A 57671-nucleotide genomic window follows, 5' to 3' on the forward strand; every position below is an offset into this window, starting at 1 on the left:
ACCCGGGCGCGGTTCGGAACGAGCTCGGTTTCGGTACCGCCGGCCCTTGGCTCCCCGCGCCGCCGTGCGTGCCGTATCAGCAGAATCAATCTCATCACCAGGCCCTCCCGAGTCATCTGGCGGACGACGCTTGGTCGTCGTAACTCAGTGTGGCATTTGCCATTCACTACGGTCAATTGCCGTTGTAAGTTGGTAATTGCCGGTTCACTCGACGGCTAAACCCCGGACGATTGGCATATCGTGAGAGTGTCACAGGGAACGATCGCAGCGTCATGGAGGACAGGCCCGCCTATGGTCCAGCAGGACTCACGCACGGTTGCCATCCGCAACATCCTCACCAGGCTCAGCAAACGCTCGGGGCTGAGTGCGGATCGGTTGCGCACCACGGAAATCGATGTTGCTCCCCTGCTGGATCTATCCGTCATCCGCCGGCGAGCGCAGCAGGAGGGGCTGTCGGCGGAGGAAGCCGTCTTGCCCGTGGTTCGTGATCTCGCGCGGCAACTGGATCCGACCAATCGGTTGATCGCCGATGCCGAACTGTCGTTGGGGCTGTTGCGTGAAAAGCCCTCGGCCGGAATAGATCTCGAGCGCTTGTATGCGGCCGACCTCGGCGAGCGTCGCGTATACCTGACCGAACAGTGGCGCGGCCTGCACGAGGCGTACGGCGCCGATTTCGTACCGCCCGCACCGACTGTGCGTTCGTTGCGGGCTACACCCGAGCGACGCGCATTTACCGAATTGGCGGCCAAGCTCGCGGCCGCGGCCGCCCATTCGACATCGAACTACAGGTTCACCCCCGAACCGAAGGTGCTGATCGCACTGCCGGACGTACAGCCGCGCCGTGGCGTGGTCACGGTCATCGGATCGGCGGTAATCGACCACATCTACCGGATCGGCCAAATTCCATCGGCGGGCAAATCCACGCCGGGCAGCTTCGAAGTGCATGCGGGCGGTAAGGGGCTCAACCGTGCGGTGGCGGCTGCGCGTCTCGGACTGCAGGCTCAGCTCATCTCCGCGGTCGGAAACGACGACGCCGGTAGGCACATCCTCAACTATTTACGCGCCGAGAATGTCGATACCGACTTGGTCAAAGTCGTTGATGGCGCCACGACGAATGTCTCCGCGGTCATGATCACCAGTACGGGTGTTTCCAGCAAGATCGGCTGCGAGGACGACCGCATCTGGCAAGGAGCACACGTGGTGAGTGAACCACAGTTTCGCGAGGCGCTCGCAGCCTCGGATGCGGTCGTATTGACCTTCGAGCAGCCCTCCGATGCGATCAAGGACGTGCTGGCGGCCATCGGGGAGATGGATCGTCGGCCAACGGTGGTGGTGAGTCCCTCACCGCCGATCGATGCGCCGCAATATCTCTACCAGTATTTCGGCGCTGTCGACTATCTCGTTGGCTCGACGTGGGAACTGCGCGCATTGCTGCCCGGGGACCCGTCCGCGTCCGGGGCCGCGGTGGCGCAACGGCTGCGCAGTCTGGGTGTGCGGGGGGTCTGTGTGATCGACGGCTTCCGTTGCATCGTCAGATCTGACGAGATCAATGCGGATATCGCAGATTTTCCTGTGGCACTGGAAGATTCGCCGGGCGCCGCAGCGGCTTTCTCCGCCGCGCTGGTGTCGAAGATCGTCGCCTCCGGTCGACCAGCCGACGAACCGGTATTCCGCTGGGCGACTGCGGCGATGGTCGCGACCCAGTCGTTCGGTGACATTCCGGACGCCATGCCATCGGTTCGGGATATCGACCGCATCGTCCACCTCGCCGGGGAAGAGTCGGCCGGCGCGTAACATACGCGATGGCGCGGCTCGAATAGATTTACAGCGCTGAAATCGGTGATCGAGTTACAGTTTGTCGTTCGCTGGCAGCCCGGGCTTCTCGCGCCGCAAACGGCGGCAAACCCAACTATCCCATCGTCTTCGGAGGAGCATTGACCACAGCTGTGCCGACGCTTGGTGAGACCGCCCATCGGCTCACCCGCAAGGGGCAGGATCTGCAGGTTCGTGTGATGGAAGTGGCCGGCGGCGCCGAGTATGGACATGTGCTTGTTTTCGGTGAAGCCGGCGATGGGTGTCTGGTCCGGGTGCATTCGCGGTGTCTATATGGCGAGGGTCTCGGTTCGGACGATTGCGATTGCGGGCCGGAACTCGACAAGTCTTTGGACCTGATCTGGGCTGAGGGCAGCGGTGTTCTGGTCTATCTGGAGCAAGAGGGCCGCGGTGTCGGGCTGATCGCCAAGGCGCTGGGTTACCGGGAGAGTCAGCGGTCGGGCGCGGACACCTTCACCAGCTACGAGCGGCTCGGATTCCCCGTGGACAATCGTAGCTACCTGCACGCGGCGAAAAGCCTGCAGGAACTCGGACTGGCCCGGGTGCGCCTACTCACCAACAATCCGGACAAGGCCGCCGAACTGCGCGCCGCCGGTCTGGCTGTGATCATGGAACCGCTGCTGACTCCGGTGCTCAGCGCGCGGGCTGCGGCATATCTGGATGCGAAACGCCGACGCCGCGGCCATCTCATCCCCACGAGCGACGTGCCGTGGGCTCCGGAGGTGCAACCGGTATTCAAACGTAAGAGCCGCATTTGGCGGTTCTGGACGATGCGGGGTCAGGCCCGCCGTCGGCGCACACTTCCCGCGTCCAAGTAACGGACACGATTACCCCGATGTGGCTACCATGAGTGAGCCGCGCCACACGGTGCTATCCCACCGCGTGACACGATGAGATAGAGTCGCTTGCAATTTATCAGGAGCAGCGGGTCTCGAACCGCGTGGAAACCATGCGGTCGCGCCGGGCGCGGTTCACGCCAGAGATATCGGGAAACGGGAAGATGACGACAACAGAAATCGGTTTCGCGCACGAATCCGGCAAGACGGTGTACACGGTGCCGGAGGCATTCCAGGAGACCGTGAAGTTACGACCGGATCAGGTCGCGTTGCGGACGGTCGGCGGTACCACGGAGATCAGCTGGCGCGAATACGGTGAGCGGGTGCGCACGCTGGCGGCGGGGTTGGCCGGCCTGGGCGTCGGCCACGGCGACAGCGTCGGCATCATGCTCACCAACCGGCCCGAGTTCAATCTGATCGACACGGCCGCACTGCATTTGGGCGCCACCCCGTTCTCGATCTACAACACCAGCTCTCCCGAGCAGATCAAGCATCTGTTCACCAATGCGGAGAACAAGGTGGTGATCACCGAGCGTGCCTTCCTCGACGTCATCAACGGCGCGGGCGTCGATCTCGAGCACATCGTGGTGGTGGACGGTCCGGCCGCCGATACGGTCGGCCTGGCCGACCTCGAAGCGAATCCGGCCGCCGACTTCGATTTCGACGCCGCCTGGCAGGCGGTCACCCCCGACGATCTGGCCACGCTGATCTACACCTCGGGCACTACCGGCCCGTCCAAGGGTGTGGAGATCACCCACCGCAATGTGCTGGCCCAGATCATCGCGCTGGTCAACGGCCCACTGCGGGTCGGCTTCGACGACCGCGCCATCTCCTACCTGCCCGCCGCGCACGTCGCCGACCGCATTTCCGGCCATGCCATCAGCCTGCTCACCGGCATCCTGATCACCTGCGTGCCGGATCCGCGCGAGATCGCCGCCGCGCTGCCCGACGCACACCCCACCATCTTCTTCGGTGTGCCCCGGGTGTGGCAGAAGATCAAGGCCGGTATCGATGGCAAGCTCGCCACCGAAGCGAGCCCGGTGAAGAAGGCGCTGGCGAACTGGGCCATCAATACCGGCATCGCGGCCGCACGCGCCGATCTGGCGGGTAAGGGCCGCAGTCCGGTGCTCGCCGCGCAGTACAAGGTCGCCGACGCGCTGGTGCTGTCGAAACTGCGGGCCGCGCTCGGCCTGGACAACCTCAAGGTCGCCGCCTCCGGTGCCGCCGCGATCCCGGCCGAAACCCTCGAATACTTCCTCGGACTCGGGTTCACCGTCAGCGAGGTGTGGGGTATGTCGGAGACCACCGGCGTGGCCACCTACACCGAATTGGCCAAGCCGCGGCCGGGTTCGGTCGGCCGGGCCGTCGAGGGTCTCGAGCTACGGCTCGGCGAGGACGGCGAACTGCTGGTGCGTGGCGCGATCGTCACCCCGGGCTACCGCAAGCAGCCCGATAAGACCAAGGAAGCGCTCGACGCCGACGGCTGGCTGGCCACCGGTGACGTCGCCACCATCGATGCCGACGGCTATGTGCGCATCGTGGATCGCAAGAAGGAACTGATCATCAACGAGTCGGGTAAGAACATCTCCCCGACCAATATCGAGAACGCGGTCAAGGCGGCGTCCTCGCTGGTCGGTCAGGTGGTGGCGATCGGTGAGGCCAAACCGTTCATCTCCGCGCTGATCGTGCTCGATCCGGACACCGCCGCTATCCGGGCCAAGGAATTCGACACGCCCGCAGACGATTCGGCCGCGCTGGCCACCCGCAAGGAGATTCTGGACGAGGTGCTCGCGGCGGTCGTCGCGGGTAACCGCAAGCTGTCGCGGGTCGAGCAGATCAAGCGGTTCACCGTGGTCGGCGAGCCGTGGGAGCCGGGCGGTGACGAGCTGACCCCGACGATGAAGCTCAAGCGTAACCCGATCGCCGCGAAGTACGCCGAGCAGATCGCCTCGCTGTACACCACGCCGCTGCCCGAATCGGTGGTGAACGTCTCATAACGATCGGTGGCCCTGAGCAAAAGCTCAGGGCCACAGTCGTTTTCCCGGCAGATGCTAGGCCACCTCGTACTTGGCGACGATGGTGGCGCGGGCCACGGTGTGCGAGAACAGGTTGAAGCCGAGGAAGGCGGGAGTGCCGTTCTCGTCGATCTCCAACCGCTCCACATCCACCGCGTGCACGACGATGAAGTAGCGGTGGTACCCGTGTCCGGCCGGTGGCGCCGCACCGACGAATCCCGGGAACGCGCCGTCATTGCGCAATGTGACCGCACCCTCGGGCAGGACACCGCCCTCACTACCCGCTCCGCGTGGCAGCGAGGTGGTGCTCACCGGAATGTTGGCCACCGCCCAGTGCCAGAAACCGGCGGCAGTCGGGGCATCCGGATCGTAGACGGTGACCGCGAAACTCTTTGTCTCCGCGGGGAATCCGGACCAGGAAAGCTGCGGCGAGACATCCTTGCCGCCCGCGCCGAAGACGCCGCTGACCTGATCGTTGCCGAAGCTCTCGCCATCGGCGACATCCTCCGAGGTCACCGTGAAGCTGGGTACCTCGGGCAGCGCGTCGTACGGGTTGTAAGAGTAGTCGGGCACGGTGGGTCCTTTCGATCGTCAGCTGTTCAACAGGAAGTGTTCCAGCACCCGGGTGCCGAATTCGAGTGCCTGCACCGGAACCCGCTCGTCGACACCGTGGAACAGTGCCGTGAAATCCAAATCCGGTGGCAGCTGCAGCGGTGCGAAACCGAAGCAGCGAATCCCCAAGCGGGCGAAGGCCTTTGCGTCGGTACCGCCGGAGAGCATATAGGGCACGGTCCGACCCTGCGGGTCGTGGGCGAGAATGGCGGCGTTCATCGCGTCGACGAGATGTCCGTCGAATGTCGTTTCGTAGGAATCGAGTTTGGTGATCCACTCGCGCTCGACATCCGGGCCGATCAGCTCGTCCACCTCGCGCTCGAATGCGGCCTGTCGCCCCGGCACCACGCGACAGTCGACGACCGCCTCGGCGGTCTGCGGGATCACATTCGCCTTGTATCCCGCCTGCAGCATGGTCGGATTCGCGGTATCGCGCAGTGTCGCGCCGATGATCCGGGAGATCGTGCCCAACTTCGCGAGCTGACCCTCGATATCGGGGCTCGATGGATCGAACTCCAAGCCGGTCTCCTCGGCGACCGCGGCCAGGAATTCGGCGACCGAATCCGAAAGCACCAGGGGGAAGGTGTGTTTGCCCAGGCGCGCCACCGCGGCGGCCAGAATCGTGACGGCATTGTCTTCGTGCAGGAACGAACCGTGACCGGCACGGGCCTTGGCCCGCAACCGCATCCAGCCGAGCCCCTTCTCGGCCGTCTCCACCAGATACAACCTCCGGTCGGTGCCATCCGGGCGCGGCACGGTCAGCGAAAAGCCGCCGACCTCCCCCACCGCCTCGGTGATCCCGTCGAACAGGTCGGGCCGATTCTGCACCAGCCACTGCGAACCCCACTTGCCGCCGTTCTCCTCATCGGCGAGGAAGGCGAAGACGATATCGCGCGGCGGCACCGTCCCCTCGATCTTGAACTGGCGCGCGATAGCCAGCATCATGCCGACCATATCCTTCATATCGATCGCGCCGCGCCCCCACACATAGCCGTCGCGCACCGCACCCGAGAACGGGTGCACACTCCAGTCCGCGGCCTCGGCGGGCACCACATCGAGATGCCCGTGGATCAGCAGCGCGCCGCGGCTCGAATCGGCCCCCTTCAACCGCGCGAACACATTCCCGCGACACGGCGCGCCCGATTCCACGTACTCGGTCGTGTACCCCGCCTGATGCAACTGATCGGCCACCCACTGCGCGCATTCGCGCTCGCCCTTGGTGGTGGCCAGATCCCCGGTGTTGGAAGTGTCGAACCGGATCAGCGTACTGACCAATTCGACCACCTCGGACACAGCACGAGATGTGGTGTTCGGACCGGATACTTCGCCAGTTGCAGACACGTACCCTTTCCTACCACCTGACACCGCCCGCAGGGTGCCATGGCTGTTCTCGGGCGGCATCCGCCACGGTCGCGAGGTGCGCAATCGCGGGTCGATTCACGCTGATCGCAATCACAGGTGCGGTGTGGTCGCGACATTGCCGGGTATGTCTCGGTCGACGCCTCCACCGGAAAGCCGTGCCCATGAAGTTCCTGAGCCTGCGATTGCCGCCCATCGACAGCGCGACCGACTGGGTCGCCAGGGAGGTGCGAGCGCGGGTTCCCAAGGCGGATATGAGCGACCGGGATCCCGCCTTCATCGCCTGCGCCGTCGAACCGTCCTGGCAACTGGCCCGCGCCTACTTCCGCGCCGAGGTGCGCGGAATGGAGCAGATCCCCGAAGACGGGCCGATACTGTTGGTCGGCAACCACTCCGGCGGCAACGTTTCGCCCGAGGCCCTCGTGACCACCCTCGCGTTCGCGCACTATTTCGGACCCGAGCGGCCCTTCTACCAACTCGCCCACAATCTGGTGATGGCCGTACCGTTCCTCGGCTCGTTCCTGTCCCGCTTCGGCGCGGTGGCAGCCGATCCCGACAGCGCCAAGGCCGCGCTGCGCAGTGGCGCAGCGGTGCTGGTGTATCCCGGCGGCGACTGGGAGGTACACCGGCCCAGCTGGGAGGAGGATCGCCTCGATTTCGCCGGACGCACCGGATTCCTTCGACTGGCCTGGGACGAACACGTGCCGATCGTGCCGTTCGTGAACTACGGCGCCCAGCAGAACGCTCTCATGCTCACCCGCGGCGACCGGATTGCCCGGCTGCTACGGCTGGATCGGACACTGCGGTTGAAGGTGTTCCCGATTTCGCTGGCACTGCCGTGGGGGCTGAATATCAGCGACCTCGCCGGGCATATTCCGTTGCCCACGAAAGTTACGGTCGAATTCCTGCCGCCGATCGACCTGCACGAGATATTCGGGCCCGAGCTGGATGTGGATCGCGGCTACGAGTACGTCACCGGGATCATGCAGGAGGCATTGTCGAGGCTGGCCAAGGAACGGACGCTGCCGATCCTGGGATGAACCCTCACGTGGGCAGGTGGACACGCCCGGCACCGATCCGGTCGATGCGATCGCGGCCCCACGCGCCCAGCGGCTCCAGCGCCGCATTGAGGGCGATGCCCAATTCGGTCAGCCGATACTCGACCTTCGGCGGCACCTCGCGATAGATCTCGCGATCCACGATGGCGTCCTCCTCCAGCTCCCGCAGCTGCTGGATCAGCATCTTCTCCGAAACGCCGGGCAGACCGCGACGCAGTTCACCGAAGCGGCGAACGCGGTGATTCGCCAACTCCCACAGGATCAGCGCCTTCCACTTCCCGCCCACCACATCCATCGCCGCATCGATGCCACAGAAGTACGGTCCGGATCTCTTCGTGCCCATCGCTACCTGTCCCACATGCGCATCGGTAAGTACTGGCCCAAATAGTAGGTACTCGTCGCCAGCACGGGCAAGGCGAGCGCGCAACACCGAGAATCACCAGCTAAACCCGCGATTTGGCCAACGCCGCCACATCCGATAACCTTGCTGAGCACACCGGTCCGGGTGGCGGAATGGCAGACGCGCTAGCTTGAGGTGCTAGTGCCCTTTATCGGGCGTGGGGGTTCAAGTCCCCCTCCGGACACAGACACTACGTCACGTCACCCGTTCTGCCTGCGGTTATGCAGAAAGGATGGGTGACAGCATCGAGCCGAATCAGTGCACAACCGCAAGTGGGCAACTCTGTGGGGGTTCAATTCGGGTTCAGCTGAGAGAATCCTAAGAAACCGGCACGTCGGCCCGGTGAATCATAGACAGTCATATCACGGAAGTCTTTCCGGCTCTGTGGAAGTCGGTTGCGGCCTTCACAATCTGGGATGCGGCGGCCCCGCTCGCCACGCCGATCAGAAGGGGCTTTATGCGGAACGCTCGCCCGGTCGACTCCTCGGTCGGGACCGCCCCTGGTCCACGCTCACACGCCTGTCGCATGACAGCGCGAGATCAACGGAACTCAGAGTCGTCGCCCCGCACCGATCAGGTCAGCGCGTCCATCGAGGCATCTGCAATCATATCGACGGACGCATTGCGTGGTATCTGCTCAAACGCCTCAACCGCCGCCCCGAGGAACTCGGCGTATCGGCGTGCCCAATCCCGAGCGCCGACGTTGTACGAGTGTGCTGCGGCAACGCTCGCGCCGTCCATGGCGGCTCTGTTCCGAAGCCGAAGGAGTTCGGTCCACGTATTCTCGAGAGAGTAGGGAGTGCCTGGCCACAACTCTCCTCCACCGATGCTTCCCACTAACCGTTTCAGGTCGTGCGCGATGCGAATCATGGTTTCCGCAGGCTCGGACTCGATCGTCCGCAGGACCGAGGAACCGCTATACGAGAAGTCTTTCAACGCACTCAAACTCGCTTGGAATTCCAGGAACTCAGCCGCCGGAATCCTGCCTACCGCCGCCACCTGGGGCGCAACCTGGATGATGCGCGAGCGTTCCGAGCCGGTTGTTCGGGCGTCAGGGAGCTCCGAATCGGGGATGTCGGAGGCTTGCGAGTCGAGTTCAAGGGGCTCCACCAGGGGTGGTGTGTCCGCAGGAACTGCGGAGACGTCGCGGGCGAAGTCCTGGGCTTGGCGCTCCATCTCGGCCTCGGCGCCAAAGGGTGCGACCCTCAGTCTCTGCACCTACGCCAGCATGGCGCGTGCTGGTGAGGAATTGTCAAACCCTGTGGATTCGGTGAGTTTCAGGCGACCTCCGTTCCGGTGGTGTCGGCCGCGTCGGCTGTCGACGCTGGTGTGATGTCGCGGGGCGTTCGAGCAGCTTGCCCTTGTGGAAGAGCGCGCCGGCACGGACGAGGGCGACGAGTTCGGGGGCGTTGACCTTGCGCCAGCGGGTTTGGGAGGAATCGATCAGCTTGTAGGCCATAGCGATTCCCGCCGCCCGCGAGCCCGGCCCCTTGGTGACCTTGGTCCGAAGACGAACGGACGCGAAGGTCGATTCGATGGTTATCTCTAGTCCGAGGTCGGCGCGGTGCTGTGGCCAGCGCGGATGTGTTGTGGATGGTGTTGTCGACGCAGCGGCGTAGCCGCTGCGTCGACTGTTCAGCACGGTCGCATCGTTACCGGATTGCGATGCTGTGCAGCTGGTTTCGTTGATCGCTCGGCGCGAAGTTGTCCGAGGGTCTGTTCGAGCTGGCGGCGAAGTTTCTGGTTCTCCTCGGTGAGCTGGCGGATGCGGGTGTTGGCGATGTTGAGCCGCTGACGCAGCGATTGATCACTGCCTCGCTGGCGAGATGGTATGGCGGCCTTGATGTTTAGGCCTTGGCTGGCGCGGATCCTCTGGATTTCGTCTTTGATGTCGGGCTGGCTGTATAGCCAGGAGCGGGAGACATCGGCGTGCTGGGCGAGGGCTTGGAAGGTGATCGCTGTTCCTGCTTGATCGAGCTCGTGAAGAGCTTGGATGGCCTTGGCGCGGGTCAGTTCGTGACGGCGTTGGGCGGCGGTGATCAGGTGTGCGGTGTTGTCAGCTCGCATCGGGGACCGCCTTCTGGTTGCTGCGGGTTTCGTCGTCGAGGGCGTCGATGATCTGGTTGAGGTTGGTCAGCACGCCCTTGTTCATCTCGGCGAGGCGCTGCTGGCCTCGGGCCTCGGCGGCGTCGATGATCTGGAGAACCTGTTGACGCTGATTGCGGTGCTGGGGAAGGAATTCCGGTGTTGTGATGAACATGGGGCAGGTCAGACACGCGTTGGCATGCGGGCAGCTCTTCTGGACCGGCAAACCGCAGAACCCGTTCGGCAGGGCCTGTGTGACGCGGCTGATCCGCTGTTTGGCCCAGGCCGCCTCTGCCAGCGGACCATCCGGGTCGAGTCTGACGGTGTCGCCGTTGATGTCGACCTTTCGGGCCGCTTCCCAGTGCCGGCGGACGGTCGTGTCGTGCAGGCGGGCGTAGTGCGCGGTCATCTGCGGCGAGTCGTGGTCGAGGATCTTGCGGACGACTTCCTGGGGGACGTCACGGTTGATGAGTCGGGTGCCCAGAGTGTGACGCCATTGATGCGGGGTCAGGCGCACCTGGGCGCGGTGTTCGTCGCGGATGTCGCAGTACTCGAGCCAGCGATAGAGCGCCAGCCGGTAGGTGGAACTGCCGACGGGGTGCTCACCGGTGATGTTCTTGGTTGGGCGCGGAAACAACCATGGGATGCTGGCCTGCCATCGTTGGAGAACGCGCTGTCGCTGCCCGTTGATCAGCTCGCGGAGTTCCTCGTCGATAGGAACCAGGGCGTCGCGTTTCATTTTGTGGTTGAAGTAGCGCAGATAGGGTGCGCCGTCGGCGTCGGTGACGACGCAGTCGCCGCGCAGCCGCGTCGTGTCGGTGATCCGCAGTCCGCAGCGCATGAGGATGAGCGTGATCAGCCGGTAGGTGGGGTTGTCCCAGCGGTCGAGGTTGATGGGCTGTTCGAGCTGGGCCATCACGTTGTCGGGCAACGCTCGGGGTGCTCGTTCGTCGCGCTTGGGATAGTCCTGTGTGAAGAAGGACGCTTCGGCGGGAAGTCGTGCGTCCCAACGATGTTGGCGGATGGCGGCGAAAAACCCATTGAGCAGACCGATGTTGGTGCCCTGGCGATGCGGGCCGCCGGGTTCGCTGCGAAGGTCGGCCAGATATCGTTCCAGAACCGGCCGCGTCACCTCGGTGATCTCGGTGACGCCGACGCGGTCCAGAAATCGGGAGAATCGGGTGATCGCCAGGACGGGGCGTCCGCCGCCGGCTTCGAGCCCGAGCCCGGTCGACAACCGCCAGCGAACCCATCGCTTGGCCAATGCTTTCAGCCATGGTTGAGCAATACCGTTGAACCGCAACACTCTTCGACCGTCGAAACCCAGCCGGTGCATGCGCCAGGCATCGCGTGGATACTCGGTTTCCCACCCGGTCGGCTCGGCGAGATCCTCGACGACGCGGCGAGCGTAGTTCAGGAAACCGATAGATCGTGTGTCACGTGGCCAGTATTCGCCGGCCAGAGCGCGCCAGGCGGATTCGTCGAGGTCCAGCAGCGACGACGCCGTCGCGTTGGCCAGCAGGCGCACCACCCTCATCACCGTGTCCGGGGTGATGGTGCCTTCGCGCTGGTCGTGACGGTGTTGCAAGACGTACTGCATCTCGAGCCGCATCCCGACCTCGAGTTCATCGAGCCGGATAGTCTCCCCGCTCGGAATCTGGATGTCGTCAAAGCGTCGAACGAACTCGCCAATATCGGGTCGTCCGTTGACCTTCCAAGTGGCGGCATGGGGATGACAGAACGGGCCTTGCGCCTTCGGCCAGAGGTCGCAACACGTGATCGCGCAGGTCACTCCCGGTGCGGGCCGCTTGAACGGCAGCGGTTCGGCCAACCACTGTTGCAGGTTGGGGCGACCCGCCCGGGTCCATCGCTGGGCGTGCAGCTGACACATCCCGCCGCGCGCGCAGCCGTAACCGCAGTCAGTCACCCGGCAGCGCATGTTCGGACGCTGCCGCGCCCAACGGTGGTCGGTCGATGCAGCGAAGTCCTCGATATCGGGTCGACCGGCGTCGGCCCAGCGTTGATGATGACCGGGACACATCCCGCGCGAGCGTGCGGTTCGCTCGCACTGTTCGACGCGGCATCGACCTCCACCGAACACCGGATCCTCGGCGGCGAACCGTAGTGTAGTGCTGCGGAATTCGGGCCTCACCGCTGCCATCAATTTCGCCAGTAACCCCGAGCAGGCAGGTGCGGATTTCGTGACAGGCGTGTTCACCAGCGCACCTCCTGATCGTTGAACCAGCCCGCCCGCTCCAACACTCGGCGAGCGTCTTCGACGGTGAGGTGCCCGTAAACCGTTTCGGTGGTGGTGATGTCGACGTGGCCAAGGATGCGCGAGACCACCTCGATCGGGACACCATCTCGAAGTAGACGGGTCGCGGCGGTGTGACGCCACCAATGCGGGTCGAAGTCGATGCCAGTGCGGCGGCGCAGCCGCCCGACCAGGTCATAGACGTTCGAGTAGGTCATCGGGTGCCCGTGCGGGCGGCCCCAAAGGTTGACGAACACATAGTCGCTGTCGAGATCACCGTATTCCTCATGCAGGTAATCGGCATATAACCGGACCAGCTGGGCGCTGATCGGAACGCTGCGCGAGGTCGATGATTTCGTGCGAGCTCCGTTGTCGTTGTCCCGTGGACATACCGTCAACTCGCGCTCGGCAGCGGCGATGTCTTCGTGCCGAAGCCCCAAGGCTTCACCGATCCTGACACCGGTCTCATGCAGCACCGCGAATAGGAAGCGGTCCCGCAAACGTCCGCAGGAATCCAGGATCGCTTGCGCTTCAACGACATCGAGCACGCGCGGTAGCTTCTTTGGTGCCTTCAGCTTGATGGTTCGGGTCTTGACCGGGTCGCCCTTGCTGATGTGATGCAGAAACGGCTTCCAGCCGCCCCTGCCGCGACCCACCGGCTGCCAGGACACCAGCAAGTCTCCGACGTCAACGCCATGGCGCACGGCGTGGAGGTAGAAGGCGCTCAACGCCGAAAGCTTGCGATTCACAGTCGATTCCGTGCAATGGTGCGCCACTGACGGCAACACCGTGACCCTGCCGTCTCGTGCCGCAGGTGGCAGCCTCAGCCAACCGACGAACCCGCCGAGGTCTTCCAAACGCACTTCCCGCCAGTCCAGGCCACGGAAGGTTAGGAACTCGAACCAGTCCTTCAGGTCGTGGGCATACGCCTTGACCGTGTTCGGGGACCGCTCGATATCGGTCAAATACGCCAGATACCGCTCTACCGGCCCCAACGGTCGGTCGTCATCACCGAGAACGGTCCATGACTCACGCGACGAGACCGGCGAAACCACCCGCGTAACAAGCACTCCGCCTCCCTGAGATCTGCCTCCTGGACCGCGGTAGATAACCACATCCAGCACGCACAACAGAGCGGTTCAACAGCACGTGCTCCACATCGAAGACACCCTTCGAAGCACTGCAGATAACGATGGGGTTTGTGGTGCGCAGATGGATCCAGTGCTCAGCCGGGTATCGGTAGAACTCGAGCAGCACATCGAGGTCGTCGACGATCTTCGCGACGGCTTTGGGATATTTTGCGCCGTGTCGATTTCGAACGCTTTCACCGCCAGTTGCCTCTTGTCGATGTCCTCGGCCATGTAGATATCCTTCATGGCCGCGACCGCCCCGGGACGGTGGTCGAACTGCCCGATGTCGAAATAGTCGCGACGATGGACGCCTCGGCAATGAACTTCTCCGGCTATAATATAGTGGGCGCTCAGTTTAATAACTGGAAACGCGGCAGGACGCCAGACAGGAAGGGTTCCCTACCGGGACGCCGGACCGATGACGATCCTGACGCCGGAACCGTGCCGGCCCGGACGCTAGTTAGACGAAATCAACGAGGTCACAATGGAATTCGATGGCAAGGTAGTTGTCGTCACCGGAGGCAGTCGAGGGTTGGGCCAAGAGATGGCCCAGGCCTTCGGCGCCGAGGGCGCCCACGTTGTGGTGACGAGTCGAAAGGTCGCCGACTGCGAGGTGGTGGCGAAAGCCGTCGAAGCGCTGCACGGGCGCCGGGCACTGGCCGTCGCGTGCAATGTCAGTGACTGGGCGCAGTGTGACACCCTGATCGACAGCGTGTACCAGGAATTCGGTCGGGTCGATGTGCTGGTGAACAACGCCGGACTGTCACCGCAGTACCCGTCGGTCGATCAGGTCACCGAGGCGTACTTCGACAAGGTGATCGGCGTGAACCTGAAAGGTCCCTTCCGGTTGGCATCGGTTATCGGTGCACGGATGGCGGAGAGGGGCGGTGGCTCGATCGTCAACATCTCCTCGATCGAGGCGATACGCCCGGATCCCAATGCGATTCCTTACGCGGCCGCCAAAGCCGCGCTGAACAACCTCACCGAAGGCTTGGCACAGACGTTCGGGCCGACCGGCGTCCGAGTCAACGCGATCCAGTGCGGGCCCTTCCTCACCGACATCTCCCAGGCGTGGACCGACGAAATGCGGGTGCAGTTCGACAGCCAGGCGGCGCTGCGCCGCTGTGGAAAGCCTGACGAGATCGTTGGAGCGGCATTGTATCTCGCAAGCGAAAAGGCATCGTTCTGTACAGGTGCCGTACTTCGGCTCGACGGCGGGGTCCGATGAGCAGCGTCTGCGCGACCGCGAACTTCGGGATTCCTGGGGTCGAGTTGTCCGCACTCGCCGGCTGGATGGATGCCAATGGCCTTGGGCGCGGGCCATTGACCGACATCCGCGCCATCGGGGGCGGCACTCAGAACATCATGCTGCGATTCACCCGCAGCGCACGGGAATTCGTACTGCGCCGAGGCCCGCTACATCCGCGCGCGACGACCAATGACAACCTGCGCCGGGAGATGCGGCTGTTGGCGGCGTTGGCCGACACCGCCGTGCCACATGCCCGGCTGATCGCCGCGTGCCTCGACGAATCAGTGCTGGGCGAGGCGGTGTTCTACCTCATGGAGCCGCTGGCCGGTTTCAACGCAGCGGTCGAGTTGCCCGTACTGCACGCCTCGGACGCGGGCGTTCGCTATCGGATGGGACTCGGGGCCGTCGACGCGCTGGCAACGCTGAGTACGGTCGACTACAAGGCGGTGGGGCTGGCCGATTTCGGGCACCCCGAGGGCTTTCTCGAACGTCAGGTGCCGCGCTGGCTGCGGGAACTCGAGTCCTATGCACAGCTGGACAATTACGACGGACACGGCCTGCCCGTCGAGTCGGTGGCCGAGTGGCTTACTCGCAACCGGCCGTCCAGCGGCCCGATCGGGATCATGCACGGCGACTACCACCTCGCCAACATCATGTTCGCGCCCGATGGGCCGCAGGTGGCGGCGATTGTGGACTGGGAGATGTGCACGATCGGCGATCCGATGCTGGATCTGGGCTGGCTGCTGGCGACTTGGCCGGAGCCGGATCGGCGGATCGACATCATCGGCTCTGCACTCACGGGCGCAGGCGGACTGCCGCCCGCGTCGGAACTCATCCGACGTTACGGCGAACGCACGGGCCTCGATGTGTCGGCCGCAGACTGGTACGCCGTGCTGGCCTGTTTCAAACTCGGAATCATTCTGGAGGGCACCCATGCGCGGTCGTGCGCCGGGCTCGCCTCCGTCGATGTGGGGCAACGGCTGCACACCAATGCGGCGGCCCTGTTCACCCGAGCACACCACCTGATCGACCACAACTGATCGTATTCACGAATCGAGGACCGATATGGCATGGGATTTCTCCACTGACCCCGAGTTCCAGAAGAAACTGGACTGGATCCGGGATTTCATCCGCGCCGAAGTGCTTCCGCTCGAGACTCTGAGCCTGGATTGGGCGCAGCTGCGCCGTGCCATCGCACCGCTGCAAGAGCAGGTGAGGCAGCAGGAGTTGTGGGCCGCGCACCTGGACCCGGAATTGGGCGGCCAGGGCTATGGCCACGTCAAGCTCGGGTTGATGCACGAGATTATCGGCTCCAGCTGGGTGGCACCGCTGGTGTTCGGCAATCAGGCGCCGGATTCCGGCAACAGCGAAATCCTCGCCGCCGCAGGCACTTTTGAGCAGAAGGCACAGTACCTGGAACCGCTGCTGGCCGGCGAGAAATACTCGGCCTTCGCGTTGACCGAGCCCGGCCACGCGGGTTCTGACCCGACTCGCCTGTCTACCACGGCCTTGCGCGACGGTGACGACTGGATCATCAACGGCCACAAGTGGTTCGTCTCCAACGCCTCGACGGCGGATTTCATCATTGTCGTCGCCGTGACCGACCGGGAGGCCGAAAAGCACCGGCGTGCATCACAATTCATAGTTCCGATCGGCACGTCCGGGGTACGGATCGTGCGCGACCTGGCCACCATGGAACATCCGATCGTCCAGCCGAACCACTATCCCTCGCACGCCGAGGTGCTGTTCGACAATGTCCGGGTTCCGGCAGACGCGTTGCTCGGCGGCATCGGTGACGGCTTCCGCATCGCCCAGAAACGGCTGGGGCCAGGCCGCATTCACCACTGCATGCGGTGGATCGGGCAGGCCAAGCGGGCCTTCGACATGATGTGCGAACGCGCCGCCTCGCGCGAACTCCACGATGGTGTGCTGGCAGACAAGCAGACCGTCCGGAACTGGATCGCCGATTCGGCCGCCGAGATCCAGGCCGCGCGCCTGATGACGTTGAACGCGGCGTGGATGATCGACCAGCACGGTACCGCGGCCGCCCGCAAGGAGATCGCGTACATCAAGTACTACGGGGCGAAGGTGCTACACGACGTCATCGACCGCGCGATCCAGGCACACGGCTCACTCGGCTACTCCGCCGACTTGCCTCTGGAAGGGATGTACCGGTCGGCGCGCGCGGCGCGCTTCTACGATGGCCCTGACGAGGTACACCGGGACAGCGTCGCCAAGCTGATCCTGCGCAACTACACGCCTCCGGCGACAGGCATTCCCACCGAGCACGTACCCACTCGTCGGGCCGCGGCCCAGCAACGGTTCGCGGAACTGCTCACCGCCACCGCCGGCTGAGCGCTCAGGCCGAAGAAGCGGCAAACGAGTAGCTATGCGGCCCCAGGCGTGATGATCACGCACGCGAACCTGAACGCGCTTTGCTTGTCACTCATCAGTGCTTTGTCCTGCCGACGCGCCGATGTGGTCTCAGTCGCGATACCGCTGTTCCACTCTGGTGGCATGGGATCAGCGGTCTCACGGCTGTTCTTCGGCGGTTCGACGGTGAAGCTCGGCTCCGTGGGCGTGGCGACCTCCGCAGTCGAGGTGCGGGTCGGACCAGGCCCGCCGCAGCTGCTGGCTTGGCGAACCGCAGTCCTAGCGCCCCAGGCCGTCGATGACCATCGCCTGGAACTCCCCCACGATCTCATCGATGCGCTGACCGCGGCCGGGCCGGTACCATTGTGCGACCGAATTCATCATTCCCAGTAGGCCATTGGCCACGATGCGGTTGGCGCGTGTCAGCTCGCCAGCGCGGTATCCCTGTTCGAGCACACCTTCCCAGCAATCCTGGACTTCTTGCCGCAGCGCCTGCAGCTGCCGCATGTGCTCCGCGCTGAGGGCGTCCGCGTCGCGCATCTGAACAAGCACTTCACGCTGATGCCGCACGATGATGCGGACGTGAGCGTCGATGAGCTGGCCAAGCTTCTCGACCGGGGTGGCGTCTGCGGCGACGACCCGCTGCGCCCCCGCCAGCGCCTTCATGGTGTAGCGTCGCAGGATCTCCCACAACAGCTCTTCCTTGCACTTGATGTGGTAGTACAGCGCACCGGGCTGCAGGTTGGTCCGGTTCCCGATCTCGGCGACACTCGTGGCGTGATAGCCCACCGTGGAGAACAGCTCGATCGCCACCTCGAGGATCCGCTCCCGCGTCGCCTCGGTACTGCTGGCCAGACTGCCCCGCGGTCGGCCACGACGTCGAGGACCGCCGCTAGTCGACTGATCAGGTGCACTCACGAGTACACAGTCTAGGTGGCTCGTTTCGAACGGGCCTTTTCGACGATCACGCGGCCTGGTCGGTGCAGGTTCGGCTGGTCTTGGTGATCGTTGTCGCTGATCGGTTGTGTCCTGTTGTGCCCTTTGTTGTTTGGGCGTCGGTCACGAACTGTGGCCGGGTATGCCTCAGGCGCAGGCCGGCGTGCAGCCGTTGCTGGTGTGGCCGATCCCGAGCATGCGAGACGTGCGAGATTGACCGCGGCGGTCAGTAGAGCGAAGTCGGCGCTGATCTTGGCTCGCCGCGGACGCAGGCGCGGCGTACGAAACCAAAACCGGGTCAGCGGTTCGGGTCGAGCACGATCTTGCTGACGTCCTGGTCGCGCGACGCGTAGAGGGTGTAGGCCTCGGGCCCCTGACTCATCGGCATCCGGTGCGAGACAACGTCACCCGGCCGGATTCGGCCGCTGCTCGTCAATCTGAGGAGCACGGGTAACTCCGCTTGCACGGAGCACAGTCCGATGGCGAATTCCAGCTCCTTCACTTGGGCGTACTGCATCGGAAACGGCAGTGCAGGACTCTGATTGACGCCGATGACGCTGACTCGGCCACGGACCCGGACCAGCTTGACCGCCAGCACGATGGTCTCATCGGAGCCGACGGCGTCGATGACGGCATCGAGGCCGGTTCGGCCCACGATCAACCGTACTTCGTCGCGAACGTGCTCACCCGCTGCGAGTGCGGTGGCGCCCATGGCCTGCGCCCGACTGCGACGCGACTCCACGGGGTCTATGCCGATGACGTTCGCCGCACCCATCGCGAAGGCGCACTGGACACTCATGAGCCCGACGGGCCCAAGGCCGATAACGACGACGTTGTCACCGGGAGCGATCCGGGCGCGCCGACATCCGTACCACGCCGTCGGTGCGTTGTCCGTCAGCACGATCGCGGCTTCGTCGCTCACGTCATCGGGCACGGCGACGAGGTTGCGGGCGGCATGGGGCACGAGCACCTGCTGGGCTTGCGCGCCCTGGAGCTTCGGACCTATTCCGTAGCACGATTCGCTCCAATGCCCAGACTTGGTCAGGCAGGCCGACACCCGACCGGCGCTGCACTCGTCGCACGTCGCACAGCCGACAGAAGCAGGGATGAGCACCCGGGTTCCGACAGCCAGATCTCCCGAGTCCCGACCGGCTCGACTGATGATGCCGAGCGCCTCGTGGCCAACCGTGTAGCCGATGGTGTCGCTGAAGCCGTGACCGTTCCAGATGTGCAGGTCACTGCCGCAGATCCCCGCCGTAACAACGTCGACAATCGCCTGATGCGGCTCGGTGATGGATGGTTCGGGGGCGTCGGCGAAGGCGATGTCCCGAGGGCCACGGTAGACCAGAGCCTTCACGGAGTGCCGCCGTCCAGTCCGAGCATCGCCCGGCTGCCAGCAGTCGCTGCGTCCGTGGGCAGGACGAAAGCAGCCGCGTATAGCTTTCCATCCAATTTCTTACTCCGAGTTCTTCTGAAAGTTGTCGCTATCAATCAAGATTGGGTTGAGCAGGGCGTCCGGCTACGACACCGCGACTCGGGCACGCGTCGCGGCGAATTCGAGTGCTGCCGACCAACTGGCGCGCTCGGCTATCAAACGGCGATATTTCATGATCTCGCGCGGTTCGTTCATGGTCAGCACTCCGGCCAGGCGTTCGCCACTGCGGTACAGCGCCACGAATCGGCCGTCGTTCACGTCGCCGCTGACGACGCGCACTTCGCCCTCATCCGGCACGCCGACGAACTGGATGCGACTGTCGTACCAGTCGGACCAGAAATACGGCACCGTCGTGTACGCCGAGAGGGGATGCTCGCCGAGCGCGTTCCGCGCCGCGATCGCTCCCTGTTCCGCAGCACTCGTCCAGTGTTCGAGCCGCATCTCGCGGCCGAAGAGGCTGTTGCGCCAACGCGCGACATCGCCGGCCGCATAGACGTCGGGCACCGAAGTCCGCAGATACTCATCGCAGATCACACCGTTATCGACGCGAACGCCCGAACCGGCCAGCCAGTCGGTGGCGGGCGTCGCCCCGATGCCGATCACAACCAGGTCCGCGTCCAGGACGGTGCCGTCCGCCAGCCTGACCCGCTCTACCGAGCCCTGCCCCTCGATCGCGGAAACGCCTATACCGCAACGCAACTCAACACCATTGCGGGCGTGCAGGGAGCTACAGGCCGGTCCCATCCGCTCCCCCACCGCACGCACCAGCGGCACTGGAAACGCCTCGACGATCGTGACATCGAGTCCCCGTTTGCGGGCCGCGGAGGCCACCTCCGAGCCGATGAAGCCGGCCCCGACGACCACGGTCCTGGCTCCGGCATCCAATGCCGACCGCACGGCGCGCGCGTCATCCAGAGTGCGCAGGGTGTGAACACCCGACAGTCCCTCGGTTCCGGGGAACGAACGCGCCGTAGCTCCCGTGGCGATGACCAATGCACGATAGGGGTACTCGGAGTCGCCGACCTCGACAACTCTGCGCTCGGTACCGAGTCGCGTCGCCGGTGCTCCGAGGACGAGTTCGACGCCAAGCTCGCCCGCGAGCATCTGCTCGGTGCGAAAGTGCGTCTCTTCCGGTTCCGCGTTGTCCAGGAACGCTTTCGACAGTGGTGGCCGATCGTAGGGAAGATGCTTCTCGGCTCCGATCAGAGTGATCGGACCGGTATAGCCGCTCTTGCGCGCGCCCTCGACGGCCCGCAACCCGGCCAGCGAGGCTCCGACGACGACAAGCGGTGCAATGGCGCGGGCTGGGCACACGGTCACTCCTCCACCAGCGTCAACGCTTCCGTCGGACAGCCCTCACACGCCTTCTTGACATCGTCCAGCAGCCCGTCGGGGACGGTATCGCTCAGCAGGACGAGCTCACCTTCGTCGTTCACTTCGAAAACAGTCGGTGCGAATGATTCGCAAATGCCCAGGCCGGTGCACTTCGTCCGGTCGAGTTCGATCTTCATGTCGTGCCTTACTTCAGTGGTTCTTCTGGGTTTCACCGGCTTGTGCCGCAGTCAGCTCCGCGACGATCTTCAAGACGTCGTAGGACCTGTTGTCCCGCTCGGAGGATCGCAGCGCGGTGAACGCCTCGTCGACATCCGTTGCGCGCGCGTCGAAGTACTGGCGCGCATTCACGTGCGTCGCGATCAGGAATCTCTCGGCTTCGACACCATCGAATGCCATGCCGGCCACCGCGGCCGCATCCATGCCGTGCGCCAACAGTGCACGTGCGAGCTCATTTTCCGGGATCGGCCCGCCGGTTCGCGGGGCCGTTGCGCCCCCGAACGCCACAGTCCGGTCGAGACCAGCCCCGGAATCATGGTGCTGACGCCGACATGCGGCGGCATTTCACGCCGCAGGACATCGGCCAGGCCCAGCACGGCGTGCTTGGTGGCTGTGTAGAAACCATTGCCGGGGAAAGGAATTCCGATCGCGTGCTCGGAAGCGGTCACAAGCAGCCACCCTGGGTCGGCGGCGGCGACCATCCGGCGGCCGAACGCGCGCAGCGTTGCCCAAGTGCCGGTGACATTCACCGACAGCGCCCAATTCAGATCCTCGGGTTTCGCGGCGAGCAGCGGTGCCGACGGAGTGTTGACACCCGCGTTGGCGCACACCAACCCCGGCGTCCCCAGTGTCCGCTCCACCTCGTCGGCGAGCCGCTCCACGGCGGTGACATCGGAGATGTCACACGCGAACGGGACCACCGGCACCTGGTATTCGGAAATCCTCTGCGCGGTGGCGTTGGCCGCGACGGAATCGATATCGACGACTACTACTGCGGCGGCTTTGCGCACAACGGCTTCTTCGGCAAGCGCTGCCCCGATACCGCTACCAGCACCGGTGACGACGACGATACGTCCTTCGAACTTCACAGCTTCACCGCCACGAATTTGGTCTGTGTGTAGTGATGGAGGGCCTCCATGCCCTTCTCGCGCCCGTAGCCGCTGGACTTGTAGCCGCCGAACGGCCCTTCGACGAGACCGGCCTGCCATTCGTTGACGTAGACCTGCCCGGCCTCCAACTGCGCTGCGACCCGATGCGCTCGCGATAGGTCCTTCGTCCAGAGCCCGGCAGCGAGGCCGTATTGGGAGTCATTGGCGATCCGCACCGCGTCCTCCTCCGATGAGAAAGGAATCACGACGAGTACTGGGCCGAAGACCTCTTCGCGAGCGATCGTCATATCGTTCGTCACCCTGGTGTAGACGGTCGGTTGCACCAGCCACCCATCTCCGACCGCCGCGCCACCGTAGGCCAGCGTGGCCCCGTTCTGTTCGGCAACCCGGAAATAGGACAGCACCTTCTCGAACTGCGCCTCTGTGGTCATCGGACCGTAGGTCTGCCCGGGCTTGATCTGTTCGAGGCCGGTGACCAACGCTTCCACGAATCGGTCGTGGATCTCCTCCGCGACCAGCAGACGGGTTCCGGCACTGCAGATCTGGCCCGCGTTGAGAACAAAGGCGTTGATCGAGCCCTTGACGGCGGCCGCCAAATCCGCGTCGGCGAACACGATATTTGCGGATTTCCCGCCTAGTTCCAGGGTCAGGGGCAGAATCCGGTCGGCGGCGATGTGCGCGATCTCGCGCCCGGCGCGTACCGAACCGGTGAACGCGACCTTGCTGACCGACGTATGTTCGACAAGGGGTCGGCCGACATCCATGCCGGTTCCGGTGACCACATTGAGCACACCGGGTGGCAGGCCAGCGGCATCTGCGATTCGAGCCAGTTCCAGCGTGGTCGCCGAGGTGAACTCCGACGGTTTGGCGACCACGACGTTGCCTGCGGCCAATGCGGGTGCGATCGCCCGCGCGGCCTGGTTCAGCGGCGCGTTCCACGGTGTGATCACGCCGACGACGCCGAACGGCTCACGCAGGGTATAGCCGTGCACCCCTGGGCCCAGATCGATGATCTCGCCTCCCGGCAGATTCGCCAGCCCAGCGTAGAAGTCGAAATAGGCTGCGACTCCTTCGACCTCGATGGGAGTCTGCCAATCCGGCTTGCCCGATTCGGCCGACTCGAGTTCGGCCAGGCGAGCTGATTCGTCGCGCAACCCCGCCGCGATCGCTGCCAGAATTCTGCCGCGCTCCCCTGGCTTGCGGAATCGCCAACCCGGTAGTGCCGCGGCTGCGGCCTCCGTCGCCGCGTTCACATCTGCTTCGGTACCAGCGGCGATCTCGCACACAACCGCATCGGTGCCGGGGCGGGTCGATGTCAGGTGTTCACCGTTGACCGGTGCGGTGTCCACTCCGCCGATCCAGTGCCCGTACTTCACAACGCCACCGGTGCCGGGCACGCGCCGTACTCGACGGGCATTTCCGTCAAGGCGTTGAACCAGATGCTGCGCAGACGGGTGACTGGGCCACTCACATGCACCTGCGGGCGGGCGGTCAGTAGTTCCTCCAGAATCGTCCGCATCTGCAACCGTGCCAGCGTAGTGCCCATGCAATAGTGCGGTCCGGCGCCGAAGGACAAATGCTGATCGGCATTGGGCCGCAGAATGTCGAACCGGTCCGGATCGGTGAACAGCTCTTCATCCCGGTTCGCCGAAGCATAGGACAGGTAGACCTTGTCGCCTTCCCCGATCCGAACACCGTGCAGCTCGAAATCACGAGTCGCGGTGCGCCGGAACTGCACCACCGGCGGTGAGAAACGCAGCGTCTCTTCAATAGCGTTCGGCAACCGCCCCGGCAGATCGTCCAAGAGCACCGCGCGTTGTTCGGGGAATTCGCTCAGCAGGCGGATTACGTGCGCGGTTGTGTTTCGTGTCGTTTCGTGACCGGCTATCGACAGTGTAAGGAAGAACATATTGATTTCGAAGTCGGTGAGCCGCTCGCCGTCGATTTCCTTGTTGGCGTAATTGCTCAGCATGCTGCCGTCGGGATTCTTTCGCTTTTCCTCGACCAGTTGATGGCAGTACCCGAACAGCTCCATCGCAACTTGAAGTGCATCGGTGTCGGGGTCTTCGACCGCGGCGATGGCGTTGCCCCATTCGAAGAACTGCTTCCAGTCGCTCTTGGGTACACCCATCAGTTCGGTCAGGGTCATCATGGGGAGTTCGGCGGCCACGGTGTAGACGAACTCACCGTCATCGGCGTCACGAACGCGGTCGATGATCCGCTTGGCGTGGGATTTGATCATCGGTTCCAGCTTCGCGATGTTCTTGGGGGTGAACCCGGCCGACACCAGCTTGCGGTAAGCCGTGTGTTCGGGGTGATCCTTTCCCATCAAGCCGGTCCGTTGACCTTCCAAGGTGTGCGGACTGCCAGGCGGGGCATCGGGATTGGGGTCGTAGAGGACCGGGCCGCCCAACCAGGACGAGAACAACTCTGCATCTCGTGAGGCCATATTCACATCCTGATACTTGGACAGCACCCAGAATCCGCGATTCATCGGCATGGCACCGCCGATCGGCTTATCCGGAGGCGGATTCCAGTGCACCGGCGCCTCGCGGCGCAATGTCGCGAAGTACTCGTACGGCGGCATTCCCACCTCGAGTAGCTGGTCCGGGTCGGCGAGATTGACGTCGCCGGGCTTGAAAGTCATTTATTTTCCTCCGAATTTTTCTGCTTCATATTTCTGACGGAGTCGACTACGGCTGCTGTGAATTAGCCGAGGTTATTGCTCGGGCCATGCCCGCCCCTAGGGGAGCAATACCGGACATGTCGGAGAGACACCCGGTGCCGTGATCGCCGAATTTTCGCGAACCCCGCTGTTGAGGGACTGCTAGTGAGTCGTCGACGCGCGGTGTTCGGCGTTCCCGTCGATCGCCTCCACCTCGCTGTGAGTCATGTCACCTAGCATGACTTCAAAAATTATTTTGTCAACCACTAATTTTTTTCTCCCACTGTTTCCCCAGCTCAAGTGGGGTAAAGCCGATGCTGGTGCACGCACGCGGGCGCTGAACCGCTAGCGGCGGACCAGCGCACCGCAACAACGCGACCGTGTCGCTGGAACGACGCGGACCGGGCACGCGGCTGTGGAACCCGGCCACTATCAATCGGTCAGGCCACGGTCACCGTTCACCGATTCGACACCGGCATGGATCCGGGAGTCGACCGCCGCATGCTCGCTCGCCGACCGGCTACGCACCCAGGCGAGCGGCGCCGAGCCGGGTTCGCGTCGTCTCGATCATATGGTCGAGCGGCGGCACCGGATCGAATGCTTCGGGGGCCAACCTCCATTGGTAGCCGACCCCGCGCAACATCGCCACGACGACCTGCGCTTCCACCACCGGATCGACGGTCGCGCGGATCGAGCCGTCGGCGATTCCGCGTCGAATCTGTCCCGCGAGCACTTCCCAGGTCTCCCGGTGTAGCTCGACGAAGCGCTCCCGCAGCTCCTGGCCAGGCCCCAGCGCTTCGAACATCAGGGCATAGAGCACCCGCAACGATCGGCGGTCGAGCCGGTACTGATCCCGGATGCCTTCCAGCAAAACCATCAAACCGTCGAGCCCCGAAAGGCCTTCGGCCCGAGGCGTGATCGTCGTAATCGTCCAACGCCTGACGATTCGGTCGACCAGCGCCTCGAGCAATTTCGTCTTGGAACCGAACCGCGCGGTGGCAAGGCTGCGGCTGTAGCCCGCACGCTCACCGACCGTGGCCAGGGTCATGCTCGCATACCCACCTTCGGCGACCAGTTCACCCGCCGCTTCCAGCAGCAACCGCGTGGACAGCTGCGAGCGCGCTTGATGCCCGTTGAGCGATTCGACCTCAATATGCATCAAAAAATTGTAGCTGACTAACCAATTTTTTCGGCACCATGATCTACACCCACAGGCAGCAGCGCATCGATCAGCAGGCCGAGGTCATCGAGGGCTCGATCCACGGCAACATCCTCGGGATCGAGCATCGCCTGATAGGCCGCACCACGCAGACCGCCGACCACCAGGCGGGCCACCGCCTCGGCATCGACGTCGGACCCTACAGTCCCCTCGGCCATACCCGATTCGATGACGCCACGCACCGAAGTGCGCAGATCGCGGTGCAGTTCGAGCATGCGCTGCTGTAGCAGCGGGACCGGCAGCAACGCCTCGAACATCAGGATGTAGAGCGCGCGCATCCGATTCGGCGAACGAAGCCAGCTGGACTTCAGCTCGGCCAGCATGGCCCGGATCGCGACCGCACCGGTCGTACCGCCGATGACCTCACGCAGCGACCTACCCTGCCAGTCGACGACCATGCGTTCGACCAGCGCCCACAGTAGCCCTTCCTTCGAACCGAACCGTGCGGTCACCAGCCCGGGGCTATAGCCCGCGCGAACGCCGATCGCCGCCAGCGTCATGCGCTCGTAGCCGCCTTCGGCGATGAGATCCGCCGCCGCGTCCAGGAGTCGACTGGTCGACAGTTCCGAACGCGCCTGCTTCGGGGTGGGCAGGTTGCGATCCACACGTGCCACAGTGATCCTCCATGCTCGCCACCTTCGCTTCGAGGGGCGATATTCCCATTCGATCCCCGCATCCTACTGATCATGCCCCTGCTCAGCCTTGCTGACCTGCGCGGAAGAAAATTAAGTTGTCAGCTAGATAATTTTTTCGTAGAGTCATGGGACCACTCCGGTGTGCTCCAGCCCACATCGGATTCCGATGGTCCCGCTGACGTCAGTCTGGGCCTACATCGCCACAACAGTTCCCTACGAAGAGGTAGGTCCCCAATGACCTCAGAGGCAATAGCCGCTTGGCAGGCCGTACGCACTCGGCTCGACGACGTCCTCGACAGCCTCAGCGCCGACGAGTGGCTGCTGCCCTCCGCCTGTGCCGGCTGGCGAGTGCGCGATGTGATCGCCCACCTGGGCGCCAGCGCGCGAGCCGTCCTCGATCCGTTGCCGGAGCCTGCCGACGCTCCCCCGCTGCCCGAGAACAGGGAACGCCAGCACGACGTCGCGGTGGCTCGTCGCCACGGCTGGTCGGTCGATGAAGTCGTCGACGAATACCGCACCTACAGTCCGAAGCTGGTCGAGCTGGTGGGTTCATTCCAGGCCGAACCCACTGCGTCCCAACCCTTTCCGGTACCGGGACTGGGCGTATACCCGATGCATTCGCTGGCGAACGCGCAGGTGTTCGACTATCACTGCCATCTCCGCCACGATCTGCTCGGACCCGCCGGCCCGCTCCAGCGCAGCCTGCCCGAACCGGAAGGCGAAGTCGTGCACGCTGCGGTCGTCTGGATGATGCTCGGCTTGCCGCAGATGCAGGGCAATGAACTCGACGACACCGTCACCGTTCCGATCACCTTCCGGTTCACCGGACCGGGCGCGAGCGAATGGACCGTGCACCGGCCCGACCCCGCGGGCGGATTGGTCGTCGAGGAGCACGGCAGCGCCGACGTCATCGTGACCTCGGATGCGGACGCCTTCATCGCCTGGGGCACCAAACGCCGTGACTGGCGGGCGGATTGCATCATCTCCGGCTCGGATTCGCTCGCCGCGGTCCCGTTGCTGGACGCGCTGAACATCATCTAGCGGCGGGACACGCCCAGAAAGGATCCCGCGTGGATTTCGACGACACACCGGCCGAGGCCGAATACCGGCGCCAGATCCGGGAATTCCTGAACCCTCACCATGATGAGCTGATCCATGGGGACGGCGAATATCTCAATGAACCGGGCGTGGAGAACATCGACGGCCTGCGCCGCACGCAGGCCCTGCTGTACGACGCCGGATATGTGGGCGTCACCTGGCCGATCGCGTACGGCGGCCGCGGCGGCACGGCCATGCAGCAGGCCATCGTCACCCAGGAAATGGCCCTAGCCGCGATCCCGGCCCTCGCCAACTTCGTCGGCCTGGGCATGTGCGGACCCACTGTGCTCGCCCACGGCACAGAGGACCAGAAGGCACGCTACATCCGACGGCTACTCCGCGCCGACGACATGTGGTGCCAACTGTTCAGCGAGCCCGATTCGGGCAGCGACCTCGCCGCACTTCGCACCACCGCGGTCCGGCAGGAGGACGGCACGTGGAGGGTGGACGGGCAAAAGGTGTGGAACACCCGCGCGCAATACTCCTCGTACGGCATCCTGCTGGCTCGCACCGACCGCACTGTCGCCAAACACCGCGGACTCACGATGTTCGTCGTCGACATGCGCGCAGCCGGTGTGACGGTGCGCCCGCTCGAGCAGATGAACGGGGACCATGAATTCACCGAGGTGTACCTCGATGGCGTGGTGATTCCGGATATCGAGCGGCTCGGTGCGGTGAACGATGGCTGGCGGGTCGCGCTGACCACGCTCATGAATGAACGCCTGGCTGTCGGTGGTGGTGGCAACGAGGTCGGTGTCCGCCTCGAAGCGCTGATCCAGCACGCCCGCGAGCGCCTGCCCGGGTTGCCCGGCGATACGCAAGTGCTGGCCCGCCAAGCGCTTGGCCGGGTCGTCGTCGAATCGCTGGCGACGCGCTACACCGGCTATCGGCGTCTGACCGCCATTGCACGCGGCGAGATCCCGGGCCCGGAGGCCAGTGCAGGAAAGCTCTCGGCCGTGCGCACCGCGCGCGCCGGCGCCGATCTCGGAGTGCGGCTGCTCGGTCCGGAGGCCGTCTACGGCCGAACTTCGAAGGGTGAGTGGCTGTGGCCGACCGCACAGGCATCGGTGCCCGGCACAGCCATCGCGGGCGGCACCGACGAGGTCCTGCGCAACATCCTCGGCGAGCGAATCCTCGGACTGCCGCCCGAACCTCGGACGGATACGCAGCCAGTCTCAGCAGGTAGGGAAGGCCGATCGTGAACTTCGACCTCGACGACAACCAGCGCGAATTCGCCGCGGCCGCAAAGGAATTCTTCGAAGGGCAGGACTGCCTCGCTCATGCCCGCGCCCTGCTGAAGGAACCCGGCGAAGCCCGCCCGGGACTGAAGAGCCTGGCGCAACTGGGTTTCTACGGGCTCATCGCACCCGAGTCCGCCGGCGGGATCGGGCAGTCCATCCTCGACCTCGCGGTGGTCGCCGAACAAGCCGGGCGGGTGCTGGCCGGTCCGTCACTGGTCACCGCGGCGCGGGCCGCCGTCCTGCTCGACGGTGACACCGAACGACTGGCCGCGCTCGCGGACGGGTCGACCGAGTATGCCGTGCTCGACGGCTCACCGGAAGGCTCGGCGCCCTCGATCGACGCGCGTATAGCGACCGAATTCCTCGCTCTGGACGGTACAACCCTCGTCGTGGGGACCGGTGAGCCGATAGCCGGCGAACCGATCGACGCCACCCGAGGATTGGCCTCGGTGCGGCTGACCGACCGAACCGTGCTACGAACCGATGCCGGACAGCTGTGGGAACGCGCCCGCCAAATCGCGACCGTCATCCTCGCTGCGGAAGATCTCGGCGCCGCCGACCGCGTCTTCGAGATCGGTGTCGAATATGCCCGCACCAGAACAACTTTCGGCCGTGCGATCGGCTCCTACCAGGCGATCAAACACCGTCTGGTCGATGCCTGGGTCGATGTGGACCAGCTCCGCTCCCTGATGTGGTGGGCGGCGTGGACCGCCGATCACTCCCCCGAGGATTTGCCGCTGGCAGCTTCGGCGGTGAAGGCCTATAGCTCCCGTGTTCTGGAGGAGGTGACCGAAACCTTGATCCAGCTCCACGGCGGTATCGGCTTCACCTGGGAGCACGACGCGCATCTGTTCTGGAGACGCGCCAAGGTCGACCGTCTACTGCTCGGTGACGAGGCCGAGCACCTGGACCATGTCGCCCTTCTGACCCTAGAAACTCGAGAAGAGACCCTCCTATGAGCGACCCGGATTTCACCTCCTTCCCACTGGCCCCGAAGGGCAACAAGTTCGAAGATTTCACCGTCGGACAGAAGTTGACCCACCACTGGGGCCGAACCCTGACCGAAGCCGACAACACCTTATTCTGCACGGCAACCTGCAACTGGCTGCCGCAGTATCTGAACTCCGAATTCGCCCGCAGCTACGGTCATCCGTCGACCGTGGTACATCCTATGCTGGCTCTGTGCACCGTCGTCGGGCTGTCGGTGGAAGACCTCAGCGAGGCAGGGGGGCCGTTTCTCGGGGTGGAGGACTGCGTCTTCCACGTTCCGGTGTACCCCGGTGACACCCTGACCGCCCGGTCCGAGGTGCTGGACAAACGGATCTCGGCCAGTCGGCCCGGGGTCGGCATCGTCACCTGGCGAACCGAAGCACACAACGACCGCGGTGAACTGGTCCTCGACTTCAAGCGGACCAATCTCGTCGAGCAACGGAAGCTGCGGTGAGCGCCGCCACCGCCCTGGAACCCGGCGGCGCACGGCGGCGCACGGAAGACGTTGCGCCGCAGGACAACGTTCGGCGATTTACCGTCCGCCTTATATCGAAGGAGGCCCGATCATGAGCCGATCCGATGCCGATCTACTCGGGGCCACCGGCTGGTTCGAAGACTTCGCCGTGGGTCAGCGCATTCGCCATGCCCGGGCGGCGACCATCGACGAGGTCGAAGGCGCATACCTGTCCAAGCTGGCGATGAACACCGCGCAGGGGCACTGGAATGAGCACTACCTGACGGATTCGCCGCTCGGCGGCGGCCGCCTCGTCTTCGGCCTACTGACCGCATCCATGGTGTTCGGCCTGGCATCCCAGGACACCGCTGAGCATGCGCTTGCCGAATTGGGTTGCACCGCATTGCGGTTCCGCGCACCCGTACACCACGGCGACACCATCGAAGCCTTCACCGAGGTGCTCGCCGCCACCGATGCCCCCGATCGCGACGACGCAGGCGTCATCCGGTTCAAACACTGGGGTCGCCGCCAGGACGAGACCGTGGTCTTCGAAGGCGAGCGAACTGTCCTCATCAAACGCAAGAAGCATTGGAGCTGACCATGACCACATCCCGACCGAATCGACTGCGCCGCAGCGAACTGTCCACCCCGGGCACCAGCCCCAAGATGATCGCCAAGGCCGCCGCCAGCGACGCCGACCTGGTCTTCCTCGATCTCGAGGACGCGGTGGCGCCGAACGCGAAGGTGGGCGCCCGTGCGAACATCATCGCCGGGCTCAACGACCTGGACTGGGGCACGAAGGTACGCGCCTACCGTGTCAACGGCGTGCACACCCAGTGGTGCCACGACGACATCATCGAGGTCGTCACCGGTGCGGGCCCCAACATCGACGTGATCATCGTTCCCAAGGTGAAGTCGCCGCGCGACGTCTGGTTCGTCGACGACCTGCTCACCCAGTTGGAGAGCAAGCTGGGTCTCGAAACCGGCCGCATCGGCCTGGAGTTGCTCATCGAGGAGACCGAGGCACTGGCCTGCGTCGAGCAGATCGCTGCCGCCTCACCACGGCTCGAAGCGCTGATTCTCGGCATCGGCGACCTGTCAGCCAGCCAGGGCGTGCGCGCCAGCCACGTCGGAGTTGCCGATGAGGGCGAGGTCGGCGCCTACCCCGGCGATATCTGGCACTTCGCCCGTACCCGGATGATCGTGGCGGCGCGCGCCAACGGCATCGACGCCATCGACGGCCCCTACGCCCACTTCGCCAACCCCGAGGGCTACCGCCGCGACGCGAGCTGGGTCGCCACCCTCGGCGGTGTCGGCAAGTGGTGCATCCACCCCAGCCAGATCGCCATCGCCAACGAGGTCTTCGCCCCCACCGAAGCGGAGATCAAGACCGCGACCGAGATCGTGACCGCGGTTCAGGAGGCCGAGGCGCAGGGCCTGGGCGCGGCGAACTACAACGGGATCATGGTCGATGCCGCTACCACCCGGGTCTTCGAGACCACACTGGAGCGCGCGCGCCTGTGCGGGCTGCTCTGATCCGGCCGATACTGAAATCGATATCAAGGTGGTGAACGTCATGCCAGGACCGCTCGAAGACGTGCGGGTCGTCGATCTGACGGCCATGCTGGCCGGCCCGTACGCGACCATGCTGTTGACCGATCTCGGTGCACAGGTGGTCAAAGTCGAACCCCCGCAAGGCGACACCACCCGCACCGTCGGGCCGTACCGGGAGGGAGACTCCCGGGACGGTCTGGCCGGATACTTCCAGTCGGTCAACCGGGGAAAACGCAGTGTCGTACTGGACCTCAAGACCGAAGAGGGCAAGGGCAAGCTCCTCGAACTGGTGCGCGTCGCCGACGTCGTCGTCGAGAACTACGCCGCCGGGGTCATGGACCGGCTGGGGCTCGGCTACGAGGTTCTGCAGGAGCAGAACCCGCGGCTGGTCTACGCGACCCTGCGCGGCTTCGGAGATCCGCGTACCGGCGACAGCCCGTACCGGAACTGGCCCGCGTTCGACGTGGTCGCTCAGGCGATGGGCGGATTCCTAGGAGTCACCGGCACGCCCGACGGGACGCCGATCAAGTCCGGCCCCGGCATCGGAGATCTGTTCCCGGCCACACTGCTGGCCGTGGGCATTCTGGCCGCACTGCATCACGCGCGCCGGACCGGCGAGGGGCAGTTTATGGACGTTGCCATGTACGACGCTGTGCTATCGATGTGTGAACGCACCGTCTACCAGTACTCCTATACTGGTGATGTCCCTGCGCCGCAAGGCAATACGCATCCGCTGCTGTGCCCGTTCGATATTCTGCCCACCGTCGACGGTTGGATCGCATTGGCCGCCAACGACAAACAATGGCCCATCATCTGCGAAGCTATGGGTCGCCCGGAAATGGCCGTCGACGAGCGGTACACGTCCAATTCAGCTCGGGTTCGCCACCGTATCGAGGTCAGGTCCGCCTTGGAAGAGTGGCTCGCCACTACGACGACGAAAGAGGTCGTCGACGCCCTCGGCGGGAAGGTGCCGATCGGTCCCGTGAATTCGATCGCCGACATCTACGCCGACCCGCACACCGCCGCGCGGGAAATGCTCGTACCGATCGAACAACCCGGCAGCGACACCCCGGTGACCGTCGCCGGTCAGCCCATCAAACTGACCCGCACACCCAGCCGGGTCTACGGGCGCGGCCCACTGCTCGGTGAGCACGATGTCGACGGCATCATCGCCGAGTGGAACCTCGCTTGACGCCATCCGCAAACCTCCTGTCCGACACAAGGATATCCACTGGGCGAGGCGATCTCGGCGCACAACCAACGGAGTAGACCGATGCCCGAGGGCCACGTGACTGGAGGCCGGAAAGTCACGACCCCGGGCCATCAGATCGGTCTGTTCGCCAGTGGCGCACAGGATTTCTGGTGATCACCGGCGGCGTGAGAACATCACGCCAGTACCCGTGTCCACCCTGACGTGTTTCCACCTGAAAGTGGCCATTGACAGGCGGGCGCCCGCCGTTTCTCGTTGCGGTCCCGCGCGTCCAACTGCACCAGCGGCACGGCTAGGCCGGGCGGGAGAAGCCCTCGGGCGGTGCGCCCTCGGCGAACAGCATGGCCACCCGGGCCTTGTCCTTTCGTATCTCCCGGGCCCGCCGGTACTCGGCGGAGTCGTACCACTCCCGGATCCGGTCCATGTCGGGAAACTCGATGACCACGAACCCGGAGGAGTCCCAGGTGCCTTCGACGGGCTTGGGCGCGGGTCCTGCGACCAGGTAATGGCCGCCGTGGTTGAGGATGGACTGCTGGGCCACGGCCGCGTAGGCCAAGCCGGCCTGCTCGTCGAGCACATCGAAGTTGACGATGACGTAAGCGGGCGTGAATTTCCCCGTCCCGAACTGCGGGTAGAGCGCGCCGATGCCTCCGGACAGACCCGCGAGCACGGTCTTGCTCGTCTCGTCGGCGATGATCTCGAGGGTGCCGGCGGCGACACCGTCGAGGGCGATGCGCGCGATGTCGGCGGGGTCGGCCTTCGGCGCGGCGAGGCCGGCGGTCATGTCGGTGTCCATGTACCCGACGTGCAGCGCCGAGACCCGGGTGCCCTGCGGGGCGAGTTCCTGGCGCAGCCCGTTCGTCATCGACCAGGAGGCCGACTTGGCGGCGCAGTAGGCACCGAACTCGGGGTGGTTGATCCAGGAGGCGACCGACAGGATGTTCAGCACCGCGCTGCTCTCGTGAGAGCCGAGCTGGGGGGCGAATGCCCGGGTGACCGCCAAGGTGCCGAGGTAGTGGGTGTCGATCTCCAGGCGGATGTCCGTCAAGTCGCCCGTCAGCAGCGACGCGTAGGTGGCCGAACCGGCGTTGTTGACCAGGATCGACACGTCGCCGGCCGTCTCTGCCGCGGCGGCGATGGAGGCGGGGTCGGTCACGTCGAGGGCGATCGGCTTCACGCCGTCGAGGTCGACGGCTGCGGGATTGCGGGCTGCCGCGTAGACGGTCGCGCCCCGGTCGCGCAACTGCTTTGCCAGGTGACGTCCCAGGCCGCGGTTCGCCCCGGTGACCAGTGCGGTCTGTCCTTCGATCTGCATAAGAGCACTCCCTGCTGGATAGGTTTTTCCAACTTAGACCCTCTGAGTTGGAATGGTCAACTCAGGGTAGGCTTGCGGCATGGGCAGGATTCCGAATGACAGTTGCGCTATCGCCCGCAGTCTGGAGGTGCTGGGCGAGCGCTGGACGTTTCTGATCCTGCGCGAGGCCGTGGCGGGGTCGAGCCGATTCTCGGAGTTCCGCAACGGGCTCGGTGTGGCGCCGGACGTTCTCACCGCACGCCTGAACACGCTGGTCGCATACGGCGTGATGGAGAAGGTGCCCTACCGGGAACCGGGAGAGCGGGCTCGCTTCTCGTACGTGCTCACGGATGCGGGCCGGGAACTCCTCGTCGTCCTGCTCGCCCTGCAGCAATGGGGCGACAAGCACCTGCCTTGGCCGGACGGGCCGAGCATCCTGCGCCAAGTCGCGGGCACCGAACGAGCGGTGCACGTCGGGTTCATCGACGATGACGGAAACGAAGTCGACGAAAGCTCCATGGCACTGATTCCGACCGCCGCCTCCTGCGGCCGGAAGTAGCGCAGCTTCGAGTCCCGAGACGCGCCCCTCCCATGCTCCATGACCGGACGTGAACGAACGCGGTAGGCCTTGCTGCCCGCTCCGCGCATTCCGGAGCAGGCAGCCTTCGCCGGCGGCCGCCGCACCTGACGGCTCGCCGGCCGCTGGTCCCGCAGCGCCGACTATGTCCGGCGTCCGCTGCGGATGTCCCCGGCTGCGCCTCCTTGACCGGTCTGGTTCGCCGGTCGTATGGCAGCCCGTCTCGTCGTCACATGCCCCGGCGTGCAATCAGCCCGGTCCGCGAGGGGACGCACGGTTGTTTCTGCTCACCTGCCGCGCCCCTTTGCCTGTTCGCCGAGAATTTCTGAGCCTCTCGGGCGTTTGTGCCGTCACCCGGCAGCCAGGGTTCCCCGTTCTCGGCCTCCAGTCGACGATTGCGTTCGGTGGCAGCCTCCAGACGTTGCAGCAGCGAGGTGTCGGACGCCCGTTGCCGATCTGGGATCGTCGGGTCGCAGATGCGGGACGGCGACGGACTCCAAGCCGCTCGATCTCAGCTTTCAGGTCGGGCTGGTTATAGAGCGAAGACCTGGAGACGCCCGCTTCACGGGCGAGGGTCCCGAAGGCGATCGGGCTGCTGGCGGCGTCCATCCGCCGCAGAGCGGCGGTCGCGTGTCGGCGGGTTGCCGCAGCTCGCCCACGGGCTGAGGCAACGATCAGGTGAGAGTTGTCAGCCGGCATCCGCGGCCCCCTCGATCTGGTCCGGGCCGTCTCTCAGCTCCCCGATCATGCGGTCGAGGTTCTCGGCGAGCTGCTGGTTCATTTCGGCGATGCGTGCGTGCCGACACAAGAATTCATCCACTGGGCCAGGCGATCTCGGCGCATATCCAACGGAGTAGACCGACGCCCGACGACTACGTGACCGAAGGCCGGAAAGTCACGATCCCGGGCCAACAGATCGGTCCGGTCGCGACGGGGTACACCGGCACGCTGGGCGACGGATTCGATTCGCTCATCGCGCTCGGATACCTCGAGCTCGGCCCCAACAGTTCCGAGTTCGGGCACCACGCCGCGACCGGGGTTGCAGCGGGATCCCCCAGCCCGACATTGACTCGCGACAATTACACGCTGGTTCCTGCGGTGAGGATCGCGGCCAACTCCTCGAATGATCAGGACGGTCGTGGATTCCGTCGCTCGGTGCCCTCTGCGATCCAGGCTGCGATCTGGGTGCGGGAGGTGAATCCGAGTTTGGTGAGGATATGTTCCACATGGCCCTGCGCGGTGCGTTGTGAGATTACCAGTTTGGCGGCGATCTGCTTGTTGGTGAGCCCTTCGGCGATGAGATCTGCGACCTGCCGCTCGCGCCGGGTCAGAGGTACCCACGGACCCGACGTATGCGGCGTGTCGATGAACTGCTCACCGAGGGCATAAGACACGGCTTCGTCCATGCCCATCGCTTGGCCGCACCGAATGGCCGAATCGTATCCACGTGACCCGAGGGCGGAGCGCGCTAGTCGCACACATTCGTCGTGATACTGCGGCATCGGGACAATGCTCGCAGGGTTCCCCACGGACCGCCACAGTTCCTGCACAGCCCCCAGCAGCACTGCCGCACGCTCAGTGTCACCGCCGTCGACAGCCATCCAGGCCAGCGGGTCGAGACTCAACGCTGCGTTGACGGGGCTGCCCATCCGGCGGTTGATTCGCAAGGAATTTTCGACCAGCTCGATCGCCCTGGACCAGTCACCTTGCAGCCAGGCGGCAATACCTATGTCGCGTAGCGCGGAGGACCGGAACAGCGATTCGCCGCACGCCTCGGTAATCGAGAGCACTTGCCGGTGATACTCCACCGACCGTTTTGCGTCGCCGGCCATTTCATGGACCCAACCGAGCCCGGTCAGAACAGCAATGTAGAGGTATCCACTCCGATCGGAGCGGAAGATGTCGGCGGCACGTTCGAACGAGGTGGAGGCCGCTGCAAGCTCACCGCGATAGAACTCCAGGACGCCGTCGCCATAGGTGATCAGCGCCTGGGTCATCGGGGTTGGAGCCTGTTCAGCGAGCACCCGCCCCTGCTCGAGCAAGGTGGCGGCCGCCTCCAAGTCGCCGTGCATCGCAGCCAGGGCACAGCCGACGTACAGCGCTTTGACACGGTCGGGTATGGACTGTCGGGCGGGATGGGTGAGCACCCGCTCGATCCAGGATCGAGCCTCGCCGTATTTGCCGCGGAAACTCCAGAACATAAAGAGCGCGCTGGTGATCCGCAACCCGGCTTCGGCCGCCTGCTCACTATCCTCGGCCAGGCAGTATTCGAGCGCTTCGCGCAGATTCGGTTGCTCACGCTCGAGCCTGGCCAGCCAGTAGGGCTGCCGGTCACTGATCCAGCCCGACTCCGCGTCCAGCGCCAACCGCTGGTACCAGTCACGATGCCGGCCACACATATCAGCGTATTCGCCGACCTCCTGCAGCTTCTGCCGACCATAGTCCCGCAACGTCTCCAGCATCCGAAACCGCACCACCCCCTTGTACTCGACCCGGACCAGGATCGACTTGTCCACCAGCGAGGACAACACATCCAGGGGACTGTCCGCCGCCAGATCGGCACCACAGACATCTTCGGCGGCGTCGAGTTCGAAACCGCCGGCGAACACCGACAACCGAGACCACAGCCGCTGCTCGGACGGGGTGCACAAGGCATAGCTCCAGTCCACACACCAGCGCAGGGTCTGCTGCCGCGTCGGCGCGGTACGGCTGGCGCGGGTGAGCAGCGTGTACCGGTCGTCGAGGCGCTGCAGGATCTGCTCGGGCGACATCGTGCGCACCCGGGCCGCCGCGAGCTCGATCGCCAACGGCAGACCGTCCAGCCGGGCGCAAATCCGAGCCACGGTGGCCTTGTTGCCCTCCGTCAGCTCGAACCCCGGCACCACCGCGGTCGCGCGGTCGGAGAACAAAGTCACTGCGGCATAGCGGGCAACTCCCCGCCCCGACACCTCCCCATCCGGGTCCGGCACCGGTAGCGGCGACACCCGCAACACCACCTCACCGGCAATGTCCAGCGGTTCGCGGCTCGTTGCCAGAATCTGCAAATTCGGACAGGACCGTAGCCACGTCTCGACCAGCTCGGCCACCGCCGCCGCCACTTGCTCGCAATTGTCCAGCACCAGCAGCGACTCCCGGCCGGACAAAAACTCGACCACCACGTCCCGCAGCGGCCGCGCCGACTCATCGCGCAAACCCAAGGCACCTGCCACCACCACGACCAGCAGCGCAGGGTCGGACACGTCGGCCAACTCGACCAGCCACACCCCGTCGGCGAACTCCCGGCGCACCGTAGAAGCCGCCCGCAGCGCCAGCCGTGTCTTGCCGACCCCGCCGATCCCGGTCAACGTCACCAGCCGCAACGAGGCCAGCAAATTCTTCACCTCCGCCACCTCGGTGCGGCGGTCGACGAAACTGGTCAACTCGAGCGGCAAAATACCAGCGCCGCGGCGATCCAACGGCGGTACCGCAGGCGGGCACCATCCCTGCGGCGGCGACTTCCGACCTCGATGCTGCAGGCTCGGTTCGGCCTGCAGCGCCATCTCCTCGACCGCGAAGCCGTGGCGGCGCTGTGCCTGCCGGATGGCCTCCCCGAGCGCCGCCACCGACGGCCTTTGCTTCGGATCCCGGCTCATCGCCGTCGCCACCACCGCGGACACGTCCTCGGCAATGCCGCTCTCACGCAGGTCCGGCACCGGCTGCGTGGAGACCCGCAGGAACTGGGTCACCACGTTCTCCCCGCTGCGCCGCTCGAAGGCCGCATGGCCGGTCAATGCGCAAAACATGGTGGCGCCCAACCCATAGACATCCGTGGCGGAAGTGGGAGCCTCGCCCTCGAGCACCTCGGGGGCGGTGAATGCCGGCGACCCGGTCAAGATCCCCGATTCTGTCTGAAACCCCCCGGAGATCCGCGCGATACCGAAATCGGTCAACGCCGGCTCGCCATAGTCGGTCAGCAGAACATTTCCCGGCTTCACATCGCGATGCACAATGCCCAACCGATGCGCGCTCTCGAGCGCCCCGGCGATCTTCACCCCGATCCACAACACGGCCTCGAGCCACAACGGACCGTGCTCTCGGATTTGCGTATCCAGAGAACCCAACGGGTGGTATGGCATAACCAGAAACGGGCGCCCCTGCTCGGTGGTACCCGCGTGCAGCATGGTGACGATATTCGGATGTCCGGTCAGCCGGCCCATCGCTTGCTGCTCCCGGAAAAACCGCGCCCGATTCTGGGTATCCAGCTCGGCAGTCAGGATCTTCACCGCCACCGTTCGGTCCAGCTCCGCCTGCGTGCACCGAAATACCACACCGAAACCACCCCGCCCGATCTCCTCTGCGTCGGCGAACCCGGCCGCGCTCAACTCCTCCGTGACCAGCTCGAAGCCGTCACGGACTGTCCGAAAAGGATCATCCTCGGCCATCGGCTGTGTACCATCCGCCGGCACGTCCCTTGCACCGGGCAACGCGCGTTAACTCTTCGTTAATAGCGTATCTCTGCAGCATCGGCGGTAGGGCAGAGGCGTGACTATCGCTGCCAGTAATCGGATCTGCTGGCGGCCAATCAGCGATCGCCGATGTACGCACGTCCTATTTCTGCAATGGATGAGGGAGGCATTTCTCTGGCGGCCGGCATGATCGCGAGGACCGGTGTGGTAACGATAGCTTCGACGTAATCCCTTATGCGAGTAGCGATTTGAGTAGGAGTACCGTAAAGGAATAGTTCGTCTATGAGCTCGTCGGGTATTGCGGCCAGCGCGGCCCGCGCGATCACCGGCCCGCCATGCCCGCCACATCGGCTCCAATTGTTCGCCCCGGCCCAGCTAGCGGTGAAATCCGCGTATACCGGCACGTTCAGGTAAGCCGCGATGGCCCGCCGGGCGGTTGCGCGCACCGCGTTCAGATCTCTACCGGGAATGACGAATAGCCGCGCCACGATGTCGGCCACGTAGGTGCCGGGGGCCTCGACACGCATCACTGGCCCCGCATCGGTGGTGTCGAAGGCGAAGGTGAAAATGAACAGCAGCCCGTTTCCCGGACGGCCAGATCACCGCCGGCCGGTTCGGCGCCGACGGCCACCAGCAGATCCAGCCGCGTCCGGTCCGGCCGGCGGCTCACCGACTCGGCGAAGAACCTGTCGAACTCCGCGACCCGGATCAGTTGCTCAGCGGTGGGCAGTGTGCACGCATCCGGCACCCCAACACACTTGTACAGAACGCGATTCGGACATTCAAGATGCGACCCGTAGGAGCGATAGGCGATCAGAACGACGACCGCGAACAGAATGGAGTCGAGACTCCGTACGCTGGCCAGCAGTTTCACCAGGCGGAGTACGTCTGCCGCAGTACGACGAAGACCTGCTTCGCTCGCGCATACGGGGTCGGGAGTGCTTCCGAACCCCCTTCTCCCCACATCCCCAGTCCCCCTTCGCCCCTCGATCCGTCCACGCTCATAGCGCTCACCAAAACAACTGCCACGCAAGGGAAAACCACACACGCAAACCGAAAGGGGACCGATCCCCCACAGGATCGATTCGTTCCCGTCAACACCGCCGCACCCCCGACAGCGCCCCACGTCAACTAAACCCGTGGACGAAAAAGCCGCAGATCCGCGAAAACACACGGTGACCTGCGGCTATGCCACACTACCTCTGTGGGCGAAGGGGGACTTGAACCCCTGACCCCCACTCAGGAGTTCGAGTTATCTCATGATCACCGCTCGGTCCACCTATAGATGGTAATCGGGTCCGATCACCAATCGCCCGAACACCGCAGGTCGTCTCCGTTCCCATACTCGACACGCCCCGCCAGAAACACGAGCCTGCGACAACCGAACCAGAACCGTCACGCCACCGCTATTTCCCGATGACCAGCAGTTTTCGGTGTTGCAGGAGGTTGGTGTACTGGTCGATACCCCCTCCGGACACAACCAGTACACCACGTCACCCGCTCTACCTGCGGTTATGCCGGATTGCGGGTATCTTTTTTTGAGCCTAATCAACACAGAACCCCAGGTAGTGGCCTGTAGGGGTTCAAGACGGGTTCAGCTGAGCGAATCCTGAGAACCGGCAGTCAGCCCGATGGATCGTAGCCCGCCAGATCACGAATGTCGCGCCAGCCTACCGATATCGTCAAGGCCCTTCCTTGGATGCTGTCCCGCTCGCCACACCCATCGGAAGATGGCTTCATGCACAACGCTTACCCGCTCGACTCCTCGGTCGAGACCGCCCAGTCGACCTACTCACACCTATCGCACGACAACGCGAACTCAACGGAACTCGAAGTCATCGTCCCGAAGGATCCCCCCGACCTCACGCTGGCCGTGTCCTGCTGCACCTCATCCAAGAAGCTGCGGCACGGCCGCAATAACCGCGGACGTCGGAGCATCGAGCGCAAACACACAGCCGGACAATGCATTCCATGCAGCGACATGGATTCACTGCGCCGGCGTCGCCATCACAGGCTGCGCCCGCCGTCGAACCTGGCGAAGTCGTAGACGAAGTTCGTCGGTGGGGTCGGCGGCTTTCAGTATTTCCATCAGGTCGCCGAGTGAGCTCACGAGTTGGAGTACCTCCTCACGGTTCATGTGGTGATCAACGCGTATTTGGATCGTGTGACCGCCCGACTCCGGGGTGATCGTCGTGCCCGAGTTCGTCGACGAGGGTGATGAGTGGCCCTCCAAGATGGCCCCGGCGCGTCCGCGTGACCAGGGGGCGGTATCGACGTTGAGTGCTTTCGGCGCGGGGGCCTACGAACCGACTGACCGTGTAGTCACCCCGGTCGAACCGTCGGCGTCGATGCGGGACCAGCGACCGAGCCACCTCGCACCGGCGATCGACGCGAGTGCTGAGCAGTTGCCATTCCCTGATGCGAGCCTCGATGCCGCGGTGACGATCTTTAGTGGGATCAATCGATAGATCTGAAGGCCGGTCCGAGTGAGATACGCCGCGCCATGTGAGGTCCGGTCGCGATCCTGACGTGCGATCCGACGCTCCTGCAACGCTTTTGGCTCAACGACTACGCACTGGAAGTGAATTGATACCCAAGCCCGGCGCTATCCTGCGATCGAGGCCATGCGAGCCGGTCTGGGTGGAACGGATGACAGTGATGTCGGTTCCGATACCACTCGACTGCATCGACGGATTCAACAAGGCGTCTACGCCTGAGTCCGACTGCCCCCGGCCTGGACTCTCGCGGCACGTCTCACGGGTCAGAAGCGAGGGGACGCATGAGTGCACCTTCCCTCGACAGCCGCGTGGACCAGGTAGCAAGATCCGAATGCTATTCGGTGGATATGAGTTTCCGTTGTTTTAGGCCGCAGGCGTAGTGGCCGGTTCCCGCCTCCGGCGTTGCCTGGTCACGGCTGCGTCGGTGAGCCCGGTTCCACTAATGTGCGCAGTGTCATGGTGGCGATGTGGTCTTCGAGGCGTTGCCGGTCGGGCATGACGGTGCTGCGGAAGCGATGGGCGGCCAGGAAGGACAGGATCAGCCAGGCGGCCGCGTCCGGGTCGAGGTCGGAACGGAGTTCGCCTGCCCGCTGCCCTTGGATCACGACTTCGGCGAGGGCGTCGGCGAGTTCGCTCATGTGCTGGCGGACGGCTTGTTCGACGGCGGGTTCGGCGGTCAGGGTCATCGCGTCGGCGAAGATCACCCCGAGTGAACCGGGGGCGTGCAGTTCGTCGATGTGCTCGGGACTGAGCAGGTGCGTCAAAAGACCTGCGACTGAAGCCGTTTCGGCGGCAAAGGCGCGCATCATTGCCGACATCTGTCCGGACGCGTGTGCCACGACGGCGGCGTAGAGCCCCGTTTTGGAGCCGAAGTTCTGAAACAGCACCGGCTCGGTGACGCCGAGCCGCGCCGCGATCTGAGCCATGGTGCTGCGCTGGAACCCCGACTCGGCGAACACCACAGTGGCGGCGTCGATGATCGACGCACGCCGGTCGGCGGCACTGAGGCGGGTGCGCCGCGGATCTGCCGGAGTCGAGGATGCGCGAGCCATGACCTCATCGTATCGACTCTTGCACATTAACTTAGTAGCAACTAAGTTAGAAGCATCTTAGTCGTCACTAAGTTAAGGAGTGGGCCATGGGCCTCGGACATCTGATGCATCACAATCCCAACCCCGGCACTGCCGGACTCACCATCGATCACGGACGCAGCTATGACGTTTTCGGTGCGGTGTTCTTCGGCGGACGTCGTGGCCGCGTGTACCGCCGCCTCGCCGAGCTGAGCGGCGCCCGTCCCGGTGATCGGGTCCTCGATATCGGTTGCGGCACCGGCTATTTGACCCGTCGGCTAGCTTCGGTCGCCGCAACAGTGGTCGGCCTGGATCCATCCGCGGCGGTCCTCGAGCGGGCCCGCCGGATCACCGCTGAACCGAACTGCACCTACACCGTCGGTGTCGCCGAATCGCTGACCGCCGACGATGATTCGTTCGACGTGGTAGTGAACTGCCTGATGCTGCACCACCTGCCCGAGGATCTGCGGGCGACGGCGTTGACAGAGATGCGACGGGTGCTGCGCCCGGGCGGACGGCTGCTGATCGGCGAATTCCGGCCACCGGCGAATCCGATCGGCAGGCATCTCGTCGGCGCGCTGACCGGCCCGGCCATGGAACACAATCCGATCCACCTGCTCGAAGCGATGATCGCCGACGCGGGCTTCGGGCAGATCACCTCGGGAGATCTGCACCCGTGGATCCGCTATGTCACCGCCGTCAAGCCGGACACGGTCGGATGAGGCATCCAACCGGTTGGGCGATCGGTGCGGTGCGGGTTATCGCACTACCGCTGATCGTCCTGGGCATCGCCGCGCACCTGTGGCTGGGCAGCATGGTCGGACTCGCCGTCGCAGGCTTCGGTCTGGCCGCCCACCTGGTGATCGCCGTATTCGGCGGCCGATGGCTGCTGCACCGCACCAGATTCAGATAGTCCAGGCACGACCGGTATCGGTGCGGTCTGGGCCTATCGGAGCCGTTGTCGTGGGATCGGCCGTCACCGGCCAGGACCGCCATCGATCCGTCCAACCCTGCGTCAATTGATTTGCACCCATGAATACTGACCCGGCTACCGCATGAGCAAGGTCCGGAACTGAGCGCTTGGCGGGTGGTTGGCGGCAGTGGACAGTCGGCTCCGGACAAGGAGCCATATGGAACCCATTGCTTCCATTGCCAGTGGCAAGGTCCGCGGGCCCAGCAGGGACGGCTTGACCGAGTTCCTCGGAATCCCTTATGCGGCCGCACCTGTCGGATCTGCACGCTTCCAACTACCCCAGCCGGTTCCGCGGTGGCCGGGAATACGCGATGCGCTCCACGCGGGCCCACATACGTGCAGGCGCCGTACCCGCCACCGGTCCACGCATCGATCGGCAGCGACCGAATCCCCGGAGATAGTGTCTGAACCTCTGGGACGCCGCAGCAGGCGAGGCTGCTCTGCCCGTCCTGGTGTGGATTCACGGCGAAGTGATATGGCGGTCGAATGCGGCGTGGGCGACCAGCATTCGACCGAACCCTTCGAAACCGAGGCTCGGTACGGCAGAAGCTATCGGGACGCGGCGATAGCACACTCGGCTGCGGCGAAATGTTCTTGCGCGGCAACCTTTTCTGATGGACAGCGCCATCCGATAGCGCGGCAATGCCGTCGACATCGAAGCGCGGGCGGTCGCCGCAGCGGGCCGAATCCGACAGACCGCTCCTCAACAGGAAGCATACCGCTATATGTGCGCAAGTGCGCACTCATAGGATATGGTTGCCGACAGAAAAGCGTCGGATGAGCCAGGAGGACCCCTGTTGTTGAGCGTGCTGCGGCATAGGCAGTACCGGCGGCTATTCACCGCGCAGGCGGTCGCGCTGGTCGGCACCGGACTACTCACGGTGGCGCTGGGACTGCTGGCCTACGACATCGCGGGCAGCGACGCGGGTGCGGTGCTCGGGACGGCGCTGGCGATCAAGATGGTCGCCTACGTCGCGGTGGCGCCGGTGATCACGGCGGTGACCGACCGCGTTCCACGCAAGGTGCTGCTGGTCTCGGCGGACGCGGCGCGGGCGGTGATCGCGCTGCTGCTGCCGTTCATCGATCACACCTGGCAGATCTATGTGCTGATCTTCCTGCTGCAGGCGGCATCGGCCACCTTCACCCCCAGCTTCCAGTCGGTCATCCCTTCGGTGCTCGTCGAGGAGGAGGAATACACCAGGGGCCTGTCACTGTCGCGACTGGCCTATGACCTCGAGTCGCTGCTCAGCCCGGTTCTCGCGGCCGCACTGCTGACGCTGATGAGCTACAACCTGCTTTTCCTCGGCACCGTCGCCGGGTTCGTCGCCTCCGCCGCATTGGTGGTCTCGACGACATTGCCTCGGCTAGTGGCCGCGGACCGGTCGATACCGCTGGTAGAGCGCATCACCCGCGGCGCGCACATTATGCTGTCGCGCCCAGTGCTGCGTGGCCTATTGGCGATGAACCTCGTGGTAGCGGCGGCAACCGGCCTCGTCGTGGTGAACACGGTCGTGTACGTGCGAGATCTGCTCGACGGATCGAATACCGGCGTGGCGTTAGCCCTCGGCTGTTACGGCGGCGGATCGATGCTGGTGGCCCTGCTGATACCGCGATTGCTGGCCAGTGTCGCCGACCGCAGTCTGATGCTGACCGGCTGTGTCGTCATCGTCGCCGGACTGGGGGCGGTGCTCGCCCTGCTGGCCATCGAGCCCGCCCCCGGCCCGGGTTGGGCAATGCTCGCCGTGATCTGGGTGGCGCTCGGTGCGGGCACCTCCATGGTCAACACGCCTGCGGCCCGGCTGCTGCGAGCCGAATCGGACCTGGACACCCGGCCGTCGGTATTCACCGCCCAGTTTTCCCTCTCACACGCCTGCTTCATGCTCACCTACCCCATCGCCGGATGGGTGGGCGCTACACTCGGCCAGCTCGCCGCCGCGCTCGCGCTGGCCGCGCTGGCTACACTCGGAGCAGCAACAGCCGCGCGCGTATGGCCCGCAAACATCCGCGCGGCTTCGGAATTGGTGGTGACCGGAGGGCGGTGACAACGGTGGCGGACACGGCGATACCGGATGCCGCGCGGGCACTGCCCGCAGCGAGCCTGAGTCATCCGATCACCCCGGATCAGCCCCATTTGGACGCCGCCACCAATACCTTCCGCATGCTCGCCGATCCGACCCGGCTGCACATCCTGTGGATCCTCACCGAGGGTGAAGCCGATGTCACCGCGCTCACCGAAGCCTGCGACACCTCCCGCACCGCAGTCAGCCAGCATCTGGCCAAACTCCGCTTCACCGGCCTGGTCGACAGCCGCAAAGAGGGACGTCGCGTGATCTATCGCATCCGTGACGGACACCTCGCTCGACTGGTCCGCGAAGGGCTCAATCACGCGGATCATGTCATCACCGGCGAGCCGCCGCACGCCTGACGAGTTCGGCCGGACAACCTCGGCTGGGTACGCTGCCGCAATGCGTGCTCGCCTCAGATCAGGTTCGTTCCGGTTGCTGACCGCTTCCCTCCTGCGCACCGTCACGGTGCTCGCCGCCGTTGTGACCACGCTGCTGCTCACTGCGGGCCCGGCCGCCGCGCACGCCGCCTTGGCCGGGAGTGATCCCGCCGACGGCGCCCGCATCGACACCGCACCGCCACAGGTCACCCTGACCTTCAATGAGGCTATCCAGGAATCCTTCACCGCCCTCACCGTCACCGGCCCCGATGGAAAGCCCTACACGCGCAGCGAACCACGCGCCGAAGGCCGGAACCTGTCCGTCAACTTGGACGGCCTCGGCCCCGCCGGGCAGTACACGGTCGCATTCCGCGTCGTCTCCGACGACGGCCATCCCATCCAGGGCAGCTACACCTTCGAACTCACTCGCGCGACACCGAGCGCACCCCCGACCTCCGCGGCCACACCCGGCGCCACCCAGCCGCCGACTACCGAAAATGCCAGCAGCAGTAATGATTCGCGCGATTTCCCGGTATGGATACTCGCCGTCGCCGCCGCCATGATCATTGCGGGCGGCCTCGCATTCGTATTGCGCTCGACGAAAAGCAGCAATCGCCGCTGAGCACCGCGTCCGGCGCCGGACGACTACTTTCCGATGGTCCGATGGTTCGCTGGAGAGAGTGAGTGTGAGTTCGAGTCCGCCGTCGGGATGGTTGGCCGCGATGATGCTGGCGGAACCACACCAGCCAGGACGCGACCGCAGCGCGGCGGTCGTTCCAGGTGGCATGGCGCTGTCACAAGATCGGTAGCGAAACCGCTGCGGCCAGGCCGCCGAGCACAGCACACACGCCCAAGGTGCGCAGCACCGACCATTTGAGACCGAAGATCAGCAGCGCGGCGACGACCGCGATCACGGATGACACGGGCCGCCAACTCGCCGGTTCGGGCAGTTGCACGCTGATCGGCCCCCAGTGGGCGATGAACGTGGCCGCGAACAACGTGTGGATGGCGAAATAGACGGCCAGGTTCGCGATCACGCCGACCACAGCGGCTGTGATCCCGGTCAGCGCCGCCGACAAGCCCCGATTGTGGCGCAGCCGTTCGACATACGGTGCGCCCAGAAAGACGAAAACGAAGCACGGTACGAACGTCACCCAGGTGGTCAGTAACGCTCCGAAGAGACCGGCGACCAATGGATCCAGGCCGCCGGGATTGCGGTAGGCACCGACGAACGCGACGAACTGGACCACCATGATCAGCGGCCCCGGTGTGGTCTCGGCCAGTGCGAGCCCTCGCACCATCTCGCCGGGGGCCAGCCAGTGAAACACCTCGACCGCACGCTGTGCGACGTAGGCGAGAACCGCGTACGCGCCTCCGAAGGTGACCAGCGCGGTGCCGGTGAAGAACACGCCCTGGGTGGTGAACACGCTGTCGCGGCCGGTGAACACGATCGCCGCCACCAGCGGCAGGCTCCAGAGGATCGCCCCCACCACCAACACTTTTGCCGCGCGACGGCGCGATGGCCGCTCGGCGTGCAGCGCATCGTCAGGAATCAGGGGCGCCGGTCCGGCATCTTCGGCGTCGCGATCGGCCTTCTGCCGCAACATATTCGGGGCGAAGCGGTGCAGCAACCAGCTGACCACTGCGGCAACCGCGACGACCAAGGGGAAGGGCACCCCGAATACCGCCAGCGCCAGGAAGGACGCCGCCGCGAGCGCTATCAGCGCCCGACTCACCAGCGCCTTCTTGCCGACACGAATGACAGCGTGCGTGACGATGGCCAGCACTGCCGGAGCCAACCCAGCGAACACCGCGAGAACCACTGTGGTGGCGCCGAATCCGACATAGATCGCCGATAGCCCGAGCATTGCCAGCATCCCGGGTATCACGAACAGGACACCGGCGGCGATACCACCTCGAGTGCCGTTGAGCAGCCAGCCGGTGTAGATCGCCAATTGCTGGGCCTCCGGACCGGGCAGCAGCATGCAGTAGTTCAACGCGTGCAGGAACCGCTGCTGCCCGACCCGGCGCTTCTCATCGACCAGTGTCCGTTGCATCACCGCGATCTGCCCTGCAGGCCCACCGAAGGTCTGCAGCGAGATCGCGAACAGGCACACAGTGCCTGACCGAACGGAATGAGGTCACTGCCGTGATCGTTGGCCGACCCGACGTGCTCGACGTCAACGGTCGGTTGGGGAGTCACCGGATCGTCTCCGGCAAAGCCAGTGTTCAACCCCAGCGCTTTGTCGGTCTCTGCTCCGCTCACACCGAAGATGTAACCACGGTTGCATCGACATGGTGGGTGATGATGCCGCGATACAGGTCCCCTCGGGGCATGCTCCAGCCGCGGTTTCCCCGGCGCCAACCTCTGCCCGGCAAGGTCATTGCAGGATGCGACCAACACCAGGCAAGCGAGGGCATTGAAAAGAAAACATCTCGAGCAAAACGTGCCGACCCGGTCCGCCACTATCACCCAAAGCCATGGGCCATATCTCTTGGGGCGGAGGCGCGGACCGGCTGTCAGGCGAACCGGCCCGCGGCGTTTGCGTCGGGCCCGAAATCACTTCGAGGGGGCGAGGTTGGTCGCGTCCAGTGCCGGGCGCAGCGCCTTGGCGAGGGTGACGGCATTGTCGACGGCCCAGTAGTGCAGGTAGAACAGGCGCGGGTCGTCGGCGAGCATGTGGTTGTGCACCTCGACCACGGAGATGCCGCCCTTGTGCAGCGCCTCGATCACCTTGTTCACCTCCGGTCCGGTGAGCGCGAAATCGCCGTTGATGGCGGCTTTGCCGTCGCCGACGGGCTGGAAGTTGACGACGGTGGTGACACCGAAGCTCGGCGGCAGCACATGGCCGTCGTCGCTGATGGTTTCAGCGCGGGCGAGGGTGAACTTGAGCAGCCCGCCATCAGCGGTGCCCGTACGGCCTAAGGCCGCGTTCACTCCGGCGGTGTCGATGTCGACCGGCGGCTGCTGGGCGGGCGGTGCGGCGGGCGCTGCGATGGTGGTGGCGGCGAGTGCGGCGGCGAGACCCTTGGCCAGCTGCGCCGGGTCGCCCATAGCCTCGATATGGGTCCACCAGATCGGCGGGGACTGCTTGAGCAAGTGCTTGTGCAGGGCGGTCTGCTGGAAACCGTTGGCGTGCAGGGCATCGGCGACCTTCGGCAACTCTTCCTCGGTGACGACCAGGTCGCCCATCACCATGCTGGTGTCGTCGTATTTCGCGAAAGCTGCGTAGCCACCCAGGGACAACCCCGGTTTGATCGCCACACCCTGGGACTGCACCTGCAGATCCGAGCGGACCAACGGGATGCGGTAGACAGTGTTGTCGTCACCGAATTTGCCGGTGCGCCCGAGCAACTCGGTGACCGGCTTCCAGTCCGCGTCGGTGGTCGCGACCGGCTTGTGACCGCCCGGCATGGGCATATTCATGGTTGAGGTAGCGGAGTCGGTGCCGCTGTTGCCCGAGCACCCGGTCGCCACGGTGAGGGCCAGCAGGGCGGCCAGCACAACCGAGCGCGGGACGGATCGGCGAGGAGAAGCAAACATGGTGAATTCCTGTCGTCGGAGGGGCGCTGGTCGGGATGGACTGCACGCCGAGGTGTGTCGACAGTTCATGAAGCTCGGATGAGAATGCCCCGCGGCTAGGTCGTGGGTTCGAATTCCCACAGGACCGGCGAGTTGGCGCCGCCATCGGGGATCGGGAAGTAGCTGTGGTGGGTCGCCGGATCCAGCGCCAACGTGTGCGCACCGTCGGCCAGATGCTTCGCACCGACCGCCGTGGTGCGCCGGTCGCGCAGGTCGAACACACTGACCCAACCGCTTTCGCACGCCACGTAGACCCGTTGCGCGCCCGCGTCGTACACCAGCACGTCGGGCGTCTCGCCGACGCTGTGGCGATCGATGACCGAGCGTGCCGCGAGGTCGACGGTGACCATGGTGGCATTGCCCTCACACCCGACGAACATCAGCTGAGCGGCATTGTCGAGTGCCTGCCCGTGCGGGGCGTCGCACCCCGGAGTGGAGATTCGGTCGGTGACCGCGAAGGTTTCCGGGTCGATCAAGGCAAGGTCACCGCGGCCCTGCACCGCCACCACCATCCGGTCGATCGCCTGGTCGTACACGACATTTCCCACCTCACCCCCCAACGGCACGGTGGCACGGACGCTGCCGGCGTCGGCGTCCACGACCGTCTCGGTGCCCGCGTGCTCGTTGGTCGTCCACACCGCATTGCGCACCGGGTCGTAAGCCAGTCCGTCCGGGTAGGTGCCGGTCGGTGCGGTGAACAGCACCGCGCCGTTGTCCTCGTCGAACGCGACGAGCTGGTCGCGGCCGGTAGCCGTCGCATACACACGACGCTTGTCCGCGACGACGATGACGCCGTGCACGTCCGGGGTATCGGGCAGGGTGCGCACCACCGTGCGCGCATGCACATCGACCACGACCACCTCGCCCGCACCCATATGCGCCAGGAACAACAGCCCCCGCCCGGCGTCGAAACCGGTGTAGTCGAACCGCACGGGGCCACCGGTCAGTGCCATCTCACCGACCTTCCGCAACGGCAGATCACCCCCGGTCTGCGACGGAGCTTGCGATGAGGAGCACCCGGCTACCACCACCGCGATACCGACCAGCGCCGCAACCACCCGCATAGACCGCACCCTGCCCACCTCTCCAGAGAGATGTAACCGTGGTTACGAGCCTACGATAGGAGTTCCACCGCGTCCGAGTCCACACCCCCGGGAGGTTCGATGCTCGACCGAGGGCCCAGCGCGCCGGGCGAATGGGTTTTGCTGTCCTATCGAGTGCCGCGTGAGCCCTCGACCCGACGAATCGCGATATGGCGCAAACTCAAAACGCTCGGCGTCGGGCAGATCTCCGACGGACTGGTGACCCTGCCCGCCGACGCGCGCACCCGCGAACACTTGGAATGGATCGCCGAGGAAGCGATCGAAGCAGGCGGGACGGCCTCGATCTGGATCGCCCGCCCCGCCACCCTCGCCACCGAACGCGAACTCGCCGCGAGCATGGCCCGCGCCCGCGCCGCCGAGTACACCGCCATCACCGCCGAAGCCGCCGCCGCACCGACCGCCACCGCAGCGCGCCAGTCCCTCGCGCGGCGACTACGCGCCGAACTGCGGCGCATCCAACGCCGCGACTACTTCCCACCCGTCGAACGAGAGCACGCCGTGGCCGCCGTCGAAGCCCTCGCCACCACCGACATCGGCTCGCGGCAGGTCTCCTCATGAAGTGGGCCACCCGCGCCGGCATCCACATCGACCGCGCCGCCTGCGCATGGCTGATCCGCCGTCACCTCGACCCCGACGCGGAATTCGTGTTCCTCACCGACCCCGCCGAATTACCCTCGGACGCCACAGGTTTCGACATGCGCGGAGTCGATCTGTCCCACCACTCAGAGGTATTTCTTGATGCTGTCCATGACGTAGCCCTTTTCGAGTTCTCTCGCGTCCGTGGCGTTGAGATGGATCCCGACGCCGATAAGGACTCGTTTGATCGCCTCCTTGCTGGAGGCGTACAGCATCTTGCTTTTGATCTTGGCCGTGTCCGGAGACCAGCTGATGAACACGATCTGCGAGTCCGGCTGGCCGTCGCTGGTGACGACTTCCAGGTCGATCAACGCGTACCGGCATTCGTCCCTGATCGCGGAGAGGGTCTCGTAGAACTGTTCGTAATCCGCCTCGATCGGCGCGGTGGACTCGATCACGATCTGCGAGTCGTTCTCGATCTTGTAGATGAAGTAGCGGTAGTTGAACGGAGGGCGCTTCAGCTTGAAGTCGTTGAACTGGGTTATGACGTCATCGTGCGCTGCGACACCTGATGCCACGAGGCCATCCTTTCGAGGAGGCAGTGCGCCAACCCGACCGCCGGACGGACCGGACCCACGCAGCTACCGGGATATGTTGTCGTAGAGATCATTTCACGACCCACTGTCCGCTGCGGTCCGAAATGAGCCAACCCGCGCGGACGTCCCCGATAGCATCCGAGGTATGCCCTATCGGCTCAGTACTGACCGGACTCTGCTCGATATCGAGATCGTGTGGGCGCACCTGTCGACCGGGGCATACTGGAGCGGGTCACGTACCCGCGACGAGGTCGAAGACGAGTTCACTGCCGTCTGGCGCGTCGTCACCGCGCACGATTCCGCCACCGGCGCGCTGGTCGGGTTCGCCAGGGCCATGTCCGATGGCACGAACAATGCCCTGCTCGCGGACGTATTCGTCGTGCCTGCTCACCGCGGCCGGGGGCTCGGGAAACAGATCGTCGACCACATGATCCGTGACGGTCCCGGCAGCGGGTTCGGCTGGATCTTGTTCACCCGCGACGCGCACTCGCTCTACGAGAGATTCGGGTTCAAATGCGTCGACGCAGCCACAATGATCCGGCCGCCACAATCCATGCCGCGCTCAGCGAACAGCCACGGCACCGCGCGAGACCTGCTGCCGCGCTGATTCATTGACAGTGCGCCTGGGAGTACTGCTATCGCGCCGCCAGGCTGGTGTGGAGATCCCCCATCCACACCAGCGGCAGCGCGGCTCGAAACGACCACCCGGGTACCGCCTGAACAGCAACGACCCCACCCGGATGGACGGTACACAGAATTGCCGCAAGGTCACCGGCCCGGCCTCACCGGCTCAACAGCCGACCTGAGCGGAGGAATAGCGCAGCAAACGAATAACTACCGTGCGCCAGGTCGACCCGCGACACCATCATCGAGGCATCGGCACGCTCATCATGGACCGAATCACCGACTGGGCAACCCAACGGCAGCTCCACCACCTTGGGCTGGCAGCACATCTCGACGTTGCAGGATTCTACAAACGGGGCTGGGACTTCGAGGAAGCAGGCCTCTACCTACGGCAGCCTCGAACACATCCGTTACAGCCCCCACTCCCCCAAGACGTCCGACCTCGGTCGCTCACCGAAAATGAGTGGAGTCCGCGGTGTCGCGGGACCCACGATGGTGCGATGACAGACGAGCAGGCCACGTATCGGATCGGATGGGATCAGCTGCCCGCCGCGGTGCGCGCGGTGATCGAGCGCCGCTCGCATGCTCGGGTTCAGATGGTGACAGTTCCGTCTGGCGGGTTCAGCCACGGCATGGCCGCGCTTCTGAAATTGGACGACGGCCGAACGGTTTTCGCGAAGGCGATCCCCAGCGATGACACCCTCGCCCTCCGCTATCACACCGAAGCAGACACCGTTTCCCGGCTACCCGCTGTGGTGCCGACGCCTGCGGTGTTGTTCTCGATCGAGTCGGCGGGATGGGTGGTCACCGTGTTCGAAGCTGTGCCCGGCTGGCATCCTCGCCTCGATCGGCCCCGTGAGCTGGCCGCCGTGTTAGACGTGGTTGAGCAGTTGGCGGTGGTGTTGACGCCGAACCCGCTGGCTGAGGTGCCCACGATCGAGCAGTCCTACGGGCCGGAACTGACCGGTTGGCGGCAGTTCGCCGAACATGGTCCGCCCGCTGACCTCGACCGGTGGTCGCTACGCAACCTGGACCGGCTCGCCGAGTTGGAAGCAACCTGGCCAGATCTGGCGGCCGGGGACACGTTGCTGCACACCGACCTTCGCCCCGACAACATGCTCTACCAAAAAGACCGCGGCGTGGTCGTGGTGGACTGGGCCTGGCCCTGCAGCGGTGCCGCGTGGGTCGACCTCGTCTCACTCATGCCATCACTGCTCGCCGACGGGATCGACCCCGACCCCATCCTCGCCACTCACCCAACCACTGTTGACACCGACCCGGCCGCGATCACCGCGTTCGTGTGCGCGATGTCGGGCTACTGGGCCCGTAACAGTCGACTGCCCGCACAGCCGCGGTCACCAAATCTGCGAGTCCACCAAGCCGAAAAAGCCTGTATCTCCCGAGAATGGCTGACCAAACGAATCACAATGCCCGGACGGTAGAGCGCGCGGTCACCCGGTGGTGCCGTGCCCGCCTTGCCTGCGAGCCAACTGCTGAACGTACATCCGCCACCCCGACCGTCGAATCACCTCCATGCCTTCCCTGACCACAACCACGCGTGCCGTCCCGCGTAGCCGATACTGGGGAACACGACTTCCATTGTGGTGCCGCACTAATGGACACCTCACCTGGATCTCATTACGCGCCGAACTCAGTGCCGCACTACGCTTCCCACGGTCGGGGCTGCACCTGAAATAGCTTCGGGACCCGACGCTCACAACGATGGTGCCGCGCGACGCGCTCAGGAAACGTTCGGACAACCGCTGCGGGCCTCGCCTGGCAATCAGCAACCGGTGCGGCCCGGACCCAAGCTTTCCGAGGCCGGGGGCGTTTGTTCCTGAACTATTGAATTTCCACTGTGCCAACAACATTCGAAGTATCGATGAAGAGGGAGGTTCTGATGCGCGAGGGTGGCTGTCTGTGTGGGCAAATCCGTTTCCGTGCGGCCGGGGATGTTGATTTTCCACATCTGTGCTCGTGCCCACACTGCCAGCAGCTCGGTGGCTGCCCAGCGATGGCATGGGTCGATTTCCCCATCGAAGGATTCGAATGGGTCGGGCCCGGCGGGGAGCCTCGCTGGTACAAGACCTGGCCCACGACCGCCCGCGGATTCTGCGGCAACTGCGGCAGCACGATCGCGGCTCTCGATGTCGGCGGCACGGCTATAGGTGTGACGATGATGAGCCTCGACGACCACAGCGATCTGGTCCCCGTGCACCAGAGCTCGAAGGAAACAGCCGTTGCATGGATGCCCGCAATCGAGACAACCAAAGCTGAGGTCTCCGTCGCGGGCATGCTATAGACCAGCATCGACACGTTCGGTGTGCCCCAACAACTTCTAGGCAGTCACCGTCGACAACGGGTCAATTAGCGAAGGATCAAAGCTCTTCCCACTGCACCTAGGGTTGTGAACCGGATAATCGCTGGAATGGGTCGCATGTCGCAGGGGTTCGCAGCGCGGTCGATGTCACGCTCTCTGCGCGTGATTTCGACGATTCCGAATCCACGTGTCTGCTGCACGCATACGCGCAGGAACGCCGGGGCGTCGTCGGCTTCGACGATCCACCGGGACTGGATAAGCCATCGCAGTACCACTCGCCTTCTGGATTGTTCGTCGTCGCATACACCACTGCAGCCGATCCCTTCGCGTGTGGCGGTGTGAGAACCTATCCCGACCGGGACCACGTCATGGAGATCCGCAAGATGTACGTCGCACCGGGATATCGCAAGATCGGCCTGGGCCGCCGCGTCCTGGCCGAGCTCGAGCAGCACGCCGCCGCATACGGCGCACACGAGGTGATCCTCGAAACCGGGTCCTACAACCAGGCAGCTATGCACATGTACACATCCGCTGGCTACCACCTGATTCCCGCGTATGTTCCGGACCGGCCGGACTTCAATCGCGCGTTCGCGAAGACATTGACAACCGCGAGTTGATCCGTCGGGTCACCGCTAACCAACTGCGTCGCAACAGACCCCAAGCAAGCGCGGTGCCGAGGTCGGCGGCAGTCGCGGCGCTCGAGATCATCTGTTCTGGTGGCCGATTGCTATGGCGTGGTCGATGGTTCTTGACCGGCGCTGTCGCCGTACAACAACGTGGGACCGATCAGCCGCAGCAGCTCAACCTCGAAACCGAGGCGTTCGCGCTCATGGCGACGCAACATCACGCCGACGATGGTCTCGTGTCCGTAGCAGGTGACCAGATCGGCGCGCACACCACTCGCTGTGGCCTCGTCGCCGCGGGTGTCGGCATCCTGGAGTCTGTGTGTCTGGTCCAGGATGGCGCGCCCGTCAGCGACCGGGATCAGGCCGGTCGCTCACGCCTTCAAGTCTGCCCTCGATCGAGCGGTGGTGGGCGCTGTTGGGCGGCCCTAGTACGGCGGTCGGGGTTCAGAGACACTCTTCGGCCGACTGGACCCCACAGGCCGAGATACGCTCGCCGAAGCACGGTCCGAATCCGACCGGGGCACAACCACAATCGTCATGGTTTGCCGGGCGACGGCACCGACACCACTGAGTCCGGGAATCGGTCATGGGCCCGCCGTAACTTGTCCGCGTCGTAGAAACGGCGCGCCCAGTACGAGTTCGGTTTGGCCAGCCTGATCGCACCGAACCACCAGAGGGGATGGACCCTCGTCATGGTCGCCGAGTTCGAAGCCGATCTCGGCCATATGCGCACCCGCGACGGCATGGCAAAGGCCCGCGCGAAGGCCCGCCTCGAGAGCAAACAGCCGAAACTGGCTCTCGCCACACGTGTTTGCGGATCGCCGCATGTGACGAACGCGGTCAGCAGCGCCTCGCGAAACGCGCCCTCGAGATCAGCCAGTGCGTCCCCAGGCCTCGACGCTCTCGACTGTCGGGTTCCACCTCGACCCGTATCGCAAGGGAGGGCGGGCGGGCGAACTACAGCCGCGCGGCACCGGATCGCGGGAGTGCCGACACGCACTGCCTCAGCCTGGCTTCCACCGAGCAAATTACTCGACACCTCCCGGGCTGAAACAGTCGCTGGCAAGTTCGACGGAAACGCGTACGGCCTTGTGCCCCAATGTGTCACGCTGCCCGCATGGCTTTCTTGCGGGCAGATCGCATGCGCGTGCTGGTGACCCTCAACCAGTTCGAATCCCACTTCCGTGGACTGGTCACCCTGGCCGACGCGATAAGCAGGCATGGCCACGATGTCCGCGTTGCGGCACCCGAGAAGTGGGGCGCCTGGCTGCACAGTAACTACGGCGTCGAGACCGTAGACGTGAACATACGGCGGGCCAACCGCGAGTTCGATGCAGCCATCTTCGGACTTCTGCTCGACCGGGACATAGACGCGTTCGACCGGATGTACATGACGGAGTTCCTCAGTGACCGGATCGCCCTGCGTATCGCCGAAGACGTACTGAACCTCTCCGAGCGGTGGCGGCCCGATGTCGTCCTACACGAGTGCTCGGAATTCGGCGGTTACCTGGCCGCGGAGGTGCTCGGAATACCACACGTCACGGTGGATATCGGCCCGCTGCAGCTTGTGCGAAACCTCCATGAAGACCTGATCCGGCCCGCTCTGACCACTCAGCGGGCCAAACTCGGGCTTCCGGAAGAACCATCGACACCGGGAATCCTGCGGCATCTCACGGTCTCCCTGACGCCGAAAGAATTCAATAACGCCGATCTCGACACCCCACTGGTCCGGTACCGGCACGAACCACCGGTACGTCACAATGATCAACTGCTCCCGGACGTGTTCACGTCGATGCCTGGCGATCGGCCGATCGTTTACCTCTCACTGGGCTCGATCGGACCCTTCTCACCGCGATTCAGG

Annotated in this window: 56 protein-coding genes, 1 tRNA gene and 6 pseudogenes (1 of these 63 only partly in view); 32 read left to right on the forward strand and 31 right to left on the reverse strand. The window is 64.7% G+C overall.

From position 1 onward, the window contains the following. The first annotated feature begins 291 nt into the window (after positions 1-291). The 3 genes from OIE68_RS08715 to OIE68_RS08725 all read left to right on the forward strand — a co-directional run bounded on the left by OIE68_RS08715 (position 292) and on the right by OIE68_RS08725 (position 4666). Positions 292-1794: a PfkB family carbohydrate kinase gene (locus tag OIE68_RS08715; RefSeq protein ID WP_327098870.1), complete on the forward strand. Its 1503-nt coding sequence runs from the start codon at positions 292-294 to the stop codon at positions 1792-1794. A 140-nt stretch (positions 1795-1934) separates the two neighbouring features. Continuing rightward, a complete protein-coding gene (locus OIE68_RS08720; RefSeq protein ID WP_327098871.1) occupies positions 1935-2651 on the forward strand; it encodes a GTP cyclohydrolase II in 717 nt (238 codons plus the stop codon). A gap of 182 nt (positions 2652-2833) precedes the next feature. Further along, positions 2834-4666, forward strand: a complete 1833-nt coding sequence (locus tag OIE68_RS08725; protein WP_327098872.1) for a long-chain fatty acid--CoA ligase — start codon at positions 2834-2836, stop codon at positions 4664-4666. Positions 4667-4720: 54 nt separating this feature from the next. Here the strand turns inward: OIE68_RS08725 and OIE68_RS08730 are convergent, their stop codons facing one another. After that, positions 4721-5257 (reverse strand): YbhB/YbcL family Raf kinase inhibitor-like protein, encoded by a 537-nt coding sequence (locus OIE68_RS08730; RefSeq protein WP_040691082.1) that lies wholly within the window; start codon positions 5255-5257, stop codon positions 4721-4723. Between the two features lie 18 nt (positions 5258-5275). Then, the gene (locus OIE68_RS08735) at positions 5276-6637 is read right to left on the reverse strand and encodes a M20/M25/M40 family metallo-hydrolase (protein ID WP_327098873.1); all 1362 of its coding nucleotides are present in this window, start codon (positions 6635-6637) and stop codon (positions 5276-5278) included. Between the two features lie 182 nt (positions 6638-6819). Here OIE68_RS08735 and OIE68_RS08740 point away from each other — a divergent pair, with 182 nt between their 5' ends. Beyond that, entirely contained in the window at positions 6820-7695 is an 876-nt protein-coding gene (locus OIE68_RS08740) for a lysophospholipid acyltransferase family protein (protein ID WP_327098874.1), read from the forward strand. Between the two features lie 4 nt (positions 7696-7699). On the opposite strand, the gene OIE68_RS08745 is transcribed toward OIE68_RS08740, so the two are convergent. After that, the gene (locus tag OIE68_RS08745) at positions 7700-8056 is read right to left on the reverse strand and encodes a helix-turn-helix domain-containing protein (RefSeq protein WP_327098875.1); all 357 of its coding nucleotides are present in this window, start codon (positions 8054-8056) and stop codon (positions 7700-7702) included. 156 nt (positions 8057-8212) lie between these two features. On the opposite strand from OIE68_RS08745, the gene OIE68_RS08750 reads away from it, so the two are divergent. Further along, a tRNA-Leu gene (locus tag OIE68_RS08750) sits at positions 8213-8297 on the forward strand. A 389-nt stretch (positions 8298-8686) separates the two neighbouring features. Here the strand turns inward: OIE68_RS08750 and OIE68_RS08755 are convergent. From OIE68_RS08755 to OIE68_RS08780, 6 genes and pseudogenes are all read right to left on the reverse strand, one after another. After that, on the reverse strand, positions 8687-9331 hold the full coding sequence (locus tag OIE68_RS08755; protein ID WP_327098876.1) for a hypothetical protein: 645 nt from the start codon (positions 9329-9331) through the stop codon (positions 8687-8689). A 59-nt stretch (positions 9332-9390) separates the two neighbouring features. Then, a pseudogene (locus OIE68_RS08760) lies at positions 9391-9683 on the reverse strand (IS256 family transposase); the annotation flags it as partial. A 65-nt stretch (positions 9684-9748) separates the two neighbouring features. Continuing rightward, entirely contained in the window at positions 9749-10180 is a 432-nt protein-coding gene (locus tag OIE68_RS08765; protein WP_327097347.1) for a DUF6262 family protein, read from the reverse strand. Continuing rightward, on the reverse strand, positions 10170-12359 hold the full coding sequence (locus OIE68_RS08770) for a site-specific integrase (protein ID WP_327101540.1): 2190 nt from the start codon (positions 12357-12359) through the stop codon (positions 10170-10172). The genes OIE68_RS08765 and OIE68_RS08770 overlap by 11 nt, the downstream gene beginning before the upstream one ends. A gap of 53 nt (positions 12360-12412) precedes the next feature. Beyond that, positions 12413-13522, reverse strand: a complete 1110-nt coding sequence (locus OIE68_RS08775) for a site-specific integrase (protein WP_327097348.1) — start codon at positions 13520-13522, stop codon at positions 12413-12415. 121 nt (positions 13523-13643) lie between these two features. Then, positions 13644-13846, reverse strand: a pseudogene (locus OIE68_RS08780) (transposase); the annotation flags it as partial. Between the two features lie 220 nt (positions 13847-14066). On the opposite strand from OIE68_RS08780, the gene OIE68_RS08785 reads away from it, so the two are divergent. The 3 genes from OIE68_RS08785 to OIE68_RS08795 are packed head-to-tail and all read left to right on the forward strand — an operon-like array spanning position 14067 to position 17186. Next, complete coding sequence (locus OIE68_RS08785) at positions 14067-14810, forward strand: SDR family oxidoreductase (protein WP_327098877.1); 744 nt, start codon at positions 14067-14069, stop codon at positions 14808-14810. Continuing rightward, the gene (locus tag OIE68_RS08790; RefSeq protein WP_327098878.1) at positions 14807-15871 is read left to right on the forward strand and encodes a phosphotransferase family protein; all 1065 of its coding nucleotides are present in this window, start codon (positions 14807-14809) and stop codon (positions 15869-15871) included. The genes OIE68_RS08785 and OIE68_RS08790 overlap by 4 nt, the downstream gene beginning before the upstream one ends. Before the next feature lie 25 nt (positions 15872-15896). Then, positions 15897-17186, forward strand: a complete 1290-nt coding sequence (locus OIE68_RS08795) for an acyl-CoA dehydrogenase family protein (RefSeq protein WP_327098879.1) — start codon at positions 15897-15899, stop codon at positions 17184-17186. A 297-nt stretch (positions 17187-17483) separates the two neighbouring features. Here the strand turns inward: OIE68_RS08795 and OIE68_RS08800 are convergent, their stop codons facing one another. The 10 genes from OIE68_RS08800 to OIE68_RS08845 form a co-directional block, all read right to left on the reverse strand. Beyond that, positions 17484-18017, reverse strand: coding sequence for a TetR/AcrR family transcriptional regulator (locus tag OIE68_RS08800; RefSeq protein WP_327098880.1), 534 nt, complete (start codon positions 18015-18017; stop codon positions 17484-17486). Positions 18018-18438: 421 nt separating this feature from the next. Further along, complete coding sequence (locus tag OIE68_RS08805) at positions 18439-19497, reverse strand: zinc-binding dehydrogenase (protein ID WP_327098881.1); 1059 nt, start codon at positions 19495-19497, stop codon at positions 18439-18441. Positions 19498-19659: 162 nt separating this feature from the next. Next, positions 19660-20889, reverse strand: coding sequence for an FAD-dependent oxidoreductase (locus OIE68_RS08810; protein WP_327098882.1), 1230 nt, complete (start codon positions 20887-20889; stop codon positions 19660-19662). Positions 20890-20891: 2 nt separating this feature from the next. After that, a complete protein-coding gene (locus OIE68_RS08815; protein WP_327098883.1) occupies positions 20892-21086 on the reverse strand; it encodes a ferredoxin in 195 nt (64 codons plus the stop codon). Positions 21087-21099: 13 nt separating this feature from the next. Next, complete coding sequence (locus OIE68_RS08820; RefSeq protein WP_327098884.1) at positions 21100-21306, reverse strand: hypothetical protein; 207 nt, start codon at positions 21304-21306, stop codon at positions 21100-21102. After that, positions 21270-21995 (reverse strand): SDR family oxidoreductase, encoded by a 726-nt coding sequence (locus OIE68_RS08825; protein WP_327098885.1) that lies wholly within the window; start codon positions 21993-21995, stop codon positions 21270-21272. Before OIE68_RS08825 ends, OIE68_RS08820 begins: the two co-directional genes overlap by 37 nt. After that, positions 21992-23413, reverse strand: coding sequence for an aldehyde dehydrogenase family protein (locus OIE68_RS08830; RefSeq protein ID WP_327098886.1), 1422 nt, complete (start codon positions 23411-23413; stop codon positions 21992-21994). The genes OIE68_RS08825 and OIE68_RS08830 overlap by 4 nt, the downstream gene beginning before the upstream one ends. Continuing rightward, positions 23389-24663 (reverse strand): cytochrome P450, encoded by a 1275-nt coding sequence (locus OIE68_RS08835; RefSeq protein ID WP_327098887.1) that lies wholly within the window; start codon positions 24661-24663, stop codon positions 23389-23391. The genes OIE68_RS08830 and OIE68_RS08835 overlap by 25 nt, the downstream gene beginning before the upstream one ends. Positions 24664-25201: 538 nt before the next feature. Continuing rightward, positions 25202-25840, reverse strand: coding sequence for a TetR/AcrR family transcriptional regulator (locus OIE68_RS08840; protein WP_327098888.1), 639 nt, complete (start codon positions 25838-25840; stop codon positions 25202-25204). 17 nt (positions 25841-25857) lie between these two features. Next, on the reverse strand, positions 25858-26514 hold the full coding sequence (locus tag OIE68_RS08845; RefSeq protein ID WP_327098889.1) for a TetR/AcrR family transcriptional regulator: 657 nt from the start codon (positions 26512-26514) through the stop codon (positions 25858-25860). A gap of 255 nt (positions 26515-26769) precedes the next feature. Here OIE68_RS08845 and OIE68_RS08850 point away from each other — a divergent pair, with 255 nt between their 5' ends. The 7 genes from OIE68_RS08850 to OIE68_RS08880 all read left to right on the forward strand — a co-directional run bounded on the left by OIE68_RS08850 (position 26770) and on the right by OIE68_RS08880 (position 33064). Further along, on the forward strand, positions 26770-27576 hold the full coding sequence (locus OIE68_RS08850; RefSeq protein WP_327098890.1) for a maleylpyruvate isomerase family mycothiol-dependent enzyme: 807 nt from the start codon (positions 26770-26772) through the stop codon (positions 27574-27576). 29 nt (positions 27577-27605) lie between these two features. Continuing rightward, positions 27606-28835, forward strand: a complete 1230-nt coding sequence (locus OIE68_RS08855; RefSeq protein WP_327098891.1) for an acyl-CoA dehydrogenase family protein — start codon at positions 27606-27608, stop codon at positions 28833-28835. Beyond that, positions 28832-29833 (forward strand): acyl-CoA dehydrogenase, encoded by a 1002-nt coding sequence (locus OIE68_RS08860; protein ID WP_327098892.1) that lies wholly within the window; start codon positions 28832-28834, stop codon positions 29831-29833. Before OIE68_RS08855 ends, OIE68_RS08860 begins: the two co-directional genes overlap by 4 nt. Then, a complete protein-coding gene (locus tag OIE68_RS08865; protein WP_327098893.1) occupies positions 29830-30318 on the forward strand; it encodes a MaoC family dehydratase in 489 nt (162 codons plus the stop codon). The genes OIE68_RS08860 and OIE68_RS08865 overlap by 4 nt, the downstream gene beginning before the upstream one ends. A gap of 112 nt (positions 30319-30430) precedes the next feature. After that, positions 30431-30916, forward strand: coding sequence for a MaoC family dehydratase (locus tag OIE68_RS08870; protein WP_327098894.1), 486 nt, complete (start codon positions 30431-30433; stop codon positions 30914-30916). Between the two features lie 2 nt (positions 30917-30918). Next, positions 30919-31854 (forward strand): CoA ester lyase, encoded by a 936-nt coding sequence (locus OIE68_RS08875; RefSeq protein WP_327098895.1) that lies wholly within the window; start codon positions 30919-30921, stop codon positions 31852-31854. Between the two features lie 40 nt (positions 31855-31894). Then, the gene (locus OIE68_RS08880) at positions 31895-33064 is read left to right on the forward strand and encodes a CoA transferase (RefSeq protein ID WP_327098896.1); all 1170 of its coding nucleotides are present in this window, start codon (positions 31895-31897) and stop codon (positions 33062-33064) included. 310 nt (positions 33065-33374) lie between these two features. Here the strand turns inward: OIE68_RS08880 and OIE68_RS08885 are convergent, their stop codons facing one another. Together OIE68_RS08885 and OIE68_RS08890 are read right to left on the reverse strand one after the other, a co-directional pair. Continuing rightward, positions 33375-33740, reverse strand: a complete 366-nt coding sequence (locus tag OIE68_RS08885) for a DUF1330 domain-containing protein (protein WP_327101617.1) — start codon at positions 33738-33740, stop codon at positions 33375-33377. Continuing rightward, positions 33717-34397: pseudogene (locus OIE68_RS08890) on the reverse strand (SDR family oxidoreductase); the annotation flags it as partial. The pseudogene OIE68_RS08890 and the gene OIE68_RS08885, both read right to left, overlap by 24 nt. Positions 34398-34476: 79 nt before the next feature. Here OIE68_RS08890 and OIE68_RS08895 point away from each other — a divergent pair. After that, positions 34477-34935, forward strand: coding sequence for a helix-turn-helix domain-containing protein (locus OIE68_RS08895; RefSeq protein WP_327098897.1), 459 nt, complete (start codon positions 34477-34479; stop codon positions 34933-34935). A gap of 706 nt (positions 34936-35641) precedes the next feature. Here the strand turns inward: OIE68_RS08895 and OIE68_RS08900 are convergent. The 4 genes from OIE68_RS08900 to OIE68_RS08915 all read right to left on the reverse strand — a co-directional run bounded on the left by OIE68_RS08900 (position 35642) and on the right by OIE68_RS08915 (position 40272). After that, entirely contained in the window at positions 35642-35773 is a 132-nt protein-coding gene (locus OIE68_RS08900; protein WP_327098898.1) for a hypothetical protein, read from the reverse strand. A 307-nt stretch (positions 35774-36080) separates the two neighbouring features. Further along, entirely contained in the window at positions 36081-39374 is a 3294-nt protein-coding gene (locus tag OIE68_RS08905; RefSeq protein ID WP_327098899.1) for a protein kinase domain-containing protein, read from the reverse strand. A 140-nt stretch (positions 39375-39514) separates the two neighbouring features. Further along, entirely contained in the window at positions 39515-39925 is a 411-nt protein-coding gene (locus tag OIE68_RS08910) for an LLM class flavin-dependent oxidoreductase (protein ID WP_327098900.1), read from the reverse strand. Then, on the reverse strand, positions 39925-40272 hold the full coding sequence (locus OIE68_RS08915; RefSeq protein WP_327098901.1) for a hypothetical protein: 348 nt from the start codon (positions 40270-40272) through the stop codon (positions 39925-39927). Before OIE68_RS08915 ends, OIE68_RS08910 begins: the two co-directional genes overlap by 1 nt. Positions 40273-41590: 1318 nt before the next feature. Here OIE68_RS08915 and OIE68_RS08920 point away from each other — a divergent pair. After that, positions 41591-41866 carry a hypothetical protein gene (locus tag OIE68_RS08920; protein ID WP_327098902.1) on the forward strand — a complete coding sequence of 92 codons (276 nt, stop codon included), beginning with the start codon at positions 41591-41593 and terminating at the stop codon, positions 41864-41866. A 440-nt stretch (positions 41867-42306) separates the two neighbouring features. On the opposite strand, the gene OIE68_RS08925 is transcribed toward OIE68_RS08920, so the two are convergent. Further along, a complete protein-coding gene (locus tag OIE68_RS08925; RefSeq protein ID WP_327098903.1) occupies positions 42307-42948 on the reverse strand; it encodes a TetR/AcrR family transcriptional regulator in 642 nt (213 codons plus the stop codon). A gap of 86 nt (positions 42949-43034) precedes the next feature. Between OIE68_RS08925 and OIE68_RS08930 the strand changes: the two genes are divergently transcribed. The 6 genes from OIE68_RS08930 to OIE68_RS08955 all read left to right on the forward strand — a co-directional run bounded on the left by OIE68_RS08930 (position 43035) and on the right by OIE68_RS08955 (position 47004). Beyond that, positions 43035-43688 (forward strand): class I SAM-dependent methyltransferase, encoded by a 654-nt coding sequence (locus tag OIE68_RS08930; protein ID WP_327098904.1) that lies wholly within the window; start codon positions 43035-43037, stop codon positions 43686-43688. After that, positions 43685-43879 carry a hypothetical protein gene (locus OIE68_RS08935; RefSeq protein ID WP_327098905.1) on the forward strand — a complete coding sequence of 65 codons (195 nt, stop codon included), beginning with the start codon at positions 43685-43687 and terminating at the stop codon, positions 43877-43879. Before OIE68_RS08930 ends, OIE68_RS08935 begins: the two co-directional genes overlap by 4 nt. Positions 43880-44096: 217 nt before the next feature. Then, the gene (locus OIE68_RS08940) at positions 44097-44720 is read left to right on the forward strand and encodes a carboxylesterase family protein (protein ID WP_327098906.1); all 624 of its coding nucleotides are present in this window, start codon (positions 44097-44099) and stop codon (positions 44718-44720) included. 25 nt (positions 44721-44745) lie between these two features. Continuing rightward, complete coding sequence (locus tag OIE68_RS08945; protein WP_327101618.1) at positions 44746-45981, forward strand: MFS transporter; 1236 nt, start codon at positions 44746-44748, stop codon at positions 45979-45981. Then, complete coding sequence (locus OIE68_RS08950; protein ID WP_419150691.1) at positions 45978-46364, forward strand: ArsR/SmtB family transcription factor; 387 nt, start codon at positions 45978-45980, stop codon at positions 46362-46364. Before OIE68_RS08945 ends, OIE68_RS08950 begins: the two co-directional genes overlap by 4 nt. A gap of 40 nt (positions 46365-46404) precedes the next feature. Further along, positions 46405-47004 (forward strand): copper resistance CopC family protein, encoded by a 600-nt coding sequence (locus OIE68_RS08955; protein WP_327098907.1) that lies wholly within the window; start codon positions 46405-46407, stop codon positions 47002-47004. Positions 47005-47176: 172 nt separating this feature from the next. Here OIE68_RS08955 and chrA read toward each other — a convergent pair whose 3' ends face one another. The 3 genes from chrA to OIE68_RS08970 all read right to left on the reverse strand — a co-directional run bounded on the left by chrA (position 47177) and on the right by OIE68_RS08970 (position 51029). Next, positions 47177-48499, reverse strand: a complete 1323-nt coding sequence (gene chrA, locus OIE68_RS08960; RefSeq protein WP_327098908.1) for a chromate efflux transporter — start codon at positions 48497-48499, stop codon at positions 47177-47179. Positions 48500-48942: 443 nt separating this feature from the next. Beyond that, the gene (locus OIE68_RS08965; RefSeq protein WP_327098909.1) at positions 48943-49926 is read right to left on the reverse strand and encodes a DUF1259 domain-containing protein; all 984 of its coding nucleotides are present in this window, start codon (positions 49924-49926) and stop codon (positions 48943-48945) included. Between the two features lie 95 nt (positions 49927-50021). Beyond that, entirely contained in the window at positions 50022-51029 is a 1008-nt protein-coding gene (locus OIE68_RS08970; protein ID WP_327098910.1) for a YncE family protein, read from the reverse strand. A 99-nt stretch (positions 51030-51128) separates the two neighbouring features. Here OIE68_RS08970 and OIE68_RS08975 point away from each other — a divergent pair, with 99 nt between their 5' ends. Next, positions 51129-51626 (forward strand): Chromate resistance protein ChrB, encoded by a 498-nt coding sequence (locus tag OIE68_RS08975; RefSeq protein WP_327098911.1) that lies wholly within the window; start codon positions 51129-51131, stop codon positions 51624-51626. Beyond that, positions 51623-51736: pseudogene (locus tag OIE68_RS08980) on the forward strand (chromate resistance protein ChrB domain-containing protein); the annotation flags it as partial. The gene OIE68_RS08975 and the pseudogene OIE68_RS08980, both read left to right, overlap by 4 nt. Positions 51737-51790: 54 nt before the next feature. Here OIE68_RS08980 and OIE68_RS08985 read toward each other — a convergent pair. Then, complete coding sequence (locus OIE68_RS08985; protein WP_327098912.1) at positions 51791-52222, reverse strand: actin depolymerization factor/cofilin-like domain-containing protein; 432 nt, start codon at positions 52220-52222, stop codon at positions 51791-51793. Between the two features lie 163 nt (positions 52223-52385). Between OIE68_RS08985 and OIE68_RS08990 the strand changes: the two genes are divergently transcribed. The 5 genes and pseudogenes from OIE68_RS08990 to OIE68_RS09005 all read left to right on the forward strand — a co-directional run bounded on the left by OIE68_RS08990 (position 52386) and on the right by OIE68_RS09005 (position 55801). Beyond that, positions 52386-52847, forward strand: coding sequence for a GNAT family N-acetyltransferase (locus OIE68_RS08990; protein ID WP_327098913.1), 462 nt, complete (start codon positions 52386-52388; stop codon positions 52845-52847). 232 nt (positions 52848-53079) lie between these two features. Then, positions 53080-53214 (forward strand): annotated as a pseudogene (locus OIE68_RS47005) (GNAT family N-acetyltransferase); the annotation flags it as partial. Positions 53215-53364: 150 nt separating this feature from the next. Next, positions 53365-54306 (forward strand): phosphotransferase family protein, encoded by a 942-nt coding sequence (locus OIE68_RS08995; protein WP_327098914.1) that lies wholly within the window; start codon positions 53365-53367, stop codon positions 54304-54306. A 458-nt stretch (positions 54307-54764) separates the two neighbouring features. Continuing rightward, positions 54765-55166 carry a GFA family protein gene (locus OIE68_RS09000; RefSeq protein WP_327098915.1) on the forward strand — a complete coding sequence of 134 codons (402 nt, stop codon included), beginning with the start codon at positions 54765-54767 and terminating at the stop codon, positions 55164-55166. Between the two features lie 269 nt (positions 55167-55435). Then, entirely contained in the window at positions 55436-55801 is a 366-nt protein-coding gene (locus OIE68_RS09005; RefSeq protein WP_327101620.1) for a GNAT family N-acetyltransferase, read from the forward strand. A gap of 110 nt (positions 55802-55911) precedes the next feature. Here OIE68_RS09005 and OIE68_RS09010 read toward each other — a convergent pair whose 3' ends face one another. Next, positions 55912-56079, reverse strand: a complete 168-nt coding sequence (locus OIE68_RS09010; protein WP_327098916.1) for a hypothetical protein — start codon at positions 56077-56079, stop codon at positions 55912-55914. A 417-nt stretch (positions 56080-56496) separates the two neighbouring features. Here OIE68_RS09010 and OIE68_RS09015 point away from each other — a divergent pair. Further along, positions 56497-56613 (forward strand): annotated as a pseudogene (locus OIE68_RS09015) (resolvase); the annotation flags it as partial. A gap of 314 nt (positions 56614-56927) precedes the next feature. Further along, a protein-coding gene (locus OIE68_RS09020; RefSeq protein WP_327098917.1) for a glycosyltransferase crosses the window boundary here: on the forward strand, positions 56928-57671 show its 5' portion. 489 nt of this gene lie beyond the right edge of the window; the window shows 744 of its 1233 coding nt (coding positions 1-744); its start codon is at positions 56928-56930; the stop codon falls past the right edge of the window.

The sequence above is a fragment of the Nocardia vinacea genome (assembly GCF_035920345.1).
Lineage (GTDB): Bacteria > Actinomycetota > Actinomycetes > Mycobacteriales > Mycobacteriaceae > Nocardia > Nocardia vinacea_A.

Excerpts from the sequence above, each read along its gene's own strand:
- OIE68_RS08715 (WP_327098870.1), top strand. The coding sequence starts at position 292 with ATGGTCCAGCAGGACTCACGCACGGTTGCCATCCGCAACATCCTCACC.
- OIE68_RS08725 (WP_327098872.1), top strand. The coding sequence starts at position 2,834 with ATGACGACAACAGAAATCGGTTTCGCGCACGAATCCGGCAAGACGGTG.
- OIE68_RS08740 (WP_327098874.1), top strand. The coding sequence starts at position 6,820 with ATGAAGTTCCTGAGCCTGCGATTGCCGCCCATCGACAGCGCGACCGAC.
- OIE68_RS08745 (WP_327098875.1), bottom strand. The coding sequence starts at position 8,056 with ATGGGCACGAAGAGATCCGGACCGTACTTCTGTGGCATCGATGCGGCG.
- OIE68_RS08765 (WP_327097347.1), bottom strand. The coding sequence starts at position 10,180 with ATGCGAGCTGACAACACCGCACACCTGATCACCGCCGCCCAACGCCGT.
- OIE68_RS08770 (WP_327101540.1), bottom strand. The coding sequence starts at position 12,359 with ATGGCAGCGGTGAGGCCCGAATTCCGCAGCACTACACTACGGTTCGCC.
- OIE68_RS08785 (WP_327098877.1), top strand. The coding sequence starts at position 14,067 with ATGGAATTCGATGGCAAGGTAGTTGTCGTCACCGGAGGCAGTCGAGGG.
- OIE68_RS08790 (WP_327098878.1), top strand. The coding sequence starts at position 14,807 with ATGAGCAGCGTCTGCGCGACCGCGAACTTCGGGATTCCTGGGGTCGAG.
- OIE68_RS08795 (WP_327098879.1), top strand. The coding sequence starts at position 15,897 with ATGGCATGGGATTTCTCCACTGACCCCGAGTTCCAGAAGAAACTGGAC.
- OIE68_RS08815 (WP_327098883.1), bottom strand. The coding sequence starts at position 21,086 with ATGAAGATCGAACTCGACCGGACGAAGTGCACCGGCCTGGGCATTTGC.
- OIE68_RS08820 (WP_327098884.1), bottom strand. The coding sequence starts at position 21,306 with ATGGCATTCGATGGTGTCGAAGCCGAGAGATTCCTGATCGCGACGCAC.
- OIE68_RS08835 (WP_327098887.1), bottom strand. The coding sequence starts at position 24,663 with ATGACTTTCAAGCCCGGCGACGTCAATCTCGCCGACCCGGACCAGCTA.
- OIE68_RS08840 (WP_327098888.1), bottom strand. The coding sequence starts at position 25,840 with ATGCATATTGAGGTCGAATCGCTCAACGGGCATCAAGCGCGCTCGCAG.
- OIE68_RS08850 (WP_327098890.1), top strand. The coding sequence starts at position 26,770 with ATGACCTCAGAGGCAATAGCCGCTTGGCAGGCCGTACGCACTCGGCTC.
- OIE68_RS08865 (WP_327098893.1), top strand. The coding sequence starts at position 29,830 with ATGAGCGACCCGGATTTCACCTCCTTCCCACTGGCCCCGAAGGGCAAC.
- OIE68_RS08870 (WP_327098894.1), top strand. The coding sequence starts at position 30,431 with ATGAGCCGATCCGATGCCGATCTACTCGGGGCCACCGGCTGGTTCGAA.
- OIE68_RS08875 (WP_327098895.1), top strand. The coding sequence starts at position 30,919 with ATGACCACATCCCGACCGAATCGACTGCGCCGCAGCGAACTGTCCACC.
- OIE68_RS08880 (WP_327098896.1), top strand. The coding sequence starts at position 31,895 with ATGCCAGGACCGCTCGAAGACGTGCGGGTCGTCGATCTGACGGCCATG.
- OIE68_RS08895 (WP_327098897.1), top strand. The coding sequence starts at position 34,477 with ATGGGCAGGATTCCGAATGACAGTTGCGCTATCGCCCGCAGTCTGGAG.
- OIE68_RS08905 (WP_327098899.1), bottom strand. The coding sequence starts at position 39,374 with ATGGCCGAGGATGATCCTTTTCGGACAGTCCGTGACGGCTTCGAGCTG.
- OIE68_RS08910 (WP_327098900.1), bottom strand. The coding sequence starts at position 39,925 with ATGCGTGTCGAGGCCCCCGGCACCTACGTGGCCGACATCGTGGCGCGG.
- OIE68_RS08925 (WP_327098903.1), bottom strand. The coding sequence starts at position 42,948 with ATGGCTCGCGCATCCTCGACTCCGGCAGATCCGCGGCGCACCCGCCTC.
- OIE68_RS08930 (WP_327098904.1), top strand. The coding sequence starts at position 43,035 with ATGGGCCTCGGACATCTGATGCATCACAATCCCAACCCCGGCACTGCC.
- OIE68_RS08935 (WP_327098905.1), top strand. The coding sequence starts at position 43,685 with ATGAGGCATCCAACCGGTTGGGCGATCGGTGCGGTGCGGGTTATCGCA.
- OIE68_RS08940 (WP_327098906.1), top strand. The coding sequence starts at position 44,097 with ATGGAACCCATTGCTTCCATTGCCAGTGGCAAGGTCCGCGGGCCCAGC.
- OIE68_RS08955 (WP_327098907.1), top strand. The coding sequence starts at position 46,405 with ATGCGTGCTCGCCTCAGATCAGGTTCGTTCCGGTTGCTGACCGCTTCC.
- OIE68_RS08965 (WP_327098909.1), bottom strand. The coding sequence starts at position 49,926 with ATGTTTGCTTCTCCTCGCCGATCCGTCCCGCGCTCGGTTGTGCTGGCC.
- OIE68_RS08970 (WP_327098910.1), bottom strand. The coding sequence starts at position 51,029 with ATGCGGGTGGTTGCGGCGCTGGTCGGTATCGCGGTGGTGGTAGCCGGG.
- OIE68_RS08975 (WP_327098911.1), top strand. The coding sequence starts at position 51,129 with ATGCTCGACCGAGGGCCCAGCGCGCCGGGCGAATGGGTTTTGCTGTCC.
- OIE68_RS08990 (WP_327098913.1), top strand. The coding sequence starts at position 52,386 with ATGCCCTATCGGCTCAGTACTGACCGGACTCTGCTCGATATCGAGATC.
- OIE68_RS08995 (WP_327098914.1), top strand. The coding sequence starts at position 53,365 with ATGACAGACGAGCAGGCCACGTATCGGATCGGATGGGATCAGCTGCCC.
- OIE68_RS09000 (WP_327098915.1), top strand. The coding sequence starts at position 54,765 with ATGCGCGAGGGTGGCTGTCTGTGTGGGCAAATCCGTTTCCGTGCGGCC.